Consider the following 57,671-nt stretch of genomic DNA (forward strand, 5'->3'; position numbering starts at 1 on the left):
CCGGATTAAAAGAAAATACTGCAGTCCAAGCAATAGAAATATCCATTCGTGCTGCACCGAATGAAATTGATGCGGCAGCGGCTATCAAGAGCAGCAGCATGCCAAGGAGAAGAAATAGCCCAAAGAAAGCTCTGCCGCGAAATACGGGATTTATACGGTTGGTTTTTATCGCAGCCATCCTAAATTACTTGCCTGCAGCCGTAGCTAACAAGCTATCCGTAATCATATCAAGCTGAGTCCTTAGGGAATAGATATCCGTGTAATAAAACAAACCAAAAGGAGCCTCTATAACACGCTTTTCCTTAACTGCAGCTATACTGCTCCAAACCGGATTGTCTGACAAATCGTCCATACCTTCCCACGAACTGCGCAGCAATATATCCCCAACATATTGCGGCATTACTTCCATAGAGATCGTTTGGCTTTCAGCTGCTTTCGACTTTTCAAGCTTCTTCTGAATGATCTCTGGTCCTTTCATGCCTAAATAATCGTAAACGATTTGGGAGCCACGACCATACTGCTTGCTCTCGATAACCAGCATTTCCTTCTTGTCGCCTTCGACAATCGTGATCGTTTTATCAAGTATTCCAGCCGAACGAAGCTTCTCCTTGCTAAGTTCCACTTTGTTGTTGAAATCATCCAGAAACGCTTTTGCTTCCTTCTCCTTGCCGAATACCTCGCCTAGCTTCATAATCCGCTCTTCTGTAGATACCTGATCGGCAGCAATGAGAACAGTTGGCGCAATATCCTTTAAATTACTGTAGCTATTCTCAGAATTCACGATAATCAGATCAGGATCCAGCGCCATTACTGCTTCTGGACTCGTTTCATCCCAATGTCCTAATGATTCTGCCCCTTTCAATTGCTCTGAAAAAGCCGCCCCGTCATACACCTCGGAAATCCCGATTGGATTGACACCTAGTGCAACGATGTCGCCTAGCATATACAAAACAACAACACGTTTTGGGTTTGCTGGAACGATGACATCTCCTTTAATAGTAGAGATCGTGCGAGTGCCTTCTTCACTTACCGTCTCGGAATTTGGTGAAGCCGTTGCGGTAACGTTTACTGCAGATCCAGTAGAGTTAGTCCCAACATTCGTCCCCCCACTAGAGCAAGCGCCTAGCAGCAACGTTAAACTGAGCAGCGTGCTCAGGATTAGTAACGATTTTTTATTCCTTTTCATACTAATAAAACCTCCGCTTTTGTATTGGTAATGATTATCACTACCAATTACACTATAGCGTCGTAATCTTGAGGCGCCAATGGACAATTTAGAACTGAAGCGCGGACTATCTTCCGATGTTGCCTTTTCTCGTTCCATGGCCTGATATCGTACTGGAGACAAACCGGTCTGTTTTTTAAACAGTCGGCTAAAATAATATTCATCCGCATACCCGACTTGCGACGCAATAACCCGCAAGGATGACCTCGTCTCCAGCAGCAGCTTTTTGGATTCATTTATACGGATCTGAATGAGATATTCAATGGGACTAGCTCCCGTTTGCTGCTTAAATTTCGTCGATAAATAACGAGGACTATAATTGTATTGATTCGCAAGAAAATCAAGCGTGATTCCTTCTTGATAGTGATTATGAAGATAACGTATCACTAGCTTCACGAGATCCTTTTGACCGTTTTTCGAATCGAACGTTTTTTGATTCCGCAATACCTCATGAACAAATTGATAAAATAAACCCTTTATCTCCACACTGCCAAGGCTGCCTGAATTTTTTAATGTCTGCTCCATCGAGGACATCAGAAATAACATGGCGCGCGGTTCCTCCGGTTCAAATCCATATTGGATTTCAAACGGACTTTTACGCTCGAGCCACTGCCTCATTTCCCTCCAGCCAGAAAAAGCGAGCTTCGCTCGATAAAATAAAAAATAAAACTCAAACTCTTCCTTCGCTTCGATCTCCAATATCATCCCTTTTGATCCGTGCAGCAAATAAGATCGCCGTGTCTGATGAATGACATCGTCAAGTATCAAATGTGCCGAGCCACGAACTCCAAAAATAAAGCCACTAGCGGGAAAGCGATAATTTACCATACACTCACCAGCATTCATGACCGTGTGCCTAATATCAAATATTTTAGCAGCTGAATGATTCCAAATCGCAATTTGCTCTTCGAACTTCATGATGTTTCTCCTCTAATGCATTACTTTTTTATTCATTATAATTGAAAATCGTTCTCAATTAAAGTGTGACCAACGAAATATTCGTTTATGGAGTTCCAACTAACATAAAAAAACACACCCGTTTCGATGTGTTTATCATGCGTATCCGTTATTTTTTTATTGCCTGAGCATCTATCGCCGATAAGTTAAATCCTTTTACAATCAGCCATATTGGAAAAATGATTTCAAAGATTGCCCCCGGAATATACAGTACCATTCCTACGTCATGGCCAATAATACCGAAACATCCACTTGCGAATAAAGCTGCGTATCCAATTAGTCCAATAATTGATATGATTCTTGGAATAAGTTTCGATCGGTACAATAAATAGCAAAACATCAAGCTGCCCACGCTAAGAGCTAACATCCCCATATCAAATGCCGCAAAATGTCCTTTTACAGCTAAAGCAGCCATGGTCTGAAACTCATTACTATCCGCTGCTCCTGTAGCAATATATTTCTCACTTAACAGGACTAGCAATTGCAGGGCGACTATACTCACGATAAGAAGTACAGACTCAATAATTCTCGAACCAAAGTAACCAAGTGCCAAAGCCTCATCTTGTTTTTTCAATATGGGGTACATCAGCATGGCAATACCTACAATGGCTGCGCAATTAATTCTAAAAACATACCTGTTATTACTTTCATTCTATCCGGGTAAAGATGTTCAAGAAACAACTGCTTGTTTAGAACCGATTCTATAAGCCCATTTCCTGCCATATAGGCTGCCGTTGCTATAAAAAATAATACCCCAACCATTATTGCCGTCTTCCTGTTTGCATTCATATTCTAACTCCTTTGCATTATAATTACCCGCTCGATATAAGTAATATATCTACTAAGAAGTGTTGGATATAGATACTAAAGTATGTTTTTGAGGTATGGTTATTGAAGTGTTGGTTTTTGAGGTATAGTTTTGAGTCGACACCTTCACACTCCGAGTTATGGTGGAGGATAGAGTTCAGATTCATCAAGCTATCGCCTTTGTGTGATTGGAAACATAGCGTTCTTATTACATTTACTTAAAAAATAGGCCGAACCCCGCTGCACGAGCATGTTACGGACATACGTTCCGCTATTTGCGTAATTACGTCTACTTTTGGCTGTCTTACGGACATAGGTTCCGCTATTTGCTTTAAAACGAGTCTTTTTTGAGTGCTACAGCACAAATAGCGGATCTCATGTCCGTTAATGTGTCAAAACCTCCAAAAATTCAAAATTAGCGGATCTGATGTCCGTTAGCGATGAAAGACAACACCTCTCGGGTCAAACAAAGCGAGGTTATCCGTAAAATATACGTTTATAAAAAAAAACCACTCCTACCAAAGGAGTGGCATCAAATCAAACTAATATAGACTAATAACTAACGAATATAGCTTAATAACTATTTTGTAATGCAGCCTGCGATAAAACTTCTTTTTCTCTCTTAAAACTAGCAGCAAGCAGAATTAGAAGGAAGCCTCCTCCGATGTACCACAACATGTACGCGTTGGAGCTTACGGCATCCAGTCCTCCGAAGTACATTACCTCCCTCATTCCTACAGCGGCGAATCGAAGCGGCGTCCAAGAATAGATCCAATCATGCGATGTTTGGGACAGAAACTCCGGTGCCATGTTAAGCAGCGGCATAGAGAAAAACATAAGCAGTACGAGAATCCCCATTGCCGGCATGCCAATCCAGTTCAACAGTGCGGACTGCAGCATATAGAATGTCGCACCCACCAGCCATAGGAATAACCACGTATCCCACGCCTGCGCTAGCTCCATACCATACCAAGAAGAAGCCATCCAGACGAGAAAGCCTGATGCGATACCAACGATGACAACTCCTGCAGCAGGCTGCATCGAGATTGAGGACAATCTGCTTGCTCCAGCTTTCATTGCGTTGCCGCCTGCGATAAACAGAATTAATGCTGTCACTAAGCTGCCCATCCACATAATTTGTGTCAGTAAACCCGGTGCATTGCCAGCAGCATTGTTCGTACCGACCGTATGCACAGTCTCTTCCTGCACATTGATCGGGGAGAGCAAAGCTTGGGCAGCAGCTACGGTTACTTGCTGCGTTTTCTCACCTATTTGCACAAGCATCGACTTAGACAACTCTGCTCCAGTCAACTTCATCGCTTGCCCCAGACTTTGTTTCACAAGCGTCGCAGCTTGTGAGTTCGACCCTTCACTTACAATAATCTGAACAGTCGCTGGCTTCGGTGACGGTCCAGCTAATGAAGCGATTCCCGCGCTCAAATCAGCTGGAAGAATCATTGCTCCATAATACTCTCTATTATCAATTCCCGCGCGTGCTTCTTCTTCCGAACTAACAATCGTCCAAGAAATGGGCAACTGATCGTTTTCCATCAGCTTTTGTTTCAACATTTCACCCACCGCAAGCGAACCGCCAGTTGGTATGTTCACAGATTGGTCGAGCGTGACAAGCGCCACAGGCACATCCTTGGGCTTTGTGCCAAGCACCGATCCCATCATTGCCGCTCCAAAGACGACGAGCACGACCAGAACGATCAACATTCCGATCCACGTTATTTTTTGTTTAAAAATCCCCATGATTTCTATCCACTCCTTCTCTCTATTAATTAACAAGGTGTTGATTAGCGTTCATGTTGTTAATTATAATGAGATGAGGGAAAAGTACAATAATCACTTCTATCCACAGTGTTCATTACTCATCATTCCTTTTAACGTCTGTTCATTAACTCGAAAAATAGGGGGATTATATACCTTGAGTGATAAACTTGATCGCAGGCAAATTCGTACCAAGCAGCTTTTATATGAAGCGCTGATGAGCTTGATTGAAGAAAAAGGTGCTGATACCGTCACTGTGACTGATGTTGCTAACCGGGCGAATGTGAACCGGGGCACTTTCTACTTGCATTACCGAGATGTGCCTGATATGCTTCAGCAGCTGAAAGACGAAGTATTTGCCACTGTAGAAGCATGCGTCATGAAATTCGATATAATGGAAGCGAGAACGTATCTCGACAAAGATGAACCGTATCCGCAAAGCATCAAAATTTTCGAAGAGCTAGCCCGTCATGCCGATTTTCTTCGCATCATGTTTGGACCAAAGGGTGACATGTCGTTGGCGATTCAATTTCGCACATTGCTCGCTTCACATATTTATGAGAAAATCAAAATCTTGCCTCAGCATAAAGTCGTCATGCCGCCCGAATATGTCGTAGCCTATATGACATCGGCCAACTTTGGCATTTTCATGCACTGGATCGAATCTAGACTAAGCCAAACCCCGACGCAAATGGCCAAGATGATGATCCGAATCATGAACTATGGGCCTTTAGTTTCATTTGGCCTTAAGGATGCGCCGTCTGGGAGTTAAAATAATTTTCGCTTAATCATCCTCTATGTGTCGCTTCATAAAAAAGACAATGAAGCCCTATTAGCTCCATTGTCTTTATCTCAACATACTTAATCATCCAACGTACGAAATGATCGCAAATAATTTTGGATGTCCCCTTGCGGGGTTTCAAGCAAGCCGGAAAGCATTTTTTGCATGCCATGCAGCTTTTTAACTTTTTCATCGATCTCTATAATTTTATTCCGTACTAATTCCTTTAACAGCTCCTCATCCATGTCTTGACTAAGCATTTGCAAACCTTCTTGGATTTCCTTTAACGAATAACCTAATGATTTCGCATCTTTGATGAATTTAATCTTTACAAGATAATCATCAGAATATATTCGGTACCCACTTGCTACCCGGCGGGGAGCAGGCAGAAGCCCTCTCTCCTCATAATAGCGGATAGTAGCCATGCTTAATCCCGTTTTCTTTGCCAATTCACCGCGTGTCATCCCTTCCATGAGTGTCCCCCAGACTATTAGCAAAAATAGTTCAATTACATTCTCTTTTTTGTATAAACCGCATTAAACTTCACTTCGGGATATTCCGGCGAATGACCGTTAAGGAGAGCCTGCTGTTCATCTTTTAAATATTGATCAAAAAAGGCTCTTACATAGGACCGAGTTATATCAATATTATGCGCTGGTTTAATGCCCTTAGCAAAAATTGATGGCGATATAAGCGCTATATCCGTGAAGCTCTGGTGATTAAAATGATCGATGGTCAAATAGTAAGTGTCATTTGTGCTTCTCGTCATCACCGACTCCAAATCAGGAGTAAACTCCTCATAGAAATAATTGTTCTTTTTCGTATTCGTTGGATCTAAGCTCGCTGCTGTACTGCTGGACATCATATACATAAAAGGCTGCTGCAATCCCGTATGGGCAATTTCACCCCAAAAGCCGCCTTCTAAGCTAACACCTGCCTTGAATCGCTTGTCCTGTGCGAGTGCTTCAGCAGTCGTTGCTCCTCCATAGGAGTGTCCAAATATGCCAACGTGATCTAAATCGAGCTTGCCTTCGAACAAACCATTAGGGTCCGACGTGTTCCATTTTGTTATCGTATCCAGCACAAAGGATGCATCTGCTGCACGAATGCCAACGCCCTTGATGTTGTAGTTGTATAGCTCTGCCGAAGATGGAAACTCAGGTGTTGCTTCATAAAAAATAGAGCGCCCATCAGGAAATTTAACTTTAGCCGATGAATAGGGATGGTCCATGCCGACAACAATGTATCCGTGGCTGACCAGCTCCTCGATAGCTGTTATGCTCTGGAACCGGGTTGATCGAATTCCTGGAGAGAACAGCAATACCGGATAGCTGCTTTTATCTGAAGACAACTCCGCTCCAGCAACAGCATGCGTAGGAATTGCTGTGACATGACTGAATATCTGCTTCGGAATACCAAATACCAAACTGATCGCATCCCCGAGTTCAGCTGGATAATGCTCCACTTTCTTACCTTCCATTTTACTCCGATCAGCAGGATACCAAATATTCAGCATAAGCTCCCGTTTGTCACTAAGGTCATCTCCAGTTAAGATCTCATCGCGCGTCACATCTGTTAAATGCTGTGAAATGGTCCCAATCCCATAACTTCCAGTTGGCTCAGGCATTGTAAACACGGGCAGCAGTCTGCTCAAATACATAGAAGAAACCGAAAGAGCCAATACGACAACAGTTAGCAGACTGTTTTTTAACAAACGCTTAGTGCGGACTTTGCTATGCGGCTTAGCCAATCTAAGGACCAGTACAATGATAAGCATCAACACAGCGGCATAGGCCGGAACCATCTGTATGCGAAAATGATCGATTATTCCATGCAATAATACAACCAACACTAAGGACATACATAAAACGGCATTCAGCCGCCGCTCCCTTTTGCCAAATAGGATTCCCGCCGTGACTGCAATAATGACCAAAATAACAAATACCTCTAATACTCGCATCATACATAACCTCCAACTTCATCTCAGACTTCAATTATGGATAGCCGTAATTGATAAGATAGAGCATAAATGTTGAAGTATACTTCAAGGTCAAGCTTTAATTGAGACAAATAATAAAATTTCCCTGATATACTTGTTTTATATTAGGAAGAATCTTAAAACTTATTTCATAGGAACAACAACTATTTAAAAAAAATCAAAAAAATAAAGCTTGAAGGTGACGTAACGTCACCAAATATACTTGAAATGATGAGGGAGGTCGAGTGCTTGAGGAGACTGGAAAGCCCATTCCTAACAACGGGTCAGCTCGCACAGCGAACAGGAATAACGATAAGAACACTCCGCTATTATGACAAAATCGGATTGTTAAAGCCTGCCAAACAAAACAATTCATCAACCCGTCTATACAGTAAAGATGATATGACACGGCTGCAAAAAATTCAGATGCTTAAGTTCATCGGATTATCGCTATCTGAAATTAGTCAAATTATGTTTAATGAAACGCAGGCCGAACGAGAGCTGCGAAGCTCGTTGAAAACGCAAAAGGATATCATCCAACACAAAATCGCTCATATGCTGGACGTATCCAAAACCATTGATGAAGCCATGGCTATGATTGATGATCAAGGTGAGGAATTGAATTGGGAAGGTTTGGCTAGCATTATCCAGTCAATACATAAGGAAAAAGAATGGTGTGAGCAATACTATAATGCCGTTCGCCTGCAGACGCGAATCCGGCTTTATGACCAGTTTAGTTGGAACAAAATCGGATGGCATCGGTGGTTCTTTGAGCATCTTGGCTCTCTTCCCGATCTAAAAGTGCTGGAACTTGGATGCGGAGACGCTGCCTTATGGAGTAGAAATGCAAACCTTATTCCCGAAACCTGGAGTGTTACGCTTACGGATCTATCGCAAGGTATGCTTGATGAGGCTAAGGTTCTTTTAGGTGGACATAGCGGGAGGTTTAAATTTCTGCTTGCCGACGCCCAGGCTATTCCATTTCACGATAATGAATTCGATATCGTAATTGCCAATCACATGCTCTATCATGTGCTCGATATTAACCAAGCTGTATCAGAAATGCACCGAATTCTAAAGCCTGGCGGACACGTGTACGCCTCAACGATGAGCAAGAGCCATTTGCAAGAAATAGAACAGTTAACTAAAGCTTTTGATCCGAATATTCAGGTGTTGGACCCTGTGATGGAACGATTCCATTTGGATAATGGGAGTGAGATGCTGCATAACTTTTTTATGGAGATTAAACAGATCCGGTTTGAGGATTATATGCTGATTGATCATGAGCTGCCTCTTGTTCAGTACATTACATCAACGCCGATGAACGCGAGAAAGATTCTTGTTGGTGAGAAGCTCGACCAATTCAAAACTTATTTACAGGCTAAAATCACAGAAAAAGGGAGCCTCTATATTACGAAAGATTCCGGGTTCTTTTATGGCAAAAAACAATAGAGAATTAGGAGAGATACTTATGACACCTAATATTCAAATCGTGAAAGAAGAGATTTTATCTGACAACTGGTATCTTCTAAAAAAAATAATATTCAATTACCAAAAACGTGACGGCAGCTGGGAAACGCATTCTCGGGAGGCGTATGATCGCGGCAACGGCGCTGCAATTTTACTTTATAACCGGGAGAAACAAACCGTAATTTTGACTCGTCAATTTCGAATGCCGACTTATGTTAATGGAAATGAGACAGGGATACTTATTGAGGCTTGCGCAGGATTACTGGATAATGATTCACCTGAGGATTGTATTCGCCGTGAAACAGAAGAGGAAACCGGATATAAAGTAACGAATGTGCAAAAGATTGGGGAAGCTTATATGTCCCCTGGGTCCGTCACTGAAATTTTATATTTTTTTGTAGCTGAATATACCTCGCATATGCATACAGGTCAAGGTGGTGGCGTAGAACAAGAACAGGAAGAAATCGAGGTGCTGGAGTTATCTTTTGAGCAGGCGCTGAGCATGGTCGAAAATGGTGAAATACGAGATGCAAAAACAATTATGCTTCTCCAATATGCTCAATTGCATGGGCTGCATCAGCCTATCAGCAAGCCACAACATATATTAATAGCAGGTCCTTACCGCTCCAATACTGGTGATGATCCGGTGCTGATCAAGGCTAATATGCAGCTGATGAATGAATCAGCTCTAAGCGTTTATCAGATGGGACATATGCCTGTCCTTGGGGAATGGTACGCCCTCCCTCTCATCGAAACCAGTGGATCACAACGCATCGGAGATGCGATTTTCGAACGGATATTCCACCCCTCCTCCACTCGTTTGTTATCCCATTGCGACGCCGTTCTACGAATAGGAGGACCGTCCAAGGGAGCCGATGAAATGGTAAGCACAGCTGTAGCCAAGGGGAAAAAGATATATTACAATCTCGCTGAAATTCCAGTATTAAGCTAGCCATCGCGCTACGGATTGATGCTCGAATTCACCATTTCTGACGACAACTTCCAGAAATATATCGTTGATCTCATATTTGTTGCTGAACCTTCACTTTCCATCTGCCTCGTTCTATTTTTATCGCCTAATTAAATGTTAGAATAGAGAGATCAATTCAATCTATATTAGGAGCATGAAAAGTGCGAGGACATCCAATTCACATTTTACGAATCACAGGTTTTCTAGATGGCATTTCATTACTTTTATTATTATGTATCGCTATGCCCTTGAAATATATATGGGGAATAGAGCAAGCCGTGACCCTTATGGGAAGTATTCACGGAGGGATTTTCAGTTTATATGCTGTAGCGATACTTTACGCAGCTATTCGAGTGAAGTGGAGTTTGCTTTGGCCTGCAGCAGCAGTAATTGCGGCTTTTGTGCCATTAGGCAACTTTTTGCTCGATTGGAAGCTGAAGAAGGCACAAGCCAAATATAGCGTAAAACCATTCAACTATGCCATATTAGTGTACAGTATCGTTTTTTTCTCTTTTATTGATTTATTTGCACAGCTGCCGGTTATGAGTACTTTTGCCGCTTCCGTTGGTGCAAGCTCGTTTATTGTAGGCATTGTTGTTGGGCTTTATTCATTAACCAATACGTTTGGCAACATATTGTCAGGTATTATGACGGATAAGGTAGGGCCGTTCAAAATACTAATGATCGGTTTGCTTCTGACAAGCAGCGCATTGCTGCTATATCAATTCGTTGACTCTCCAGTCGTATTAATAATCGTACGAATCATTCATGGTTTTGTGGCCGGATTAATTGTTCCAGCTGCGTTTACTTTCTCTGCAAATACTACGATAAATAATGAGCAAGGGAAAAAAGTTGCCTTCACGGGTACATTTGTTGGATTAGCCGCCATTATTGGACCTGCTTTCAGCGGAATTATGGCAAGCAAAACTTCCGTACCCTTCGTTTTTACTTGTGTAGCTGTATTAGGATTTGCACTCGCCATTTTGTCTGCAATTTTTCTAAGCAAGTACAAACCATTGAAGAAAGAAAAAGAAAAAACGATCGAACAAGCAGCAGGCTCATTCTTTAATGCAGGTGTTGTAAAAGCTTATGGCGGTGCCTTTTTCTTAATGTTCTCTCAAGGCGTAATCGCTTATTTGTTGCCGCTGCATGTTCAAACGCTTGGATATGATTCGAAACTAAGCGGTACGCTAATGAGCACTTTTGGGATCATCGCTGTTCTCATGTTTGTACTTCCTACAAACCGTATATTCGATCGCGTTTCCCCATCACGAACGATGGCATTAGGCATGGGTTTAATGGGATTAAGTCAGCTGCTTATTAGCCAATCGTCAACGACATTAGGACTTTATTTTGTTTTAGGACTATATGGTATCGGCTTTGCTTTCTTGTTCCCATCCATCAATACGATGCTCATTAGAGCTACGCCAGCAGAGCTTCGCGGGAAAGCTTATGGATATTTCTACGCCTTCTTCTCTCTTGGTGTGGTTGCAGGCTCATCCGTTCTGGGATGGCTTCCTTTCAACATTATCGAAGGGTTCATCTTTACTGGAATCATCCTTCTGTTATTTACTGCTTTCATCGCCTTGAACAAGCAAAAAGAGCAAGCCTTCAATCACTAGTGCATAGCTGCAAAAAAAAGACAGCATTCCATTCAACTGGAGGCTGTCTTTTTCTTTCTCCGCTTTAGCCGCTATTTACTGTTGTTCTCCAGCGGGGTTCGTCAGGACATTCTCCGACTCTAGCCGCAATGATTACCGATAAATAGTCTTGTATCACTTCTCGGGTAACATCCATTTGGACAAGATACAAATCTGCCAATGTTCTCTTTAATCCCCTGACCACCTCTATATCCTCTGTACCTTCAGGCACGGGTGTATACTCTACCAAAAATACAGTTCTTGCAACATCATATAAAAAATGTCCGTGACACACATTCATGAAATCGATAACTTTTGTCTGACCATTGAATAATAGTATATTGCCTGGATGAAAATCACCATGACAAAGTGTGTCTCCATCCTTCAATTCACTCCATTTTTGCAATACGCCTTCTTGTTCCATTGCATTAGCCGATGACGCATTTATTATATTGTATTTTAAAAATGATTTGTAATCCGGCACATTGCTAGTGCTAACTCTGTTCTGTAAAATCGACTTATGAAGCTTGGACATATGCTCCGCGCATCCATGGAGATCACCTGTTTTCAAAACCCAATCGAGCAGTGATTCGCCCTCCGCTTTGTCATAAATAATACCCATTCGCTCTTCACAACTAATCATTTCATATGCCTTTGGTTTTGCGAAGTTCATATCATTAATGGCTTGTGCGTTTCTAAACTCTCTTTCCACATCACTTTTTGGATAACCGTGCACGAAAAGCTTAAGCACTGTCCCTTCTTCCCATTCATATACCGATGCGGTATTGCCTTCTCCGATTAATTTCCCATACTTCATTGATGTCATCTTTCCTTTCCAAATGGCTGCTTCATTCATGGTATCATCTATACTTTTCTACCAATAATCATAGCATATTATGGAAATTTGCGAATTTTACTAGAACTCGCTATAAAAAAATAAAACAAAAAAACGGCATTTCTGCCGTTTTAATTAGAGCGATTGGTGGAGCTTGGCGCTTGCATCAATCAAACTCCACGCTGTTCATTATGTCCGGCGCATATAGGCGCGAACCGTAATCGGTGCAAAGATCGCTACGATCACAATTGCTCCGATCAGAGAGATAGCCAAATCCCAGCCTACCGTTCCAGAGTTGGTCAAATCACGGACGGCACTGACAAGATGGGAGACCGGATTGATGTTGACAAACCATTGAAGCCATTTCGGCATTGTATCAACCGGCACAAAGGCATTGGAAAGAAACGTCAGCGGAAACAGCACAATCATCGATATCCCTTGTACGCTTGAGGCAGTACGGGCAATGACGCCGAAGAAAGCGAAGATCCAGCTGATTGACCAAGAACAGAAGATCACAAGTAGAGCAGCGATGGCCACATGGTCAAGGCCTCCATCAGGACGATAGCCCATAATGTATCCCATAGTTAAAGTGAGTACAGTAGCAATAGTGTACCTAATGGTGTCTGCAAGCAAAGCTCCAGCTAACGGAGCAATTCGTGAGATTGGCAATGACTTGAACCGATCAAATACACCTTTGTCCATGTCCTCACGCAATTGAACGCCAGTAACAACTGAGGTCGTAATTACAGTCTGCACGAGAATGCCGGGAATGATGACGGGCAAATAACTGATTACGTCACCTGAGATGGCACCGCCAAAAATATAGGTAAACATTAAAGTAAAGATGATTGGCTGAAGTGTAACATCAAACAATTGCTCAGGTGTGCGACGAATTTTAAGCAGGCCGCGATAAGCCATCGTTAATGAATTACGAATGGTTTGACCAAAGCTCGTGTGGTTTTTCAGCTCACGATCAAATCCTGATTGAATGGAAGTGCTTTTCATACTTTTACCGCCTCCGCTTTATTGGATACATCGGACGCTAGTGCAGCGTCCTCTTTAACACCATGACCTGTGATTGTGAGGAACACCTCATCAAGGGTAGGTTTTTGTACGCTCATTTCTGCCAAATGAATACCTCTCTCACGCAGTGCGATAAGCAGATCTGTGACCAAATCGGCATCCGCCATAGGGGCCGTAATCATTCCAGCTTCATATAACACAATTGATTGTGTTTTCAGCACATGTTCAACCGTTTGACGAGCTGCTTCGATGTCCAGCGGGTTTTGTACTCTTAATTGCAATGAGGAGGTACCTACTGAAGCTTTCAGTTCATCCACCGTGCCCTCTGCCACTACCCGACCGCGATCGATAACTGCGATTCTATCAGCCAATTGATCCGCCTCATCGAGGTACTGTGTCGTTAACAGCACGGTCGACCCCGTCTTCACTAGCCGGCGAATCGTATCCCACATTTGAGCACGCGTACGCGGGTCGAGCCCTGTAGTCGGCTCATCCAAGAAGATAAGCGGCGGCTGTGCGATAAGACTCGCTGCCAAATCCAAGCGGCGGCGCATGCCGCCAGAAAAGTTTTTCAACGGCCGCTTCGCTGCTTCCGTCAAACCAAACTCCTCAAGCAAATCATCTGCTTTACGCTTCGCTTCTGAACGCCCGAGCCCTAGCAGCCTAGAGAAGATAACCAGGTTTTCTGTAGCGCTTAGAGATTCATCAACCGATGCGTACTGGCCGGTTACCCCAATTAATTGACGAACAATCTGCGATTCCTTTACTACATCGTGCCCGAAGATGCGCGCCGAGCCTGCGTCTGGTCGAAGCAAGGTTGCAAGCATACTAATCGTTGTGGTTTTGCCAGCTCCATTCGGACCAAGCACACCGTAAATTGAACCAGCGCGTACATTCATATTCACGCCATCCACAGCCCGATTTTCACCAAAGGTTTTTACGAGTCCGTTCGCTTCGACAGCCCAATCACCGTGGTTTGGCTCTATTTTCTTCTTATTTACATGAACCATTGTAATTCCTCCTATACAACTGTTGATAACGTGATGGTAACGTACCTTTGTAAACTGAATTTAAACAAAAAATGATCCGCAGTTTAAATCTTACGTTTTATCGAGCGCTAAAATTCTATCACTGACCTTAAATTCACAGAAATGAAACATCCCACTTAAAAGCAAGTCACCAAAAAAAGCCCCTATTTCTCTGCCGATTGCAGAAAATAAGGACTTTCTAACTGACCGCCATTTGAATTAGGGTCTGTTTTAGAGCTATGTCATAAACTTAAGGCTATGATACGATCAGAGTATTTCATAGCTTTTCATCTTATAATTCTAAACGTAAAAAAAAGCAGCTCAATCCTTTCACTTACTAATTACAATAGACAGCTTATAATTAACATGATTATTTAATTCGGTTAAAAATAGATCCAGCTCATGGTTGGATGGAAATCTGCACTCCAAAAGATAACAACCATCTCCACTGATTTTGAAGTTGTTTAAGATGTACTGCTGTTGTTTCTCAATATAGGCCAAATAGGGCTTATGTTCCGTGCCTTTTGTATAAATATTTATAAAGGAGTGGATTGCAAATAAAACCTTTTTGATTGATCCATTCTTGGCGAAAAAGGGGGCAAATCCTCCGTTTCCAAATACGTTGAATCAGGATACATTTAACCAAACAGTAGATCTCCCCATTTCAATCGAAGAGATCGTAGATGTAGATGTCGTTATTGTCACTCATTTACATCCTGATCATTTTGACGCCGCGGCGATCGAAGCATTGCCGAAAACTATTCCTATAATTGCACAGTCTGAAGATGATGTCGCAGTCATCCGAAAAGCAGGTTTTCAAAATGTACAATCGATAGATCGTATTTCGTATATAGAAGGCATTAGCTTAACTAGAACAAAGGGAAAACATGGTATTGGCGAAATTGGAAAGATGATGGGCGAGGTTTCTGGTGTTGTCTTTAACCATCCGGATGAAAAAACACTTTATCTTGCAGGAGATACGATATGGTGCAATGATGTTGAGGACAGCATCAGACTGCATCATCCTGAAGTCATCATTGTAAATGGAGGGGCTGCACAATTTCTTCAAGGCGATCCGATCATTATGACAAAAGAAGACATTTATCAAACCTATATGGCAGCTCCGCAATCAACCATTATCGTTTCACATATGGAAGCACTCAATCACTGCTTATTAACTCGAAGAGAATTACAAGCATTCCTTGATGAAAAGGAACTTTCAAAACATATTTTAGTACCTATTGATGGTGAATCCATCACTTTTTAAATAAAAAAAAATTTTCCTCTGGCGTAATTAGGCTGTCGAGAAACTCTCGGCAGCCTTCAATATGTCTAATTTATTTAAAGTGCTACTAATAATACAGGATTCAAAGTACTTTATAGCTAACTATTTTGTTCCATAACCTTATAAACACAGTTTCTTCCGCCTGACAAAATATGCTCTACGCGTTCGATCTGAACTTCACTGCCTAGCACGGATTGAAAGAGGCTTAACTCATTTTTACATAACCCGGCACAAGCAGCAGCAGCTTCACAGATTGGACAATGCTTCTCTATAAACAAAAGGCTTCCATCGCCTAGATCCTTGATATCAGCCATATAACCTTCTTTTGTGCGAATATCAGCCAGTTTCTCCAATTTTCCAATTAGATGAGGTTCCCCGCCAAGTTGGAAAAGGTATTGCTCCAGCATTTTTTTATTTCGTACTGCCAGCAGCTTATCCAGCCCCTCGATTCCGAAAGCCTCTCTCATAGATTGAAGCAGACTAACTGACAATTCCGAATACCCGCTCGGAAAAAATCGATCAGCTTCAGGCGTTAATCTCCATAGCTTGGCCGGTCGTCCCATCGGACGGGCTTCTTCTTCATACGTAACTAAGCCTTCTTCTTTCAGTGCATTTAAATGCTGGCGAATAGCCATTCCAGACAATAGAAACTCTGAGGCTAATGCCATAACATCCATCCCACCCTGCTGCTTCAGCAGATTAACGATTCCTCTTCGCGTCTTCGTTGAGGAATCTTTGTTCGTTTGACTTCCGCTCATTATAAGGACCTCCTTTTGAGGCAACTGACTCTATATCACTCTCTATATTTTAAATAAAAATGTTGACAAAGTCAAAGCTGAACTGTAGCCTAAACTTTATAAAGAAATATGTTTACTAAGTATCCGGATATGGCGTATACATAAAAAATTTTGTTGGAGGTTACAGGCAATGCCGAATCATCAAAGCATTTTCAGTCCACGTTACTTTGCACTATCGATAGGAATTATTTTGTCAGTGATGGCAGTAGGATTTGAAGGCTTAGCCGTAACCACGATCGCTCCTTCCATTGCCGGTGATTTGAATGGCATTCATCTCTTTGGCTGGATATTCAGCACTTATCTGCTTGCTCAGATTGTTGGCACCCTGGTTGTCGGTCGAATTATTGATAAAAAAGGGCCAGCAGGACCGTTTACGATTGCACTTGTTTTGTTTATTGCGGGTCTGATTGCTGCGGCTGCTGCCAGCGATATGTACGTTATGATTGCGGCGCGAGCGCTGCAAGGCCTTGGTGCTGGTGCGATGATGACTTGTGTATACACCGCTATCTCCTTAAGCTATCCCGATGAATTGCGTTCCAAAATACTCGGTGCATTCGGTACAGCCTACGTCCTTCCGTCTATGCTCGGTCCATTCGTTGCCGGTTTGATTGCAGAACAGTGGTCTTGGCGTTTTGTATTCTGGGGCATATTGCCGATTATCGTTTTGTCAGCCATTCTTAGCTTGCCGGCTTTTAGAAAATTGAAGGTTCAAGGTACAAGGGAGGGTAATGGTGCCGCCGCTACGTGGATGGCTTTATTTTTAACAATAGGTACTGGTATTTTCCTCGTTGGACTTGGCATGCTGCCCAAAATTACAGGAGCTGTATTAAGTATTGCCGGCTTAGCCGTCATGTCATATCCACTGCGCAAGCTGCTGCCTACGGGCACTCTACTCTTCCGAAGAGGCATGCCAGCTATTCTAGCAACACGTGGACTTTTCTTCGCCGCATATGTCAGTACACAAAATTTTCTTGTGTTAGCTCTAATCGATATTAAAGGCATTAATCCCGCTCATGCCGGATTAATTGTTGCCAGCGCGGCGCTTAGCTGGTGTCTCTTTGCTTATTTGCAAGGGCGCTGGGATACAGAAGACCAGGGTCGTGGGCGCAACAGAAGAATTATTTTAGGAGTGCTGCTGCTCACAATAGGTTTTGCTTTAGTCGTTTGGATTCCAAACGTAACGGTTGCCTTGGCCGTAATGGGGCAAATCATTGCAGGAATTGGAATGGGATTATCCCATCCAACGAGCGGTGCGGTTGCATTTGCCCATACTAGTGAAGACGGAGCTGGCGAGACGTCCGCTAATTTGCAATTTGCAGATTCTTTCACACCGGGTGTGGTCATCGGTATAGGCGGTGCTATCCTTGTCGTTAGTCAGGCTGCCGGAATGACGATGCAATCGGGATTGATTGTAACAATGGGATTTAATCTTTTGTTAATACTTATGAGTTTATTTGCAAGTATTCGTATTTCTTCTAAGAAACCAATGGCAGGCTAAAACACGATGGGGTGATCTGGAGGAGGAGAGATTGTCTCAAGCGAATAAATGAGTGAGTTACTCTGTCAGTTAGTTCATAAAGAAGAAGAGGAGCCTAATTGCAGGCTCCTCTTCTATCGTGTACAACATTAATATAAAGTTTTTGTAGCGCCTGCGTCATAGCTCAGCAGCTCATCTGTTCGATTGTCGCGTATTTTGGCTGCCCATTCTGGATCAGCAAGCAGTGCACGGCCTATGGCTACCAGATCAAACTCTTCCTTTTCTAGTCTTTCAATTAAGCTGTTCAAAATGGCCGGCTTCGCAGCGTCCCCGCTGCTGCTTCTAAATTCATTATCCAGCCCAACTGAGCCTACAGTTATCGTTGGTTTTCCTGTCAGCTTCTTCGTCCATCCTGCCAGATTTAGTTGAGAATCCTCGAACTCCGGCTCCCAATATCGCCGTGTTGAACAATGAAAGACATCCACTCCCGCATCAGCAAGCGGCGTCAAAAATTGCAAAAGCTGCTGAGGCGTTTCCGTCAATTTGGCATCATAATGACCTGCCTTCCATTGTGAGAATCGGAATACGATTGGGAAATCTCTTCCGACTGCACGACGGCATGCTTCAACAATCTCAACAGCGAAACGTGTCCTCACTGCAAGGTCGCCACCATAGCGATCAGTCCGTTTATTTGTTTGGCCCCAGAAGAACTGATCGATCAAATAACCATGCGCGCCATGAAGCTCAATACCATCAAAGCCGATTCGTGCTGCATCTGCCGCTGACTGTGCGTAAGCTGCGATAACATCCCCAATCTCTTTCTCCGTTAGAGGCTCCGTTATTTTCTCACCTGATAGATTGAGTCCCGAAGGACCAATTGGCAATGCTTCGTTATTGGGGAGGTCGCCAATTTTGCGCGTTAACCCAACATGCCATAGCTGCGGAATAATTTTACCGCCGGCTTCATGTACTTCTTTTACCACGTTGGACCAGCCGCTCAGCGCAGCCTCCCCATGAAAGTGAGGCCAATTCGGACTTGCAGCAGCAGCCTTATGATCGATTACGGTTCCTTCGGTAACGATAAGGCCAACGCCATTCTCCGCCCGCCGACGATAATAAGCCGCAACATCAGCCCCTGGAACTCCATTTGGGGAGTATCCTCTTGTCATTGGCGCCATCACAATACGATTGGCAACCTGCAAATTTTTGGAGACAAAGTTCTTAAATAAAGCTTCAACCGATGTTTCATTTGTGGTATTAGACATGTACATTCCTCCTATATATTTGATTTGAGTTTAATTAGGTTTGTGTACTATAGATACTATCATGAATTACCGTGTATTCCCAGCACTTTACTTATTTTCAATGCCGTAAAACCGAAAACCTTTTAATCTAAAAAAATGCTCTGATGGTATAATGGAAAAGGAATCCAAATAAAACAGTTATCCATTAGGAGGGTTTGTATGGATTATCTTCGAGATTACACCATGTATGCAGCAATATTTGGTTTGTTTAGTTTCAGTTGGTTTGGCTGGGCACAAGAAAATCCTAGAGCGTGTTGGCGCAAATACATTGGCATAGCTTCTGGAATTGCACTTCTAGTATGCTTGGCAGGCGTCTACCTTAGTATAACGAACTGGGACGCACCCTCCGCTTTGTCTAATCAATTATCTTTCAAAAACTATTTGATTTCGGTATACACTGAGATTATTTTGGCTGGTGCGGGTGCTTTTGTATTTATAAAAACAAAACGCAGCAAATACGTTTCCCCTTGGATTGCCTTTATTGTTGGTATTCATTTTATTAGTTTGAAACATGTTTTCAATGATCCCAGTTTATATGTACTTGCTGCGTTGTTGGTTGCCGTTTCCATCAGTACGTTAATCATATCTCCAAAGCTTAAGATAGCCCATAGTGCAATTACAGGTATTGGTTCTGGTACAGTTTTATTCTGCTTCGCCCTCTTAGGCTTGATTCGATATTTCTTGGTCTAATACGAGCCAAAACAACCATAACTGCATCTCTGCTGCTATGGTTGTTTTATTTATTTATTTATTTATTTATTTTCTATCTATTAAAATGGCGCAGTTTCTCTGGATTCATGACGATATAAATGTCCGAAATGACGTTGTCTTTGATACGAAAGGTAATAACCGAAAACGTAAGCTCGCCAGACTTAATCACAATGCCGCTATTTCCATTTAGTTCAACAACATCACAAGTGAAATCTGAAGGAACTTCCGGCCTAATCGCCGTAAAATAACGGATAATAAGATTTTGCCCCACAATCGGACGCAGGGCCGCATTTGTTTTGCCGCATCCATCCGTATACAATACTGTTTCCGTGGAAAGAATCGCCAGCATGCGATTGATATTGCCAGAAATGATCGCGTTTATGAATTCCTCCATCATAGGACTAGCAATCTCCTGCGGAGCCAATTTACTGCTGGAAGAGGACCCTATGCTTTTTTTTGCCCTATAAAAAATTTGCCTACAGTTTCCGCTGCTCTTATCGAGAATAGCGGCAATATCTTGAAATGGGTAATGAAACAACTCCCTTAGTAGAAAAACAACACGCTCTACGGCGGTCAGCTGCTGCAATAACAGCAAGTATGCGGTAGACAACATTTCCTTCGAAATGTATAGTTGGAGCGGATCGTTTGAGTTAACACCACTCGTAACGAGAGGCTCTGGCAGCCACGGTCCCACATACAATTCCCGCTGCCTGCTTGTCGATTTCAACTTATTCAGGCATTTATTCGTAACTACTTTGCACATATAAGCTTTAATAAACTGGATATGATCAGACTGATCTTCATGCAAAGAGATAAACGCGTCCTGAACAATATCTTCCGCATCCGCGACACTGCCCATCATTTGATAAGCGAGCGAAAATAATAACGGCTTCAATTCAACATATAGCTGTCACAGCAATTGAGGCTATTAGCAGCTCTGGGTGCGGCACAAAGGTGTTCGTCCGGCAAATCGAATAAATAACATGCCTAATCATCGGATCTTGAACTTCCTTTTCAGCCCATTCTCGGAATGTTACCCTTTCGAGTTTCGTTGTATCGATTTTAGCTAATTTCATCATAAACCGTGCTAGCTCTATTTTCCCAGTAAACGAGAACAATTTAGATGTCAGCAATTGAATGGGTCCAGTCGGCAAAGGAAACACTTGATTGTTCCAAATTGCGGCCACTGATGGCGGTGGATTGGCTCCTTTTAGCTTAACATCAAGCTCTTTTAGCACTTCCTCGCCTACCCCATCCTGATAGAAAGCATGAACACCCAGGTTGAGATAAACTCCTTTCTTTTTCACCGTTAATGCCCTTCCGCCCAATCGATTGGACTTTTCGACTAGCAGCACGCATAATCCTGCTTTAGCCAAATAAATAGAAGCTGTCAGACCAGACAAACCGCCGCCAATAATGACTGCGTCATAGGCTGTTTTTCGCTCATTCATTATGATCACCTCATGTTTTTGCTTATATGACAAATAGCAAAGGTGTTTTGTTACAGAATAGTATTCATTTTTCTGCCCTGATCAGTGCTTAAATGATAATACTACGATTTTTTAATAGAATGATGTGCACCGGTTATAATTAATGCATCCCTTGTATGACACATCGTTCTTTAACAAGTGTACTTGTCTCACATAAGTCCCCTGCTACAATTTCCACTTCAGCTAGAAAACTCGAATGAGGATTACGTGTTAAAAAGCCCTCACTTTTTATCCTAGCTTAGAAACTGATCTACTACTTGCCGTTCAACAGCACTTTCGCTTCTGTCTCCAAAATTGTCATCACTAATCAACTTCCCATTTTTCTTTGATTCTTTTAACTTCGGTTTGATGGGTGAGAGCAAGTTATCGGTTGAACTCGCTCTGGCGAAAAAAGATTATTGAAATCAAATGAATTATCGTTATACTATCTGTATAACGCTGGTCGTGAAGCACACGCCGCTTTGGCACATTCTGCACCTTTATGGGTGAACATGTGTTGAAGCGGCTTTTTCGTTTTTACCACCAATGATTGAGAGGATGAAAATTGCGATGTCAAGATTTGAACAAGCTTATGAGGAATGGATGCATTTAGCCATTTCCCAAGAACAAAATCATAGAAGACGGGAATTACTCGAGAAAGGACTTGGCCATGGTACTATTGAATTTTTACGTTCCGTGTGGTTTCCTGCTGTAAAAAATTTCAACCATCTTTATCCTGAATGGGAAGTTCGTGATTTCAACAATGGATTTCGTTATTTGGATCTAGCTTATATGCCTAGCGGTGATGTTAAGGGAGGGATTGAAATACAAGGTTATGGACCTCACGCAAGAGACTTGGATGTTAGACGGTTTAAGGACTTATGTTGGCGGCATTGTTTATTAGCGCTTGATGATTGGGTATTTTTACCGATCGCCTATTTGTCCATTATCGATGAACCGAAGCGCTGCGAGCAGCTCGTTCTTTCTTTTATTGGGAAGTTTATCGCTATGGATGCCCCTTGTGATTTGACTTGGCTAGAGGCAGAAACATTCCGGTATGCAAGGCGACTATTTCGTCCATTTTCACCATCGGAACTCGGGTCCCATCTAGCAATAACCGACCAGCATGCACGGCGAATTCTTCACAAGCTAGTCGATCTCCAGCTATTAACTGTAGTCAGCGGCAATCAACGTTATCGAACATACGGCTTACGAACCCAGTAATTCTTATCCTCGGCTATTGGCTGTGGTCAGCAGTAATCAACGATATCAGACAAATGGCTAACGAACCCAGTAACTCTTATTTGCCCAAAATGTAACGACTAATTATTCTTACGAACTCCACTATCGTTATTTCGAGTAAAACTGCTCATATTCCACTTAATCTGACGCAATAACACCAATAGGGTTCGTTAAAATAATAAAAATGTAGTTTTCTCCAATATAAGCGCACTACAGTTCGTTAGAAAAATCTCACTGATACAATTCGTTTACTCTTCAATCTTATATAGAGGGGTGAAGCTAAGTGTTCACCCCTTACTAAAAAGGTTACATCGTTTACTCGGCATGTAATTACAGAGGGAATGGTCATCAACCTATGAATTACAGCTCAGTATGCGATGTGAATCCTCCATAATCTAGTCAATTTCAGTTACATACTGTACTCTGCCATAATCAACGTTAGTAGATAAACTACTTAAGAACTCAGTAACTCGTATCTTTAACTTCTTACTGTACTCATACTCAGCAGCAATCAACGTCATCAGATAGCTACTTAAGAACACAGTAACTCGTATCTTTAACTTCTCACTGTACTCATACTCAGCAGCAATCAACGTCATTAGATAGGCTACTTAAGAACTCAGTAACTCATATCTCCAACTTCTTACTGTACTCATACTCAGCAGCAATCAACGTCATTAGATTAGCTACTTAAGAACTCTGTAACTCGAATCTCCAACTTCTTACTGTACTCAAACGCAATAAACGTCATTAATTAAGCTACTTAAGAACTCAGTAACTCATATCTCCAACTTCTTACTGTACTCAGCAGCAATCAACATCATTAGATAAGCTACTTAAGAACTCAATAACTCGTATCTCCAACTTCTTACTGTACTCAGCAGCAATCAACATCATTAGATAGGCTACTTAAGAACTCAATAACTCGTATCTCCAACTTCTTACTGTACTCATCCGCAATCAACTTTAGTGGACATCCGAGCTAACGAATCAAGTAACGCTTATTTGCTTATAATGTAGCAACTTATTGTTCTTACGAACCTCACAATCGTTATTTCGAGTAAAACAGCTCATTTTGCGCTGAATATGGGTCGATAACGCCAATGGTGTTCGTTAAAATAAAAAAACCTTAGTTTTCTCCAATATAAGCATAGTACGGTTCGTTAGACAGGTGCCACCATTCGTAAAAACAAATAAACCTTAGTTTTCTCCAATATAAGCACGCTACGGTTCGTTAGACAGGTGCTACCATTCGTAAAAACACATAACCCCAGTTTTCGCTAATATAAGCACGCAACGGATCGTTAGACAGGTACCACCATTCGTAAAAACACATATCCCTAGTTTGCGCTAATATAAGCACGCTATGGTTTGTTAACAAAATAAACACGGATACAATCCGCCTACTATATAATCTCTCCTATGTGTAAAGTGTAGCAGATTGTGTTTGGTCACATTTAATAGTGACCGACCGATGAAATACGACTTGCAGGTTGACACTTTTCTTCTTCAACCAGTCCAAAATGTTGTTAAAAAGAATCCGCGTCCACTCGGCAAATCCAAAAAGTGCTACAAAGCTTACATTTCCCATCGTTCTCCGTAAGAACGCGGCCAAAGTAATTCATTCATGGTCTGCATAAAACCACCGTTTTCTTCTAGACAACAAGAGAAAAGTGAGCTACACTTTGTTAGAATTTGGAAAGATCATGAGGAGAATGGAGCAGGTTGAAGATGCGTATTGCCGCAGATATGAAACGTTTTTTGCAGGTGGATGGTGCAGGTAGGATGCTTTTCACCTTATTTTGTTATGGCATCGGCATGGGCATTCTAGCACCGATGAATGCTATCTATTTAAGTGAGAGCATCGGACTTTCAAAGAATGAAGTCGTATCGATCTTCGTTGTGTCACTGCTGCTCAATATGGGAACTACGATTACAGTTGGACTTTTAAGTGATAAGCTGCGCAGCAGAAAAAGACTGGTCATTGCCGCTGCTTTGTTATGTCTCGTCGGTTTGATAATTTACATGAATGCAGAAGGTTATGTCCAGGCGCTGATCGGCATGTGTGTTGTGAGCGCTCCGTCCGGACTCATTATGGGACAATTGTTCGCTATATCTCGAAATCACTTTGCTAGACTTGCCGGAGATATTGTGGAGATGGCACAAATTTGGCTGCGCGCAGGGTATAGTGTTGGATTTTTTTGCGGTTTGCTGGCAGGAGCGAATTTGTATTTGATTGCTACGTTTCAAGGTGTATTATGGGGCAACTTTGCAGGTTACGCAATGCTCGTTATCCTGCTGTTGTTCTACCGGGAACACTCTGAAGAGAAAAAACAAGCTAATATGGGAGCGAGCGAGCCTTTTTCCCTCATTATGCTAATTGCTCTGCTGCTGCTTGCATGCGCAGATGCCATTCGCGGATTGTACTTGCCGCTTGTCGTTAAAACGTTGTTCGGCAAGCCGGAATATATGTCTTATATTTGGAGCTCCCAAGCCGTATTCGAGCTGTTGTTCATGACCATCGCCGGTTATTGGGCGGCGAAATACGGCAGCAAAATAATTATTTTAATCGGCGGCTTTGGGGCGCTTATTACTTATACGATTTATGCCTTGCGCTCGCCATTGATCGTTTTTTTCCTCATTCAGCCGATTTATTCTTTTTTTGTATCCATCTTGTACGGAGTAGCGATGGGGTATGTGCAGCGCATGTTCGCAGGCCGGACCGGATTCGGCGCAAGCTTGTACGTTTTCATTTCACTAACGGCATCATTAATCGGATATTTGTTACCATTATTCATCGAAGGCTACGATCCATCCATATTCGTCATTCCAATTGCGCTAGTATCTATTTCAATAACGATTATGTCTATCGTGCTGATAAGGGAACGTCGTCTGTCACAGCTGCCTCAATAACGAAACAAGCCTTGAGCCCATACGGGTTCAAGGCTTGTTTTTTGTTGCACAATGGAGAGTCTACATAAATCATTCACTTTTCAACCATGCATTTAACGGTAAGTCGGATTTACGACGCCAATTGCACGCTCCACGCTAAACTTGCCGTTCTCAAAGGTCAAATACTCATTACCTTTCACATGAAAAGGAATCTCTTGATTATTATAAATAATTACACCCTGAATCTCACGTACACTCATTCCAATGATTCCCTTCATTTGACCCTCGCGATCGGTAATCACGCGAATGCCGCTTGGAAAGCGGATGAAGATTTCTCCATTTCGATACAGCTCCGACCCCGCCTGCATATTTAACAGTTCATAGGTAACACCATCCACGATTCGGCTGTAGCCTGTCTCACCGGTAATCTCTTCTCCATGATCCATATTGTAGGGTACAAGTCCCGTAAACCATAGCTCGCCATCTGGTGTAGGCAAAATTCCGCATAAACGCTCTACATAATCTAACAGGCACAATATCGATGGTGAATACGCCTCAGTAAATCCCTCATCTCCAGTCCACGGGCTAACCGCCTGTGCAAAGCGGGTTGCTTTGGTAAATGAAGCTAAGATCGGGTACATCACCCAAGTGAGTTCAACGTGCCGTCCATGATGCTCGAAAGCATGAGGTGCGCGAATCAAGCTAAGGAAGTTCGATGCGCCTCCCCAGCTGTTGTAGCTAGAGAACGGATCAAAACGCGGATCGTCCATAGCCATCGAAGTAAATGGATATTTGGCAAAAAATTTGCTTGTATTCAATAAATAACGTCTAAGCATCGTATCAAAAAAAGCCTGATCCCCTACTTCGCATGCCATTACGCGCAGCAGCACATCCGATTGTACTCGCACAAGCTCATCATTTCGGTCTCGATCATAGAAGAAATGATCCTCTTCATCAAAGCAATAACGATACAAACTCGTTAAGCTCTCTTCGGCTTTCGCTAGCCAGTGCTGCTTGCTAGGAAGCTCAAGCTCCTCTGCAATTCGAGCCAAGTAAAGACGTTGACAATATACGTTTGCGGTTAAATCCGGCGCCAAAAAGGGTAAAATCGGAGAATCAGGATTCATTTCCGCTGCATCATTAAGATGAGGGGTGTCAGGGACATGCCAGAACCGCGGTGAAAGATCATGCCCCGTGTCAAAAGTACTGAATGCCTCTACACAACCTGTTCCACGGGTATTTCGGTACTGAACCAGCCACTCATCGTAGCTTGCCATCGCAGTATACATCGTTTGCAAAAACAGCTTCCCCGCTTGATTCAGCTTATAGTGGTTCCATATACTGCGTGCAAGCGGCGTCACCAGCTGAATCTGCCGAAATGCAGGACCATGCTCCGTTACCTTATATGGCAACAAACCATCCTCACGCTGGTGCACGGCAAACGAGCGGAAAGTTGCATCCGATACGGATGGAATAAAGCGAGAAAGCAGCTCAGCATTAATCGTTCCTGTACTTTCCAGCCAACAGCCGAGATAGATTCCTCCTTCTTGCAAAATCGGCTCTTCGCCGCCCGTAGGAACAATACAATCGAGCAGCTTGCGCACTGCTGCATAATAAACCTGCTCAAGCTTGCCTGAACGTGTTGTAAAACGAATGCCGGATTGCTTCCATTCCTCAAGGCTATTTATGTGAGATGGTTTCTTCAACTCGCCAATCTTCTCATCTATAGACAGCTCCCGAAGCTGCTTCAGCAATGATTCGCTCATCCTAATCGCCTCGCTTTTCCGATATAATTGTTATCTCCACTAAATTTAAAAACAGACTGCCGCGAGGCAGCCTGTCTATTCATGCATTGCTAATCCCAACTCATAGGAAACTATTGATTGTTTTTGAATATTTTCAGAGTGCCATTATAGAAGTCCTTAACAGCCACTTCTACGCTCTTGCGTCCGAAACCAATTTCATACATCGTTGATTCGGCAAGCTTGGAATATTCAGAGAAGCCCGGAGGATTGTAGCTGACCGCAAACGGCTCCTTGTTTGTCGCTTCTGAAACACGGCTCGTGTAGTCATAAACAATTTTCTCTACGCTGTTCGCGCTAGTTTCAAGGAGCTTGCGGTTAGCCGCAACTACTGGTACACCGCGATCATTGCCTAACAATTTAGCAACATCGGGATCATTAATGAAGAAACTCAACAACGTCGCTACCTCGTTTGGATGCTTGGTCTTGGCATAACCCGACAAACCTTGGCTTGACTCGAACACTACGCCGGTTCCCTTCTCACCGCGCGGCAGCTGTACCATAATCAGCTCATCTTGCGTAAGTCCTTGCAAAGCTGCCAATTGATTGGACGGAATTAAGCTCATTGCTACTTTTCCTGTGACGACTAATGACTTACTCGTATCGCCGGGAGGATTGGATACTTGCAGCTCGGATGGGACAACACCGCCGGCTTTCATCGTTTCATCCCAATATTGGAACCAACTTAATACGTCAGCCTCTTCGAAGCCCAGCGTCCCTTTATCCATATCATAAAGCTGTTTACCTTGCTGCTTCAGACCGATATCCATTCCATCAATGGACATGTTGTAAGTACCATAGACACCGCTGCCCAGTTTGTCCGAGATTTCTTTGCTGATTCGTGCAAAGTCTTCCCAATTCCAACCATCCTCAGGTACGGGAAGGCTAGCTTTCTCGAACATCGTCTTATTCACAACGACTCCGCGTGCATTAGCACCAGCAGAAATATGAAGAAGCTTGCCGCCGATCGTGCCATATTGAATCATCGATTGATCCATATCGCTTAAATTAAGCTCTTTATCCACATATGGAGAAAGATCAAGAAGTACTTCCTTATTCGCATAATCGACCACATTTCCTCCTAAGAAAAAAATGTCTGGCGCCGTGCCGGAAGCAAGCTGCGTATTAAGCTTATCGAAATAACCAGTGGATGGAGCAAACTCGCCAACAACCTTAATGGAGGGGTTTTTCTCTTGGAAAATTTTCAACGCCTCGTTTGTAATATCCGCCCTCTTTTGATCTCCCCACCACATAATGCGCAGTTCTACTTGTTTTGCTTCACTTGACTCATTTCCGTTTTTCTCTTTTTCATTGCTTGATGCTCCACTGCCCGTACCACCTGAGCATGCCGCAGTGAACACCATTAACATTCCTAAAGCCAAAATAAGCAACCGCTGTTTCATTTTGATTTCCCCCAATACCCTATTATGAATTCGCTTTCACTTATGATGCTACCCTGATTTCCGTTTATACGGAATTTCATTCCTTCGGGTATTCATTATCAATTTTTTCGGTTATCGAGCAAGAAAACACAATCTCATTTCAAACCGGTAGTTGCGATGCCATCCAAGAAATAGCGTTGAAAAATAAGGAATATCAGCGTTATTGGCACAAGCGACAATGCCGACATGGCAAGCAACGCGCCCCAATCCGATTGACCCGTAGGATCAAATAAAGAACGAATTCCCAGCTGCACTGTAAACAGCTTAATATCACTCAAGTAGATCATCTGGCTGAAAAAATCGTCCCATGACCAAATAAAAGTGAAAATAGCGGCGGATATCAAAGCGGGTACTAAGAGCGGAATGATAATGCGGAAATAAATTTGCCGCGGACTGCAGCCGTCAATCGTCGCACTTTCATCCAGCTCTCTCGGAATTCCGCGGATAAACTGCACCATCATGAGAATAAAAAAGGAATCATGCGCCAGCCATTTTGGCAGAACCAGCGGAAAATACGTATTGATCCATTGTAGCTCATTATAGATGACGTATTGCGGAACAAGCGTCACATGATAGGGAAGCATAATCGTCACCAGCATTAACGAAAACCAAAGCTTCTGAAACTTGAAATTCAACCGCGCGAACGCAAAGGCTGCTAAGGAGCAGGTAATCACATTGCCAAGCACGCTTAGAATCGATATCAGCCATGAGTTTGCAAAAAACTTACTAAATGCGATTCCCTGAAAGCCGCGCCAGCCGTTAATATAATTATCCAGAGTGAATGAGCTTGACCATAATCCCGGCTGTGTAAAGATCAGCTCATTAGGCTTAAAAGAACTGCTTATTAACCATAGTACCGGGTAAAGCATCGCAATGCCAAAGATGATAATGATCGTATGTTTAGTTAATCCATTTAACTTTCTCACTTGCATAGCTGCTTTACCTCCCTTCCTTGCTGTCACCGTAAAATACCCAATATTTCGATGTTGCAAAAATAATGGCTGTAAACGCCCCGATGATCAGCAGCATAATCCAGGCTAACGCGGATGCATAACCCATATCGAAGAACGAGAAGCCTTTCATATACAAGTACAGGGTGTAGAACATGGTCGCATCAAGCGGGCCTCCACGGCCGTCGCCAATGACAAATGCAGGTGTAAACGCTTGAAATGAATTAATAATGCTCATCACGAGATTAAAAAAAATAACGGGAGAAATCATGGGAAGCGTAATGCGAAAAAATTGACGAGCTTTGCCTGCTCCATCCACTTGAGCTGCTTCATACAGATCAAGTGGCACTTGTTTAAGACCTGCAAGGAAGATTACCATCGCTGAACCAAATTGCCATACGGACAATGAAATAATGGTATAAACAATGTAGCTCGGATGGGAAATCCATGAAGGTCCTTGAATGCCGAACCAGCCAAGAAATTGATTCACAAGGCCGCTGCCATCAAAAATCTGTCTCCATACAATCGCAATAGCGACACTGCCCCCGAGCAACGAAGGGATATAGTATACGGTGCGGTAAATGCCTAGCACTCGAATACCTTTGTTTAGAACCATAGCGACCATCAGCGCGAAAGCAAGACGCAGCGGGACGGAAATGAACACGTATTTGATTGTAAGCCACAAGGAATTCGAGAAGGTTTCGTCATCTTTAAAAATGTTAATATAATTTGAAAAACCAATCCATTTTGGCGATGTTAATAAATCATACTTCGTGAGCGACAAATAAAACGATCCAAGCATTGGACCGAGCGTCAGGCAGAAAAACCCGATCAGCCATGGCAGCAAAAAGGTATATGCGGTTAAGTTATGCTGATTGCTAAGCGGCTTAAGGCTTTTTCTCATCATGAATACCCCTCTCTTATTGATGTAGTTCCATCATAAGGGAGGGGCTATGAACATAGAATGCTAATTCTTTGGGTGTTCACTATCATTTTTTTCAGATTTCAATTCCGATTGCTGCTGACGATAATCCGAAGGTGTCATTCCGTACATCCTTTTAAATTTGGAGCTGAAATAACTTGCATTGGAAAAACCAGTAAGCTCTGCAATATCCCATAGGTTCAGCGTTGTTGTTTTTAGCATCCGAACAGCCTCAGCAATTCGTACTTCATTCAAGTAGTGAATAAAGGTTTTGCCTACTTTAGCTTTGAACATTTCTGAGAAATAAGATGAATTATAATTGTATTTCTCTGCAATCATCGTCAAATTCAATTCATACATATAGTTCTCGTCAATAAACTGCTTAGCCGCCAAAATCAAGGATGGATCACTTTCCTGAGAGTCGCTTTGCCGCTTGCGCTCGATTTTAGCTGCAATACGCATCAGAAACCGCTCCGCTTTCTCTACAGTATCGAGACTAAGTGTCATTTCCGGCCTTAGCCAAAGCTGTTCGCCGCTCTCCAAAGCGATTTGCGATTCATGCGCAATGGTCTCAAGCATTAAGTAAAGCTGGAAAATCAATTTGACAAAACGAAGCTGCGATTTCATTCCGCGCTGTAATTCTTGTCTAATCGCTGCTTCAAACGATGAAAGCTCTCCTCGAATTAAATAGCGCTCAATAACCTTAATGGTATGCTCAGGTATAGCCGTATGCCCCTCAGAAGCAGGAGCTAGACCAGCAGCTTTGCCATATGGCATGTTCCATGCCAGCAAAGAGCTAATATAACCTTCTTTCCACTGCTTAAATCTGCTTACCGTTTGACTGGTCCCGATTTTAATTTCAAAGGCCATGTACTTATTTACGCTTTGAGTCAGAAACTCAGCAAATTCCCGCTCCAATTCATGATCCGCAGCGATTACAAAATGCATGAGGCCAGGATAATTGGTATCACGAAATACCTCCATCTTCCCTTGGAACCTGTCTGCGCATTCTCTTGATATGATATCGAACGGCAATCGAAACTTGTCCGGCGTACGGTCAACCGAGGCGCTTGATTCCCCTCGCTCCCATAGCCCTGCCGTAATAAACCTAACCTCACGTTTATCCCATGAATCCAGCTCAAATAATCGGGAACGATCTTTTATAGTACTCTCCTGCAAAATCTCTTCCTTTACGAGATGAACGATAAAATGCTCTTTCATTTCCTTATAATATTGGGAGAGCCGCCACTGTGTCATAGCCGCCTGATCATGGCTTTGCCTGTCCTTGTCCAGCTCCTTCTTTACGTTTGAAAGTGTGTCGGTCAATTCTTTTCTAGCAACAGGTTTTAACAAATACTCGCGAGCCTGATTGCGAATGGCTGCTTTCGCATAATGAAAATCCTCATAACCTGTAATGACGATCAGACGCAGGGATGGGTACTGCTCGTGACAGGAATCTAAAAATAACATACCGTCCATCACAGGCATGTTCATATCTGTAATAACAATATCAATAGCCTCTGCTGAAAGCTTCTCGAGCGCTTCGACGCCATTAGAGGATTCCCCTGCAATGATAAGTCCAATACTGTCCCAGTCCACCTTAAGCTTTAGACCCTGACGGATCTCGGGTTCATCATCCACGATTAATACTTTATACATGCTGGTGTTCCTCCTGTGCTGGTAGTATGAGCTCAATCGTTGTACCCGCGCCAAGCGTAGAATCGATGCGGACCTCAAATAGCGATTCGTAATAAAGACGGCAGCGTGCAAGAACATTTCCTAGTCCAATTTGGCTGCTCCGGCTAGTAAGAATTTGCTCCAGCTGAACCGATTCCGATCGCTCCAGCAGCTTCTTCTTCTGCTCACTTGTCATCCCCGGTCCATTATCTGACACGATTAGATGAACCCTTCCCGCAGCATGGCTTACACGAATGCGGACGATTGCCTCGGATTGATGCATGAAGCTATATTTAACGGCGTTCTCTATCAACGGCTGGAAAATAAATTTTACTGTCGATAATCTTAAAAGGTCGCCTTCCTCCTCAATCGTTATGTTTAGTTGATCACCGAAGCGGATTTTTAAGATCGACAAATAATAGTGCACATAAACAAGCTCTTCTTCCAACGGAACGAGATCATCGCTAATTTTAAGAGAGAAACGCATCATCTTCCCTAGTGATTCTATAACTTCGACTGTATCATCCGTCCGTCGCTGTATGGCTAAGCTGCTCATGAGCTCCAGTGTATTGAACAGAAAATGCGGATTAATTTGCATGAGCAGCGCTTTGTATTCCGCTTGCTGCCTTAGCAGCTTAAGCTCGAACTCGGTTTTAATATGCTGTCGCAGTCTCGTAACCATGTTGCGGAACGTTTCAGTTGCGAAGCCCACTTCATTGCGCACCCTCTTCTCAGGCGCCAAACGGCTCTCGGCAAGCACAAAATCGCCTCTCTGTACATGCCGCATTGCGAGCACCAGCCGTGAAAGCGGCTTCGTAATTCCATGCGAGAACCAAGTCGCCAGTATCAAAGACACAATTAACAAGACAGCCGCAACGATTAGAATCGTGCTTCGCAGACGAAAGAGTTGTGAATACAAATCTTTCTCTGATACAAACCCAACAAGCATCCAGTTCGTTTTCGGCAGTTTTTTGTATACTAAAATTTCTTTTTCTCCGCTTAAATTATTTAAATAAACGACGCCCTGCTTCCTCCAGCCTGTCCGTAAATCGTCAACCTGCCGTACCATCTCCGAATGGGCTCCGTATTCGTTCTGGGACAGCATTGGTTTGCCATGCTGATCTAATAAATAGATTGTTCCGCTCTCCCCAAGATGGATTCTGCCTAGCGGCTCCAGAAAATAGTCAGCGCTTACATTAATCTTCATCACACTTTTTGTCAGTGAAGGCTCAAATGAACTGATCGGCATCAGCATACTGATTACCGGATGTTTGTTGTTATTTCGCAGCTCTGCGACATCCGTATGAGCCGGAATCCAGTATTCATCCTCGTTTTTAAAATCGAGATACCACTTTTCCTTCAGAAAGGAATCGTTAGACACAACTAAATTGCCGCTGCTGACCCACATGCCATCCTGACGATAGACGGCGACACCAGAAACACTGGAATAACTGTTCGTTGTCTGCGTCAAAAACTGGCTCATTCGGTAATGGGCAAGATTTTTTTCTCCCTCCGTGGATGCGGAATCAGACGCTACTGCATCCCAATTATTCGTAATATCGCTATTAAAAACGATAGAGGCTAAATCATAGATTTGTGTTTGAACCATATCAATGTAAGACCCGTATTCATCCATTTTCTCCAATGCTGAAGATTCAATGTAAGAGCGAATAATGGAACGGGACTCATTAAATAAAAGAATGGACAGTGTGACGAAGGATAGAACAAATAGTAAACAAAAGATTGCAATCAAACGACTTTTTAACGAATAAAACATAGCCAGTCCCCTCTCATGCCAGCCTTTCTTCCAACGATGTTTAGACCCGGTAATAAATCTAGGAATACATTCGCTGCAATCCCCTCTTCTTTAAACCTATTATAGTCGTCAATCTCATACATGCAATAAAATATAACAGGTAAACAGAATAGACATTGGCTCCTGCCCTCCCGCCCCAATCCAATGACAACCGAATATCTTTCCCTCAACAGGGAAAAGATGTAATCATTCGACACTTCACTTCGGATAGGAGACTCGCATGCGGAAATCGCCCAACTTTTCACCTAATCAGACTTCATCCGACAAGCCTTCTTACCCGAACATTTCTCCCCATCTGGAAGAAAATTTGAACTCGCTCGAAGGTTTTTTTGCCAACTGCAAAGACTTGATAATACATCGTTGGAGTTATGGACAGGGCTTGGAGCAATCGGCCTTTACCGTCTATTTCGATACGCTAACTAAAACGACCGTTACGAATTTCGCAAAGGATACGCTGCAAAATCTAGTGCCGCATGAGCTTGGTCCTGCCGAGACGGTAACGATAAAAGATGTTATCCATTATTTTGAGAATCATGGCATCGCTTCCCCTAACGTTGAGCTTATGAGCGAAATGGAACAAGCCGTCAGAGGCATTCTGGACGGCAAAGTTGTCATTTTTTTTGACGGATGGCCTAAAGCTATCGCCTATTTTGCCCTTGATGTCGAGCAGCGTCAAACCTCAGAGCCCATTACGGAGCCTACCGTTCAAGGCCCGCATGTCAGCTTCATTGAAAGCTTGGATCGCAACATCGGTGTCATTCGAAGCTTGCTGAAATCTCCCGAACTTAAATTTGAGTATTTTATATCCGGGGAGAAGGTTCACAGAAAAGTGTCCTATGGCTATTTGGAAGGCGTCGTAAAGCCGGAGACATTAGAAGCGTTTAAGCAAAAGATTGAGGGTATAGATCAAGAAGAAATGATTGATATTTCCTATCTGGAAGAGTGGGTTAATGATTCCAACTACTCCCCTTTTCCGCAAGTTCGGTATACGGAGCGCCCGGATACGACGGTTACTTCTTTGCTGGATGGCAAAATCATTGCGTTAGTGGACGGAAGCCCTTCGGTTCTTATCTGTCCAGGAAAATTCATTGAGTTTTTTACAAACAGCGAGGATTATTACTATCGGACGATTTTTTCTTCGTTAATTCGATTGATTCGACTGGCTGCGTTCCTCATAGCGCTTATGCTGCCCAGCACTTATATCGCGTTATCAACATTTCACTCTGAACTCATACCGACGGTTCTCCTGCTAGCCATTTTAGATACACGGGAAGGAATCCCGTTCCCGGCTATGATTGAGGCGTTGATTATGGAGTTTTTCTTTGAGCTGCTGCGGGAGGCCGGCATTCGTCTGCCTCGGCCGATCGGTTCGGCCGTCAGCATAGTTGGTGCGCTTGTTATCGGCCAAGCAGCGATTCAATCACAGATTGCATCTCCGGTCATGGTCATTGTCGTTGCCTTGACGGGCATCGCTTCCTTTGCGCTCCCTCAATACAACATGGCCATCGCACTGCGGATTTTGCGCTTTCCGTTAATGTTTCTCGCAGCGACGTTTGGAGGGCTGGGCATCATGGTCGGCTTAATTCTCATTTTCATTCATCTAGCGACTCTACGATCCTTAGGTGAGCCTTATCTAGATTCGTTTGCTCCACTGGATTTGAAAAGGCTGCGAGATGCGGTTTTCGTGCTGCCAAGAAGATTGCTGGTTCATTCGCCTAGGAGTCGACATCTACATAAAAAATCTACAGGAAGGAAGAAATCATAGTGAAGCCACTCCTCTCCTTTCTCGCTTCAATTCTTGTTCTTTGCTTGATTACTGGATGCTGGGATAATAATGAACTGGACGAGTATGGCTATGTGCAAGCGATATCGATTGATCGAGGCGAGGGTGATTTTGTCGATATTACGACTCACTTTTATAACCCTTCCAGCAAAATGCAAACTGATCCAGCAACGAGTATAGCAGCGAAAGGAATTAATATTCGAACAACAGGAGAAACCTTTTTTGAAGCGATGCGAGAGATCCCTGCAAAATTTGGACGTAAAGCCAAATGGGATCATATGCGTGTCATTATTATCGAAGAGAATTTAGCCAGAACGCTGAACATCCGTGAAGTGCTTGACTTTTTCTCAAGAGACCAAGAGCCACGGGGCACGATTCTTCCCATCATAGCTGAGAAATCGGCGGCGGCATTTCTGGATATTAAACCGTTTATCGAGCAGACCATTGGTCAACAGTATAGAAAGATGGAGACGACCGGAGCTCTCTATTCCGCGAAAACGTCTAACCTTCCGCTATATGATCTCGCTATTCAGCTAAGCAGCCCCTCCAAAACCTCTGTTATGCCTTACCTGCATAAAAATAGCTTGGATAATAAAGCGTCAATTTCCGGGGTCGCATTGATTCAAGACGGGAGAATGGTAGGGGTTCTTACGGAGAAAGATACCGAAACGCTGATGATGCTAACAGACAAATATAAGTATGGGGTATTTGAATTCCCTTGCATGAATCATGAAACAAAGAAGCAGATCTACAACAAAGAATCGCTTGAAATAATCAATTTGAACAGTCAAATCGTTTCGAAGGCAACAAATGAGAATGTAACAGTCGACATCCATATTACGATTGAAGGTACAACCGGAGAACTACGATGCTCAGACCTGAAGACCAAGCAAGATATGGAGCGTTTTGAACAAACGATTAAGGAGCAGGTAGAACATCAGATTCAGCATGCAATCCGTACCTTTAAGGCAAAAAAAGTTGATGTGCTCGGAATCGGCAATCAAATTTATCGGAACAACCCGAAACTATGGAAACAATTAGAACCCAATTGGGAGGATAAGCTTGCTCACATGCAATTCCAAACCCACGTTCAAGTTCATGTGTTAAGTACGGGCATGAACGCAGGTACGATATTTGGGAAAAAGGAGCACTAGATGTGTTAGGAAAATTCATCTGCGTCCTGCTGTTAGCATCCGCTATGCTGATCCATGACATCCCAAAAGTGAAAGCCGCAAGCAAACGAGATCGGCTTGTGTACATAACGATGTTGGCGCCGCTCCTCTATCTTACAGTTATATTTTTAATAGCCAAGCCATGGCCTAACCTCGATATGATTTTCAATTTATTTACCGAACCGGCTAAACTTTTCATTCGTTGGCTCAATCCCTTGCATACGTGAGTGTTATAAAATTTGGAGGAGACCCCATGAAACAAAAAGAACGTATCAGTTCGATTCAAATGTCCATGCTGTTCCTTTTTTTCATGACAGGCTCCTCCATCGTCATTGTCCCTGCGCCCTTAACGAACATTGCAGGCAACGGAGCATGGATCTCACTACTCGTTGCCTCGGCGATAGGCATGCTTTTGCTGGCTGCTATCCTTTATTTAAACCGGCTGGCCCCAGAACTTTCGTTGGTTGAGCAAGGCCGCTCCGTCCTGGGAAAGGGACTTACCTTTTTGGTATTGATCCCTTTCACCTTCGTATTGCTTTGGAATATTTCGGGCGTTGTCATTGAAATCGGAATCTTCTTCAAGAATACGATGATGAAAGAAACCCCTACCTATGCTGTTAGCACATTGTTTTTCATTATGATCGGAGTAACAGCGATGGCCGGAATCGAAGTCATTGCTCGGATGGCAGCTGTATTAATGTTTCTGATGTTCGGCTGTATTGTTCTTATCTGGATTCTGGTCTCAAACCTGTACAACCCGCAATATCTGCTCCCTGTGATGCCAGATGGAATTGGACCAATCCTGAACGCCTCTTATGTAGTTTATGGTTTTCCCTACTCCGAGATGGTCGTATTTTCGGTCATCTTATCGTTTGTACGCAAGGATGAGAACGCTCAGCTGCGCAAACATATGTACTTTGCGCTTGTAGTCAATTCCTTGACGCTAATTTTCTCGGTCATAAGCAGCATTATGGTACTGGGACCACTGTCCGGTGACTTGAAATACTCTTTGTACCAACTAGCCAGGCTAATATCGTTTCAGGAGGTGATCGAGCGAATTGAATCCATCATCGGATTCTCGCTCATCATCGGCTTTTATTTCAAAGCTTCTATTCTCCTGCTCATCCTGATCAAAATGTTGAAAGAACTTCTAGGCTTGAAAAATGAACGCTTGGTCGTATTTCCCGTAGCATTCATTTGCCTCATGCTGTCGTTAACCACCTATACGAAGGAATCTCAATTGGAGGAGCTCGTCAATGTGACATGGCCGCTGCTCAATAATCTTGCCTATACCTTACCCGTTCTTCTGATTTTAGTGCTTACAGTGATTAAGCATCATAGAAAACGGAGTAAGAAGCAATAGCTGTCATTGATTTGTTATTCAAACTAGCAATTAATAAAAAAGAGGCAGTCCCATCGGTCACTTAAGACCTTCTGGGACAACCTCTAGAATTGATTTGCGCGCTTAATTATGACTGAATTTCGTTTACGATTTGACGGAGAGCCTCTTCGAGCGGTGTGACTGGACGTCCAAGCAGCTTTTCAAAATCATTGCTTTCCACTTCCAATGCTCCATCGCGAATCGCACTTTGAATCTGAACCAGAATAGGAACAACCGGTTCAGGTACGCCTGCACTGCTCATGATGCTGGCATAAGTAGTGTCATCCACTTGTTGAACAGGAATTTCCCGTACCAAGATAGTGGCAAGAATGGAAACCAGCTCTTCTTGCGTCGTAAGCTTGCCGGACAACTCATAAACGGTATTCTCGTGGCCTTCGCCAGCGAGCACCGCCGCAGCTGCCACTGCATAATCGCGACGCGTTGCCCAGCCTACTTTGCCTGATCCCGCTGATGTCAGCCAAGGCGCACCTCCAAAGACCGCTTGAATGCTGCTGATTTCGTTCTCCAAATACCAGTTATTGCGCAGGAAGGAATAAGGAATTCCAGTGTTCTTAATCGCTTCCTCTGCAGCACGATGTACTGGCGCAAGAAACAGCGAGCTCTCGCTTGCATTTCCTACACTGGTATATGCAATGAAACCAACATTAGCACGCTGAGCGGCTGCTACGGCATCGGCATGCTGACGAATTCTCGTTTCGTTATCGCCGTCAGTGGACACAATCAATAGACGGTCGATACCCGCGAATGCTTTATCTAACGTTTGTGGCTGGTCAAAATCCCCATGACGTACATCCACGCCCCGTGCACGAAGGTGTTCGGCTTTCTCCGGATTGCGGACGCTGACAGCCAGATTCTCTGCCGGTATAGTCTCCAATAAAGTCTCTACTACAATTGATCCCAATTTCCCTGTTACACCTGTTACCAAAATTTTCATCGTAATTCCTCCATTTAGTTTAATGTATTATGATTGCCCCTTAGTTATAACCACTTCGGTTACAACTTAGGCATAAAAAAAGCTCAATGAGCTTTTTTGTTACACAAAATGAGCTGCGAGCTGGCTTAAGTTTACTTGAGCTAGCCTTTGTTCCATCGCAGATTGAGCTTCCTTCATTTCCAAACGAAGAGCTGCTTCAATGTTTCGGCCAACCGGACACTTTGGATTCGGATTATCATGAAAATTAAACAGTTGACCATCCTCAATGACTTCCACGGCACGGTAAACGTCCAAAAGTGTGATCTCATCCCGATCTCTCAGCAACGAAGCGCCCCCGACTCCTGGTCGAATATCCACCAAACCTGCCTTCTTGAGCATCCCCATAATTCTGCGGATAATGACAGGATTCGTATTCACGCTGCCTGCAATATAATCACCCGTACAATCATTGGAGCTGACGGCGATTAGAGAAAGGATGTGGACAGCAATGGAAAATCTGCTACTAATTTGTTTCACTTAGCATCACCACCGTTGTAACCATTGTAGTTACTACGCAGCAGATTGTCAATCCTTTAGAAGAAGATAAGCTTATTATATTCAAAACCAGCTTTTTAACCTGCCAAACCAATTTTCATTTGCATAAGAAAAAAATTTTTGATAATATAACTGACGAACGTTCGTTAATGTGAGGTGAACTTATTGAAAAGCCAAGAAATTAAAGACATTGCTTTAAAGTTTTTCACAATTCATGGGTATGAGGGTGCATCTCTGTCTCAAATTGCCGACAATGTCGGGATGAAAAAACAGTCTCTCTATGCTCATTTCAAAGGAAAAGATGATCTATTTCTACAAGTATTACAAGATGCTAAAGAAGCAGAGGTCTCATCGAAACTAAACTATTTGAGTAAAGTGGGTACCCAAAATCCTAAAGAGGATTTATTTGGATACCTGCAATTAGTCATTGATTTGTTTCAACAGAGCGAGCAGTTGAAGTTTTGGCTGCGTATGTCTTTTTTTCCGCCTCTCCATTTGGCGCCAGCCATTAATGAGGAAGTATTCGACTCGGAAAATAAGATTCAAACCGTACTCGAAGGCAAATTTCATGATTGGATCGCGGCGAAAGCCATTAGGGAAGATATAGCCTCCATCCCTACGCTTGCTTTCTTAGGTGTTGTTGATTCCATGATGTTAGAGCTTGCTTATGGGAATAATGAAAAACGTCTACAGGATAAATTAAATGCCTCATGGACTGTATTTTGGAGAGGTATTTCACAGCTATGATTTTACAGAGAGAGGTATTATTTCATGAAGAAACCATTGAAAGAACAAAAAACCGTCTTATTCATTCTACTAAGTAATATATTCATTGTTTTTCTAGGCGTGGGACTAATCGTCCCGGTTATGCCTTCCTTTATGAATATTATGCATTTATCAGGCCAATCGATGGGTTATCTTATGGCGGCCTTCGCGTTTGCGCAATTACTCATGTCTCCCCTTGCAGGACGGTGGATTGACACATTCGGCAGGAAGAAAATGATCGTTATCGGCTTATTCCTTTTCAGCATATCAGAGGTAATCTTTGGACTTGGCACACATGTATCCGTTCTTTACTTTTCCAGAATTTTAGGAGGTATTAGTGGTGCATTTATTATGCCCGCCGTAACCGCTTTTGTTGCTGATATTACCTCTGTGGAGGAAAGGCCCAAAGCGATGGGTTATATTTCTGCCGCGATTAGTATCGGTTTCATTATTGGTCCTGGCATCGGAGGTTTTATTGCTGAGCTGGGCGTGCGTGCTCCATTCTATTTTGCAGCTGGCTTCGCATTAATTACCTGTATTTCATCCCTGTTTATTTTAAAAGAACCGCTATCCAAACAGGAACTTCTAGAAATTAGTCAGCTCAAAAAAGGGACCAGCTTTGTATCTGATTTGAAACGATCGCTTCAACCTCAATACATTATCGCCTTTATAATCGTGTTTGTACTGGCCTTTGGTTTATCAGCGTATGAAACAGTATTCAGTCTTTTTTCTGATCATAAATTTGGTTTCACTCCTCAAGATATTGCAGCCGTTATTACAATTAGTGCAATCTTCGGCGTTGTCGTTCAGGTCTTTATGTTTGGTAAAATGGTAGATAAACTCGGAGAGAAGAAACTTATACAAATATGCTTGATTGCTGGCGTATTTTTTGCAGTAGTATCCACCATGATCTCCGGATTTTTAGCTGTTTTGCTAGTCACTTCCTTTATCTTTCTCGCATTTGACCTGCTGCGGCCAGCATTAACAACCTATTTATCCAAAACAGCCGAGAAAGAACAAGGCTTTATCGCTGGAATGAACTCCACCTATACTAGCCTAGGCAACATCGTCGGACCTGCGCTGGGCGGAATATTATTTGATGTAAACATCAACTATCCTTATCTCTTTGCTGCTGTCATCATGTTGATTGGCCTTGTCATTACGATGATGTGGAAAGAAAAACAATCAGCTGGCAGCTTGGCAAAATAATGTATGGAACGCTATTGTACAACTAGCGCATCTTCCTTCTTCACAATACGCATAATAAAAAAGAAATCCGATGTCTTTTTGAAAGACATCGGATTTCATTTGTAAAATAATAGTTGTCATTAATTAGAAATATTTATTCAGGTTGCGTCTTTTTTAAATAAGCCCGCCACGTAATGCACCATTGCTTCGGATCATCGAGGGATGATTCATCATTTCGGTGTACGGTGCTGCTATGCGGAGCTGATTTCACAATTTCCGGCTGCGTATAAGCTTCGTTCGAAATATGCTCCAGCGCGTGAATGTATTCGTCCAAATCTTCTTTGGAATAGGACTCAGTCGGCTCTAAGGTGAATGGCTGCTTCACGATATACGGATGATGGGAAGTCCAATAATGGAGTCCAAAATCGCACATGCGACGAGTAATATCCTCAGTTGTCACACCCGTTTCCGCGGTAAGCTGCTTCCAGCTGTAACGAACCTGCTCTAGGCGGCGACCTTTGATGTAGGGTGCACTTGCACCGCGAATTTGAAGTATTTTGTGATACAGATAGTTATTGTTAAGAACTGCAGTCTGTGCAACATCCTTTAGTCCATCTGGACCTAGACTCATGATCCAAGCATAAGAACGAAGCACCGTTTGAGCAACACCATGGAAGCTGCGCACTTTGCCAATACTGCTTTCTGACTGATTCGCTAATACATACTGGCCATCAACATAATCAACGAGCGGCCCCGGCAAGAAAGGTTTAAGCGCTTCGCTCACGCCTAGCGCACCTGTAGCTGGACCGCCGCACATATGAGGAGCAGCAAAGGTTTTATGCAAGTTGAAGAAACACATATCAAAGCCAGCTTCCTTCGCTCGGGTAATACCGAGCAAACCATTAGCATTAGCTTGATCATAGAAGCAGATGCCGCCCGCTTCATGAACCAAATCGGTGAAATCGCGAATGCGGTGATTGAAAATACCGGTATCTTCCGGATTTGCTACGACAAATCCAGCGGTCCTCTCAGATATCGCATTTCTCAGCTTCTCCAAATCAGGGAATCCGTCTTCGTCCGGATGAAGCGTAATGATTTTGTAGCCTTTAACTGCAGCTGTCGCAGCTTGAGAAGGATGGGAGAAAATCGTCGTAATGATTTCATCCCGCTGATCTCCTTCGCCCCGCGAATCATGGTATGCACGAACGATGGAAGCCATCGCGAGCAAAGCCTGCGTCCCGCTGCTTGGCTGAAACGAGAAGGCATCCATTCCGCTAATTTCACGCATGGCCAGATCCATTTTATAGAAAATTTCTAATATGCCTTGAACAGAACCTGCATCCTGCAACGGATGGAGCTCCGTCATATGCGGCGTGCGGATCAGCATCTCGTTAATACGCGGAATATATTTCATCGTACAAGTACCTTGACCGATCTCAACGTTCAAATCGGAGCCCAGTGTCTCTTGCGAGAGGCGCAAATAATGGCGAAGTACTTTTGCTTGACCAATCTCGGGAAGCTCCGGCGCATTGCTGCGACGCATCGATGCAGGTATGCGCCGGGTACCATCTCCTACCTCAGCTACAATCCCAGCCTCAGTTCCAGGCGGAATGACACCGCGCTCGCCCTGACGATGAAGTTCAAATATGATCGGCTCATCCCATTTGGCTTGATGGAAATTTCGGACTTTATGGTTCCTGCGAATTCGTTTCATGGCGCTTTCGTCCTTCCTCTGTATAAGTCAAACCTCATTTGCGAACGATCGTTTGAATCGTGTCTGCCAGTCGATGTAGATCAAGCTGCGAATGAATTTCCGTCACGCAGTACAGTGCAGTTTGTCCCCACTGCGGGAAGGCAGCCGACAAATCTTTGCCTCCAAAAATTCCTGCTTCCAAGAGCTGAGCGTTTATCTGAGCGACCGTTAAGCCAGTATGATTAAAGTCAACAATAAACTCTTTAAAGAAGGCTGCTTCTCCGAATCGAAGAGAAACGCCTGGAATAGCTGAGAGCTTGTTCGCTGCATATTGCGACTTCTGCATGATCGTCTCTCCGACCTCTTGCATGCCGGTCGGTCCTAGCAAAGACAAGTAAACACCTGCTGTTATTCCCCATAATGCAGTTTGGGTGCCAACTGATTCCTTTCCTTTCTCACGCAGCGCAAAGGAAGTTCGCTCATATGCCACATCGCCAAAGCCATACTCGCCTTCTACCTCAGTAGGCACAATGCCGAACAATCTTGATGGATACTCCATGACATACTTCTCTTCATCACGGGTCGCAATAAAACCGGCTTGCCCCCCGCCATAATTCATATGCATTCCAAGAGGCTGCAAATCTCCGCATACGATATCAGCGCCGTACTGGCTAGGCGGCTGAAGAACGCCAAGAGAGATGGGATCAACACCAACGATCGAAATCGCATCTACCGAATGCGCAAGCTCTGATATTTCATGCCCTTGGTCTTCGATAATACCTAGATAACCAGGATTCTCGAAGTAAACCGCAGCGATATCGCTCGATAGCTTGCTGCGTAAATCATCTAAGCTCATTTTGCCCGTTGCCTCGTCGATTTCAACGAATCGAAGCTCCATCACAGGCGTGCAATAATTGTTGATGATCATCACTTTATCAGGATCAACCGACCTTGGAAGCAAGGCAACTTTACGCCCTGTCATGCGCCCTGCCATCCGAATCGAAGTTGATGCAGCTTGCGCCCAGTCAAAGGTAGGGACGTTTACAACATCCATATCAACTAGCTCAGCCATCAAACTTTGATACTCAAACAACGTTTGGAAGCGTCCATGATCTTCATAGGGTTCACCTGCATAAGCCGTTACAAATTCGGAACGCTGATTGATCTCATCACAGACAGCTGGAATAAAATGCTGCCAGCAGCCTGCTCCTAAAAAATTCAGATAAGCTGCACCATGCTTATTTTTTGCAAGCAGGCCATCGATATGACGGCGCAGCTCATATTCCGTCATCGCTGGAGGAAGGTTCATCTCATGATTCAGCTTTAAGCTCTCTGGTATGCCATCGTGAAGCTGGTCCATCGAGGTGAGTCCAATTTCCTTCAGCATCGCTTCGCGAACTTCAGGTACAGTATTCGGTATATAAGGATGGGCATACGTTCTGTTCTTAGGCAAAATAAACGCCTCCATTCATCGTTGTCAGAATTAGTTGTATCCTGTAGCCGTTCCTATGCAATACCGCCGCCATCCACAACGAGCACGCTTCCTGTTACCCAAGAAGACATATCGCTTGCTAAGAACAGAACCGCATTCGCAATATCACGCGGCGTTCCAAGCCTTTCAAGCGGACGACCGCTGGCAGAGGCGACAAGGAAGGCTGCCTCGTCCTGCTGCAGCTGCTTTGCTTCATCGCGCAGGAGAGGAGTATCCGTATCGCCAGGTGAAACGCAGTTCACACGTATATTGGCGATTCCGTGATCGATAGCCATCGCTCTCGTTAAATTCACGACACCAGCCTTGGCTGCGCAATAAGCTGCAGCCCGATCTCCGCCTTTTAGACCCCAGCCTGAACCCGAATTAATGATACTTCCTCCACCGCTGCGTTCCATGATAGGAATGATATATTTGGAGAGCAGATAGACACCCTTCAAAGAAACATCCAAAACGAGATCCCAGTCGCGTTCTTCCAGCTCCACGACAGTCTTGCGACGAATAACGCCAGCATTGTTGAACAAGATATCTACTCGGCCATAAGCAGAATCAATTTCTGCTGCTGCACGCTGGCAATCTGCTGAAGAGGTCACATCACAGCGCTGAAAGCTCGCTTGGCCTCCCTTTTCCCTTATTCCTTTAACCGCCTGTTCACCCATCGCCTCATTAATGTCAATAAGGATAGCTGCTGCACCGAAGCTGGCAAGAAGTTCAGCTGTCGCAAGTCCAATTCCAGAGGCGCCTCCGGTGATTACGGCTACTTTTCCCGATAGATTAAGCATGTCTTGTGTATGAAGCATCATTATTTCTCCTCCTGTTGTAGTAGATTCGCTTCCTGTCTCATGTGATGGCTGAGCCTCTCGGGAGCCGTATCTTCTGAAAGATAAGGCTTCAGCAGCAGTCTGAAACGGAATTCCTCTGCCGCAACTTTGTTTTCCAGTGATTGAGAAGGTCCACAACTATTGCTGCCAAGACCATTCTGGCGATAATCCAAATTAAGTGTAATAAAATCCCGTGGAACAAGATCACTCGCATGCTGCGCTGCTTCTAAGTCGCCATCCGTATAACGTCGAGCGCTGAACTCGAGTGCCTTTACCCCTACTGCCAGCAGCCCAATTCCACTGCCATCTGTAATAGATACAAAGCGAACATCCATACGATTCCCGTTCTCTTGTGGATAGATATATGGGGTAAATAGTTCATCAACTGACTTGGTATACACACCAAATCTTCCTGCTTCCTTGCTGTCGGAATAATTTTCTCCCGGACCACGGCCATACCATTTGACTGAATCCATTTCTGACGGCATTTCCAATTGAAATCCAATCTTAGGAAGCATAGCAGGCGGCTTGCCTTCAGGTACGCCATGCACATCAATAATGATTAAGCCTGTGCCTGTTACAGTGTAAGTCGTTTCACAGCGGAAGCCCCAATCATAGACAGGCGGAGCAATTCGGGAGGACCAGCTGATCCGAATCGTCCCTTCATTCAATCGCTCCCAATGGCAATCATCGATTCGTTCCGTCAGCTTATCGAGATGCGCCTTGCGCCAATCGGGCAGGACGTACATATCGTTGTCAATCGGGGCTCTCCAGAAGTTGAGTCGCGGCCCTTTATTTATTAACTCTTGTCCGTTTATTCGGAGTGAGCTGATCCCTGATTGCCGTGAATCGAATACCAAATTGAAATTATCATTCCCAATGCTAATCTGTCGTCCATCCTCCATGCACGATAAGCTAGGAATAGGTAGACTCATAGGTGCTGCTAAAGTCAATCCATCATTGGCGTAATCCCCGTCAGCTCGGGTTGTTGAGCAGCTCCGCGCAGGTTCAATGGCAAACTGCGCCCATGCGACCTCATCTCCTCTCTCTCCCCACATGCAAGATGCTGCAAGCGAGAAGCTGATATTCAGCCAGCGCTCCGCTCCCTCCACGGATAAGGTCAACTGCGAATCATTTCGCATAGGGATACGAAGCTCTGCACTTTCACCGGGTGCTATCCTTGGCAGCGATAGTACACCGCTTTGGACTGTCCGTCCTTCTACTGTCACATTCCAATCTGCATATAGATGATCCAGCGTTAGGAAGTCATACCGATTCGTAATTCGTATACGATCATTATTTATATAGTCGACTCTGACAGGTTCGATAATCTTCTTATATTCAATGAGTCCGGGAGAAGGCGTTCGATCTGGACGAACAAGGCCATCAATAACAAAATTGCTGTTGTTAGGAACATCGCCATAGTCTCCACCATAAGCATAATCAACTTTGCCATCGGCTGTTTTCCTGCGAATGCCGTGATCGATCCATTCCCATACGAAGCCGCCCTGCAATCTTCGATAAGCATCAAAGGTATCAAAATAGGGTTTGAGACCGCCTGGACCATTACCCATCGCATGAGCGAATTCACATAGGATATGCGGCTTAGGATGATCAAGCAGCTGTCCAAAACCTTCCATCTTCTCTACGGAGGAGTACATCGTGCTCACGATGTCGCACACTTCTGCTTCACGATCCTCTTCATAGTGAATAAGGCGGGTCGGATCGTTTTGTTTGCACCATTCCGACATTGCCCGGAAGTTGCAGCCAAAGCCAGACTCGTTGCCGAGCGACCAGAACAGAATGGAAGGATGATTCTTATCCCTCTCCACCATACGCCTCATCCGCTCCACATACGCTTCCTGCCATGCTGGGTCATCGCTTAGCTTAGCAATATTGCCCAAAAGCTCGAAGCCATGTGTCTCTAAGTCCGTTTCTTCCATAACATACAAACCGTATTCATCACAAATATCATAAAATCTCGGATCATTCGGATAATGTGCCGTTCTAACCGCATTAATGTTATGCTGTTTCATCATTTTCACATCTTGGATCATCGTTGATAGGGTGACTGTTCGTCCCGTATCAGGGTGATGGTCATGACGATTTACACCTTTGAGCAAAATGGCTTTGCCATTCACCAGAAATTGGCCATTCTTTACTTCTATCTTCCTGAAGCCCACCCGCTGAGCAACAGTCTCGATCATTTGTACATTCTGATCCACAATACTAATTGTCAGATGATACAAAGCAGGAGCTTCCGCACTCCAAAGGGCTGGCTTCACAATTGGAATGGCGAAACTTGCTACGAAAGTCTGACCATCAGCAGAAGCAATTCGATTCATCGCTGAACAAACAAATGCGCTTTCAGGGTCAAGCAGCTCCAGCCGAACTTCGCCTTGCAGATCCTCTCCACTCAGTTCCACATGTACCGATAACATCGCATCGCAGTATTCACTATCCAAATCGGTAACGATTCGGTAGTCCACAATACGAAGCGCTGATGGCTCCGAAATCAAATATACATCTCGAAAAATACCGCTCATATACCACATATCCTGATCTTCCAAGTAGCTGCCGTCCGACCACTGGTATACACGAACAGCTAGACGGTTGATACCCGTCTTCGCATAAGGCGTCAAATCAAACTCTGATGTCAATCGGCTTCCTTGGCTGTATCCCACGAATGTCCCATTAACCCACAAATGAAAGGCACTATCAACGCCATCGAACTTGACGGCAAGCTTTCTTCCATCCCAATGTGCAGGCAGCTCGAATTCTCGTATATAGCTGCCTGTTGGATTATCATTCGGTACATGGGGCGGATCAACAGGGAATGGATAATACAAGTCTGTATAATGCGGATTTCCATAACCTTTCAGCTGCCAATGACTTGGAACCTGAATATCATCCCAGCTAGATGTATCATAATGGTCTTCATAAAATCCATCCGGTGCCCACTCAGGCCCCTTCGCATAATGAAACTTCCAACTGCCATTTAATGAGCGGAACCAAGGGGAGCTCCCTCGGTCATAGCTCAAAGCTCCAGCACGATCGGAATACGGGATGAAATATGATCGGCTTTTCGCACGGCCACGTGCAAGTATGGCAAGGTTATCCCAATCGCGTTCTATTTTCTCGTTTCGCATCGATGCCGCTCCTCTCCTAAACCTATCTCTATCACTCTACCTATTCATGCTGCCTATCCCTTAATCCCCGTACCTGCTATTCCACCGACAATATAACGCTGTGCGAAAAAAAATACAGCGAGCGGAGGAATCGAGATGAGGCAAGTAATCGCCATAATCGACTGCATATCGACGCCGAACATGCCCTTGAACTGTGCTAATCCGAGCGTCAGTGTGTACTTCGACTGATCATTAAGGAAAATAAGCGGCCCCAGATAATCATTCCAGCAGCTCATAATTTGAAACACAGCGACTAAAATGAGCGAAGGTCCCATGAGCGGCACTATAATCCGCACAAGAATTCCAAATTTGCTCGCCCCATCTATAGTTGCCGCCTCATCAAGCTCACGCGGAATCGTAAGAATAAACTGCCTCAGCAAAAATATAAAGTAAGCTGAACCGAACCAAGAAGGTACGATAAGCGGTTTAAGCGTATTAATCCATCCCAAATAGTTGAACTCCATATACTGCGGAATCATTGTCACTTCCCAAGGAACCATCATCGTCGCTAGTACAACTAGGAAAAGTAGATTGCGTCCCTTAAAAACAAATCTCGCGAACCCGTAAGCTACTAGAGTACAGGATATCAACTGGCCAATCGTAGACAACGAAGTTACGATTAGCGTATTTTTCAGAAATAAGTTAAAAGGCTGCGTCGTCCATGCTTCCGCAAAGTTGCTGAATTTCCAAACCGAAGGAATCCATTTTGGCGGAAAAAGATACAGCTCCGTCTGCGACTTAAGAGCGGTCGTTAACGCCCAAAATAACGGGGCAGCGAACATCAGCGAGCAGAAGATCAGCAGCGTATAAACGATGATCCGCCTCATACGGATCTCCCCTTTCCACTGGACTTCAATTTCTTCTCCGGCAAACGTTTCATTTCGCCTTCATAGAACACCCAAGCCTCTGACGACTTGAATACAAAAAAAGTCAATGTGAGCACAATAAGAAACATAAACCATGCGTTTGCAGCAGAGTAGCCCATTTTGAAAAACTTGAACGCATTCTCATACATGTACATCGCATAGAAGTACGTAGATTTCATAGGGCCTCCGCCCGTGAGCAATAACGCGAGAGTGAGCTGTTGAAACGCCGCTATAATAGAAGTAATTAGGTTGAACAAAATCGTCGGCGTTAGCAGCGGAATCGTTACGCTGATGAACTGCCTGATCATACCCGCCCCATCAATTGATGCGGATTCATAAAGATCCTTTGGAATCCCTTTGAGCCCAGCGAGAAAGACGAGCATCATTGCGCCTTGTCCCCATAGGCTTGCGACAACCATGGCTACGAGAGACCACTGTGTTTCATTCAGCCAGTCCGGGCCTTGTACACCGACGAGTGACAGAAAATAATTCAATATGCCGTAATCACCGCTGTACACCCAAGACCAGATCATTGCTAAAGCTACACCTGAGATGACAGAAGGCAAATAAAATGCTGTTCGAAAAATCGCACTGCCCCGTGTCTTCTGGTTAAGAAGAATCGCAAGTCCCAACCCAACTGCAATATTGAGCGGAACAAATAGCGCTGCAAACTTAATCGTGACGCCGAATGACTTCCAAAACAACGGATCATCTGTAAACATTTCTACATAATTGCCAAATCCAATAAATTGCACCTTGCCCACGATCGGCCAATCAAAAAAAGAAATAATAAGTGAAAACAACAACGGTCCCAAAGTGAAAACGAGGAATCCAAAGATCCATGGAAAAATGAAGAGGTAGGGCACAGCCCCACCCCATCTGCGTTTCAGGCTGGCTGAATGTTTTCCTGCTGTCTGTGGGTAGGTCTGAGCCATCTCCTAACCTTCTTTCTGCAGCTATAATGTTATTTCAAGTAACGCTCGCTATCTTTTACCGCCTGATTCAATGCTTCCTGCGCATTACTGCCATGCATAACTGCTTCTACTGCCGCGGAAAGCTGTCTATTCACTTCATTCCACTTTGCGTTAAGCAGGAAAGCCGGTGTATTATCAGAACGTTCAAGCATCGTATAGTACGGCTTGTACAGAGGATCTTGATCTTTTTTGAGCTCCTCCACGACGCTTAATCTTACTGGCAAATCAGCTACGCGCATCTTGATCGCTTCATTCGATACATAATATTTGATAAATTCCCAAGCCAAATCCTTTTGCTTGGAATCCTTCGCAATGGACAGCGCAGATTCTGCGACAACGCCTTTAACTTGCTTGCCTGGAAATGCTGGCATCTCCACGGTGCCTACATCAATGCCAGCTTGCTTGAAAGATTCGAGCGGCCAAATTCCGCTCTCCCACATGGCGATTTTGCCAGCTTTAAAAATATCCTCGCCGCTTTGTTGACCTTTACCACCTGCAAGCACGGCAGAGCCGTCCTTTAACATGTCGCCAAACATTTGAATCACACCTGCTGTTTCGCTGCTGTTCATGTAACCTTCTATTGTTTTACCGTCATCCGATATATAGGAGCTGCCATTGCTCCATACAAACCCTTGCAGATCATAAGTGTCATTCTCAGCCCGAACTCCGAAGCCATATTGCTTCTTCGTTTTGTCCGTCAGTTGCTTGGAGATTTCTTGAAACTCATCCCATGTCCAGCCATCCTTCGGATAAGGAATCTTCGCATCATCAAACATTTTCTTGTTGTAGTAAACAACACGTGTCGTGAAGCCTGCCGGAATGCCATAAAGGTTGTTGTCAATTGTCGCGTAATTAAATAGGCCGCTGTAGAAGTCATCCTTTTTCAGGTCCGCATCGCTGTCTGCATAGCTGTTAAGTGGCTCAAGCGACTGGTGATAGGTTGGAAAATCCCACATATACATGACATCGGGAGGATTTGTAGCCCCGAAGCCTGCAGCCAGCTTTTGGTCAAATCCATCTGCGTAAGCCTCTACCTGAACCTTCGTGCCTGGATGATTGGCTTCGAACTTCTTAGCGATATCCTGCTCAATCTTGAGCGCATCCCCAGTATCCCATGTGGCGAATCGAAGCGTTTTCAAAGCTGTAGAACCTTTTTCATTATCAGGCTTCGCTGTCGTGCCATTTGTACTTTCGTTATTACCTGAACATGCTGTAAGCATTGTCACAGTCATAACCGTCGTAACAATAATAAGAGAAATTTTGTTCTTCATTCTGGCAGCTCCCCTATCCGTGTAGTACTTCGTAATTGAACTGCTTTCATCTTAATAAAAATGAAAGCGCTACAAAACCGTTAAACATTCGAATGTTGGTGTGGTTTTGTTCGATTTACTTGAGAAGGTGCATATCTGTTTGGAGCGTACTGCCTTTTTGTTGGGTACGGTAGTAGCTGGGCGTTTGCCCCGTGCAGCGCTTGAACCATTTACTGAAATATTTGCTATCGCCAAGCCCTGTACGCTCGGCTATGTCCTGCATCGTAAGGTTCGTTTCTTTCAATAACACATATGCGAGTTTCAGCTTGCGTTTATACTGATAGGCGACAAAGCTGTCTCCTACTGCTTTTTTGAACAGGATCGAGAAATGGCTGCGGCTAAGGCCGACCTGTTTGGCCACGTCGCTGACTGACCAATCTGCCGCTGGGTTCTCATGCAGCAAGTTAACTGCTCGCCAAATTGCCTCTGGCCAATCCACCGCGGATACGCTGTGGGCTTTCTCCAGTTCTGCTTCTTTATGAAGCGCTGACCATGCTTGAAGTCGTTCATCCGCATGCATGAGCGGCCCTCTTTTGGCCCACTGCAGCTTCGTATTCTTGCTCTTTTGCTCCACTAGCAGCATGTCCAAGACATTTAATTTAGATTGCGGGACGATACAGTAGCACCGTTCCTCCCCATAAGGAATAATCGTCCCTTCACAAATTTTTTGATCCTCGTATGTCACTTTCTTCAATAGATCAAGCCAGGATGACTCGCAGCCTGAAGTCTTGACCAAATAGATATAGACAGGCTCGCCATGGAAAGACCACTCCTCGCGAGTGCGTTTCTCCATCTCGCCAATAAATTTATGGTTATGTCCATTCAACCAAGCGTACAACAGGGTGCTCAAGCGTTCTCCTTGATCAATGCCATTTTCTTCAGGCACCGCGGATTCCGAAGCCGCCCCCAGTTCACTCTGGAACTTCGCCAGCATTCCTTCCAGCTCTTCGTCCTCGAAGGCGGTTTTGAGCAGATAACCTGATGCGCCCAGCTTCATGCCCTGCTGCGCGTATTCAAAATCCCGGTGGCAGCTGAGTAAAATTATTTTTGTATGAGGAGCCTTCTCCTTTACTTTCCGTGATAATTCGATGCCATCCATCTCGGGCATGACAATGTCTGTTATGAGAACTTCAGGCTGATGTTCAAGAAAAGCATCCCAGGCTTTGCGGCCGTTTGGAGCGTCAGCGACCACTTCCATTCCATATTTATCCCAAGGAACGGTTGAGCGAAGTCCTTTGCGGACAATACTTTCGTCATCTGCGATTAACACCTTAATCATCTTGGTTGCTTCCATGCAGGTTATCCTCCTTTTTGGGCCATTCAATGATGATCGTAGTCCCTTCACCCTGAATCGATTGTATGGTTAACCCATACTGCAGGCCAAAATGCAGTTTGAATTTCTGATCGGCATTTTGCACCCCAAGTCCTCCTCGGCCCTTGCGATTCGTCATATTGGGCAGTAATAGAAGCTTTAGCTTATCTGGTGAAATGCCAGCTCCGTTATCAGATAACTTAAGCAATAAATGATTGCCTTTCTCCTGTACAGTCAAACGGATCACACCCTTGCCATCCTCGAAGCCATGGAAAAAAATATTTTCGAACAATGGCTGCAGCGTCATTCGAGGAATCAGATAGCGTTTCAATTGCTCATCGCATTCCAGCTCATACTCGAACGTGGAACCGTAGCGCACTTCTTGAATTTTCAAAAAATGATCAATCATCCGAAGCTCACGTTCCATAGAAATCAACTCCTGTGAGATATCCAAATTACCCTCAAGTACCATCGTAAGGTGATACAGCATCTGACGGATATCTTCTGCTCCTTGCAATCTCGCTTTCCATTGAATCGAATTAAGCGTGTTAAACAGTAAATGGGGATTAATTTGATAATGGAAAGCCTTAAGATCCGCCTCCTTCTTAAGTCGCTCGCTCCGTTCCACTTCGCCAATTAACGATTGTATCCCGCTAACCATATTATTAAAGCTCGTATCCAGGATGCCTAGCTCGTCATGGGATTCAACCTGAGTCCTCGTATGCAGCTTTCCGAAGCTTACCTTCTGCATCGCATCCTTAAGGCGGCGAATCCGTGCGGTAAACCGGGAAGAGAACAAGTATGCGAGTCCAAAGGCCAGCAGACAGGAGCCAAAAGCGACGATGACGGTATTCGACCGTATAATGTCGGAAGAGCGATAAAAGGATGCAGCAGGTAATCTTGCCTCAATGCTCCACCCATTAACAGCAAGAGTTTTAGTCCATAAGATGTCACTTTCTTTGGGTTGGAAGGCGGTTGCCGTCTCATAGATAATCCTTCCCTGTGGATCATCAATTTTGAGATGTGCCTTCGTATCATTCTCGAACAGCTGGAACATATGAAGCAGATCTTCGGCATTTTCTTCGATTAATATTTTACTGCCTCGCAGCGCTCCGTAAGGACTATTCACCGGTACTGCCAAGCCAAGCAATGAGATCCCGTTCTCCATCGTTTCGCCCATAGCATGGTTCTGAGAGTAAAATCCTAACCAATACTTGCCGCCAAAAGAAGTGTTCATGGCTTGCCATGCGGGAATAAGGCTGAGCTTGGATACATCAAGATTATTTTCCCCATAATAATAGCCGGAACTGGTAACAATATAGATTCCAATCGTTCGATCGGATTTAAGCGCTTTCAAAAGTGCTTCGAAATCATTTTTATCCATGATATCTTTATACGTAGTCGGTACATGATCACTTAGATCAACGCGCGCAGGATCAAGCAAATAGGAATAAATAGTTTCTGTTGTCTGATTCATTCGATTCAAATATGAGCTCATCTGCTGTTCCAATTGAGCCACTGCATTATCTCCATATTTGCCAAACTGAGAATTAATGACCTTCGCGGATTGGTAATAAGACAAAGCTCCAAGCGAAAGCAGTGGAATAATGGTCACAATGAGAAAACAGAAGAGCAGCTTGGTTCGTATGCTCCGGTAAGAGCCAGACAAAAGAGGAAGTTTAAGTTTCTTAAGTACATGATTCATCATAATTACATCCTTCCTCCTCCACTCCATAATACTTGAAGTGTATCATGGACCTCTTTTACCGAACAATGAGAAGCAATTCCAGCAAATATGCTGTGGACGACAACCCACCAATCACAAAATAGATCTTATTCCCATAAACGTCAAAAGCACCTCCCGTCAGCCTATTATTGGCTTATTGGAAGTGCAGTGATTCATTCGGTTGTATACTCATTACCCAAAATGAGGAACACGCTCGACGTCCATGTAAACGCTCGATCACGTAAACCTTGACCCGTCATCGCATCGAAATTTTCGGCCATCCCGCTTCGATCCAGCATGGCGCAGAACCGGCGTGAGACCATCTCAGCAAGCTCAAGATCTCCTGCTGCGGCAGCACCTTCAACCAGTATCATCGTCGAGGGCGCCCAGATTGGACCGCGCCAATACCCGTCAGCACTATAGAAAGGACTATTCACACTCTCCGTCGCCCAGCCATTAGCAGTTAAGAATCTGTTCTCATCACGCAGCCCTTCTAGCAGTGCAGTGCGGATATGCTCAGGTAGACGTTTGCCCAATATAATTGGAACGAACAATAATAGGCTGTCTCCTTCGGAAAGCTCATGCGTACCTGATCGGCAGGCTGTAAACTGACCATTTTTCCAAAAATGGCTGATCATTTTTTTCATTGTTCCCTCAGCAAGCTTTCTCCATTCGACTGCTTCTTCCACATGACCGAGCCGTTCAGCAATTTCAGCTAAAAGCTCTGCTTGAAGAATAAGAAAAGCTGCTAAATCAGGGCTCTCTACCGGAATGCCATTGTTAAACGCCGTGCTGTTATCCCAGCCGGAGTCGTTGCCATGATTGTATTGCGGAATGCCATCGCTATCGCCATCGCGGTAGTTGAACCACCATTTTGTCCATTTGGACAAAGGGCCATAAACCTCTTGAAGCTGCGCCTCCTTGATAAAGTCCGTTCGTGCCATCATCCAAGCAAGCGTCCATCCATGAATGGGCGGTTTGTTGCAATTCCACAGCTCATATTTATCGTTGATGAAATCCGGGATAAGTCCACTCTCATCCTGCCGGTCAAAGAAAATCATAAACTGATCCCATGCCAGCTTCGGGTCATGACGAACAAGCGCCATCGCATTAAAGCAATGATCCCAGCTCCAAATGTTCGTCATCCAATTCTTTGACATATACATCGCTGGCCGAGTGAGACAGCCTTCTGCCGGAACGAGGCAGGACCACGTAATATAAGCGGCTAGTACTCGGCTTTCTTCCCAGCGTAGTGGCAACGTTAAACTATTATCCAACCACAAATTAAACTCTTCCTTCACTTGCTTAACGACATCATCAAAAGGTTCCCAAGCCATTCGCGGCTCCAAAATGGTCCTAAACTCTTCAATAGCAAATTCTAATTTACCTGTATTATTGTCCGGCAAGAAATTTGCGATAACATATGAGCTTTTGATTTTGTCCCATGGGACTTCCATTCGCAGCTCGCCAACAAGCGCAGTAACCATGAACCTGCATTCATGGGTGAAGCTGTTTACTTCCCAACTGCTAGGTGACGCTTGATAGGCATAATCATAAGCGGCCGTACGGAAGGTCAAGCGAATTCCGCAGCCGTTCGCGCGAACACGGAATGTCCGGCTGTCAGATATACAAATTTCTGCCATTAAGCCGCGTTCCGATGTCAACTGAATCCGCTCTGGGGAAGCTTTGGACAGGAAAGATACAGATTGGCCGCTTTCATCGAGCATATCGATATGGAAAGCTTCGCCAAATTTATCATCGCCACCGCGCACGGTTCGCATATATAGGCCTTGTTGTCTATCTCTGGCTTTAGGCAAAATGGAGACCGCTAGGAACGATTCTCTTCGACTGAAAGGTACTATACTTAAATCAAAGTTCATATCTAATCTCCTTTACGGAATAGTATACGCTTTCATTGTATCGAAAGGAGTCCTCGGAAAAAACGGACAGTTGTTTCTGATGGGTGGGAAATTTGTTTCGTTAGAGGCTTTGTTTATCACGACGAGGGAGTTTTGTTCGTTGAATGCAGTACTTTTGTTCGAATCGGTATTCAAAATAGTTCTTAAATTTAATCGTTTACTTGAATCATTATTTTGGTGGGGACTTGTCCCCCATTTTTACAATACAATCAGAAAGAGGATGTCCTCATGCCATGAGATTGGCAAAGGCACCCTCTTTTTTTCCAGATTAAAAACCTTATCATTTACAACTGTATACTCTAATCTCCACAATTTCCGCTCG

At 44.0% G+C, this 57,671-nt stretch carries 48 protein-coding genes and 1 pseudogene (2 of these 49 cut by a window edge); 15 read left to right on the forward strand and 34 right to left on the reverse strand.

Annotation, left to right across the window (positions count from 1 at the left end; all coding sequences use genetic code 11):
* The 5 genes from MHH56_RS22460 to MHH56_RS22480 form a co-directional block, all read right to left on the reverse strand.
* Positions 1–100 carry the 5' end (the start) of an iron ABC transporter permease gene (locus MHH56_RS22460; protein WP_339209705.1) on the reverse strand. Its footprint begins 860 nt before the window's first position, so only the first 100 of its 960 coding nucleotides appear in the window; its start codon is at positions 98–100; its stop codon lies beyond the left edge, outside the window.
* An 84-nt stretch (positions 101–184) separates the two neighbouring features.
* Positions 185–2,143: an AraC family transcriptional regulator gene (locus tag MHH56_RS22465; RefSeq protein ID WP_339203908.1), complete on the reverse strand. Its 1,959-nt coding sequence runs from the start codon at positions 2,141–2,143 to the stop codon at positions 185–187.
* A 148-nt stretch (positions 2,144–2,291) separates the two neighbouring features.
* Entirely contained in the window at positions 2,292–2,756 is a 465-nt protein-coding gene (locus tag MHH56_RS22470) for a DUF4386 domain-containing protein (protein ID WP_339203909.1), read from the reverse strand.
* Positions 2,757–2,782: 26 nt separating this feature from the next.
* Complete coding sequence (locus MHH56_RS22475) at positions 2,783–2,971, reverse strand: hypothetical protein (RefSeq protein ID WP_339203910.1); 189 nt, start codon at positions 2,969–2,971, stop codon at positions 2,783–2,785.
* A 591-nt stretch (positions 2,972–3,562) separates the two neighbouring features.
* Positions 3,563–4,744, reverse strand: a complete 1,182-nt coding sequence (locus tag MHH56_RS22480; RefSeq protein WP_339203911.1) for an ABC transporter permease — start codon at positions 4,742–4,744, stop codon at positions 3,563–3,565.
* 175 nt (positions 4,745–4,919) lie between these two features.
* Here MHH56_RS22480 and MHH56_RS22485 point away from each other — a divergent pair, with 175 nt between their 5' ends.
* On the forward strand, positions 4,920–5,534 hold the full coding sequence (locus MHH56_RS22485; protein ID WP_339203912.1) for a TetR/AcrR family transcriptional regulator: 615 nt from the start codon (positions 4,920–4,922) through the stop codon (positions 5,532–5,534).
* Positions 5,535–5,623: 89 nt separating this feature from the next.
* Here the strand turns inward: MHH56_RS22485 and MHH56_RS22490 are convergent, their stop codons facing one another.
* Positions 5,624–6,016, reverse strand: coding sequence for a MerR family transcriptional regulator (locus tag MHH56_RS22490; protein WP_339203913.1), 393 nt, complete (start codon positions 6,014–6,016; stop codon positions 5,624–5,626).
* A 35-nt stretch (positions 6,017–6,051) separates the two neighbouring features.
* Entirely contained in the window at positions 6,052–7,506 is a 1,455-nt protein-coding gene (locus tag MHH56_RS22495) for a prolyl oligopeptidase family serine peptidase (RefSeq protein ID WP_339203914.1), read from the reverse strand.
* Between the two features lie 264 nt (positions 7,507–7,770).
* Here MHH56_RS22495 and MHH56_RS22500 point away from each other — a divergent pair, with 264 nt between their 5' ends.
* The 3 genes from MHH56_RS22500 (at position 7,771) to MHH56_RS22510 (ending at position 11,583) form a co-directional block, all read left to right on the forward strand.
* Positions 7,771–8,973: a methyltransferase domain-containing protein gene (locus tag MHH56_RS22500; protein WP_339203915.1), complete on the forward strand. Its 1,203-nt coding sequence runs from the start codon at positions 7,771–7,773 to the stop codon at positions 8,971–8,973.
* Between the two features lie 19 nt (positions 8,974–8,992).
* Positions 8,993–9,943 carry a GDP-mannose pyrophosphatase NudK gene (gene nudK / locus MHH56_RS22505; RefSeq protein WP_339203916.1) on the forward strand — a complete coding sequence of 317 codons (951 nt, stop codon included), beginning with the start codon at positions 8,993–8,995 and terminating at the stop codon, positions 9,941–9,943.
* 179 nt (positions 9,944–10,122) lie between these two features.
* Complete coding sequence (locus MHH56_RS22510; protein WP_339203918.1) at positions 10,123–11,583, forward strand: MFS transporter; 1,461 nt, start codon at positions 10,123–10,125, stop codon at positions 11,581–11,583.
* 64 nt (positions 11,584–11,647) lie between these two features.
* Here the strand turns inward: MHH56_RS22510 and MHH56_RS22515 are convergent, their stop codons facing one another.
* The 4 genes and pseudogenes from MHH56_RS22515 to MHH56_RS22530 form a co-directional block, all read right to left on the reverse strand.
* Positions 11,648–12,418 carry an aminoglycoside phosphotransferase family protein gene (locus tag MHH56_RS22515; RefSeq protein ID WP_339203920.1) on the reverse strand — a complete coding sequence of 257 codons (771 nt, stop codon included), beginning with the start codon at positions 12,416–12,418 and terminating at the stop codon, positions 11,648–11,650.
* 207 nt (positions 12,419–12,625) lie between these two features.
* Positions 12,626–13,441, reverse strand: coding sequence for an ABC transporter permease (locus MHH56_RS22520; protein ID WP_076270511.1), 816 nt, complete (start codon positions 13,439–13,441; stop codon positions 12,626–12,628).
* The gene (locus MHH56_RS22525; RefSeq protein WP_339203921.1) at positions 13,438–14,469 is read right to left on the reverse strand and encodes an ATP-binding cassette domain-containing protein; all 1,032 of its coding nucleotides are present in this window, start codon (positions 14,467–14,469) and stop codon (positions 13,438–13,440) included. Before MHH56_RS22525 ends, MHH56_RS22520 begins: the two co-directional genes overlap by 4 nt.
* Before the next feature lie 348 nt (positions 14,470–14,817).
* Positions 14,818–15,045, reverse strand: a pseudogene (locus MHH56_RS22530) (Lrp/AsnC ligand binding domain-containing protein); the annotation flags it as partial.
* A gap of 10 nt (positions 15,046–15,055) precedes the next feature.
* Here MHH56_RS22530 and MHH56_RS22535 point away from each other — a divergent pair.
* Positions 15,056–15,754, forward strand: a complete 699-nt coding sequence (locus MHH56_RS22535; protein WP_339203923.1) for an MBL fold metallo-hydrolase — start codon at positions 15,056–15,058, stop codon at positions 15,752–15,754.
* A 116-nt stretch (positions 15,755–15,870) separates the two neighbouring features.
* Here the strand turns inward: MHH56_RS22535 and MHH56_RS22540 are convergent, their stop codons facing one another.
* Positions 15,871–16,530, reverse strand: coding sequence for a metalloregulator ArsR/SmtB family transcription factor (locus MHH56_RS22540; protein WP_339203924.1), 660 nt, complete (start codon positions 16,528–16,530; stop codon positions 15,871–15,873).
* Between the two features lie 169 nt (positions 16,531–16,699).
* Here MHH56_RS22540 and MHH56_RS22545 point away from each other — a divergent pair, with 169 nt between their 5' ends.
* Positions 16,700–18,067 (forward strand): MFS transporter, encoded by a 1,368-nt coding sequence (locus tag MHH56_RS22545; RefSeq protein WP_339203925.1) that lies wholly within the window; start codon positions 16,700–16,702, stop codon positions 18,065–18,067.
* Positions 18,068–18,195: 128 nt separating this feature from the next.
* Here the strand turns inward: MHH56_RS22545 and MHH56_RS22550 are convergent, their stop codons facing one another.
* Positions 18,196–19,311, reverse strand: a complete 1,116-nt coding sequence (locus MHH56_RS22550) for an NADH:flavin oxidoreductase (protein ID WP_339203926.1) — start codon at positions 19,309–19,311, stop codon at positions 18,196–18,198.
* A 198-nt stretch (positions 19,312–19,509) separates the two neighbouring features.
* On the opposite strand from MHH56_RS22550, the gene MHH56_RS22555 reads away from it, so the two are divergent.
* On the forward strand, positions 19,510–20,040 hold the full coding sequence (locus MHH56_RS22555; protein ID WP_339203927.1) for a hypothetical protein: 531 nt from the start codon (positions 19,510–19,512) through the stop codon (positions 20,038–20,040).
* Positions 20,041–20,113: 73 nt separating this feature from the next.
* Here MHH56_RS22555 and sigJ read toward each other — a convergent pair whose 3' ends face one another.
* Entirely contained in the window at positions 20,114–20,956 is an 843-nt protein-coding gene (gene sigJ / locus MHH56_RS22560) for an RNA polymerase sigma factor SigJ (protein WP_339203928.1), read from the reverse strand.
* 1 nt (position 20,957) lies between these two features.
* Positions 20,958–21,512 (reverse strand): FAD-dependent oxidoreductase, encoded by a 555-nt coding sequence (locus tag MHH56_RS22565; protein WP_339203929.1) that lies wholly within the window; start codon positions 21,510–21,512, stop codon positions 20,958–20,960.
* A 588-nt stretch (positions 21,513–22,100) separates the two neighbouring features.
* On the opposite strand from MHH56_RS22565, the gene MHH56_RS22570 reads away from it, so the two are divergent.
* Together MHH56_RS22570 and MHH56_RS22575 are read left to right on the forward strand one after the other, a co-directional pair.
* Positions 22,101–22,754, forward strand: coding sequence for a transcriptional regulator (locus tag MHH56_RS22570; protein ID WP_339203930.1), 654 nt, complete (start codon positions 22,101–22,103; stop codon positions 22,752–22,754).
* A gap of 1,749 nt (positions 22,755–24,503) precedes the next feature.
* Positions 24,504–25,685, forward strand: a complete 1,182-nt coding sequence (locus MHH56_RS22575; protein WP_339209706.1) for an MFS transporter — start codon at positions 24,504–24,506, stop codon at positions 25,683–25,685.
* Positions 25,686–25,777: 92 nt separating this feature from the next.
* Here MHH56_RS22575 and MHH56_RS22580 read toward each other — a convergent pair whose 3' ends face one another.
* The 6 genes from MHH56_RS22580 to MHH56_RS22605 form a co-directional block, all read right to left on the reverse strand.
* Entirely contained in the window at positions 25,778–27,430 is a 1,653-nt protein-coding gene (locus MHH56_RS22580; protein WP_339203931.1) for a hypothetical protein, read from the reverse strand.
* A gap of 110 nt (positions 27,431–27,540) precedes the next feature.
* Positions 27,541–28,869, reverse strand: a complete 1,329-nt coding sequence (locus tag MHH56_RS22585; RefSeq protein WP_339203932.1) for an extracellular solute-binding protein — start codon at positions 28,867–28,869, stop codon at positions 27,541–27,543.
* 134 nt (positions 28,870–29,003) lie between these two features.
* On the reverse strand, positions 29,004–29,840 hold the full coding sequence (locus MHH56_RS22590) for a carbohydrate ABC transporter permease (protein WP_076270500.1): 837 nt from the start codon (positions 29,838–29,840) through the stop codon (positions 29,004–29,006).
* Between the two features lie 7 nt (positions 29,841–29,847).
* Entirely contained in the window at positions 29,848–30,762 is a 915-nt protein-coding gene (locus MHH56_RS22595; protein WP_339209707.1) for a sugar ABC transporter permease, read from the reverse strand.
* 63 nt (positions 30,763–30,825) lie between these two features.
* Positions 30,826–32,439: a helix-turn-helix domain-containing protein gene (locus MHH56_RS22600; RefSeq protein ID WP_339203933.1), complete on the reverse strand. Its 1,614-nt coding sequence runs from the start codon at positions 32,437–32,439 to the stop codon at positions 30,826–30,828.
* A complete protein-coding gene (locus MHH56_RS22605) occupies positions 32,432–34,234 on the reverse strand; it encodes a sensor histidine kinase (RefSeq protein WP_339203934.1) in 1,803 nt (600 codons plus the stop codon). Before MHH56_RS22605 ends, MHH56_RS22600 begins: the two co-directional genes overlap by 8 nt.
* Before the next feature lie 259 nt (positions 34,235–34,493).
* Here MHH56_RS22605 and MHH56_RS22610 point away from each other — a divergent pair, with 259 nt between their 5' ends.
* From MHH56_RS22610 to MHH56_RS22625, 4 genes are read left to right on the forward strand one after another with little or no spacing between them, the layout of a single operon-like run.
* Positions 34,494–36,038 carry a spore germination protein gene (locus tag MHH56_RS22610; RefSeq protein ID WP_339203936.1) on the forward strand — a complete coding sequence of 515 codons (1,545 nt, stop codon included), beginning with the start codon at positions 34,494–34,496 and terminating at the stop codon, positions 36,036–36,038.
* A complete protein-coding gene (locus tag MHH56_RS22615; protein ID WP_339203937.1) occupies positions 36,038–37,210 on the forward strand; it encodes a Ger(x)C family spore germination protein in 1,173 nt (390 codons plus the stop codon). Before MHH56_RS22610 ends, MHH56_RS22615 begins: the two co-directional genes overlap by 1 nt.
* Before the next feature lie 2 nt (positions 37,211–37,212).
* Entirely contained in the window at positions 37,213–37,455 is a 243-nt protein-coding gene (locus tag MHH56_RS22620; RefSeq protein WP_339203938.1) for a hypothetical protein, read from the forward strand.
* A 26-nt stretch (positions 37,456–37,481) separates the two neighbouring features.
* Complete coding sequence (locus tag MHH56_RS22625; RefSeq protein WP_339203939.1) at positions 37,482–38,591, forward strand: endospore germination permease; 1,110 nt, start codon at positions 37,482–37,484, stop codon at positions 38,589–38,591.
* A gap of 106 nt (positions 38,592–38,697) precedes the next feature.
* Here the strand turns inward: MHH56_RS22625 and MHH56_RS22630 are convergent, their stop codons facing one another.
* The gene (locus tag MHH56_RS22630) at positions 38,698–39,564 is read right to left on the reverse strand and encodes an SDR family oxidoreductase (RefSeq protein ID WP_339203940.1); all 867 of its coding nucleotides are present in this window, start codon (positions 39,562–39,564) and stop codon (positions 38,698–38,700) included.
* A gap of 99 nt (positions 39,565–39,663) precedes the next feature.
* Positions 39,664–40,080, reverse strand: coding sequence for an Rrf2 family transcriptional regulator (locus tag MHH56_RS22635; RefSeq protein WP_339203942.1), 417 nt, complete (start codon positions 40,078–40,080; stop codon positions 39,664–39,666).
* Positions 40,081–40,254: 174 nt separating this feature from the next.
* On the opposite strand from MHH56_RS22635, the gene MHH56_RS22640 reads away from it, so the two are divergent.
* Complete coding sequence (locus MHH56_RS22640) at positions 40,255–40,845, forward strand: TetR/AcrR family transcriptional regulator (RefSeq protein WP_339203943.1); 591 nt, start codon at positions 40,255–40,257, stop codon at positions 40,843–40,845.
* Between the two features lie 24 nt (positions 40,846–40,869).
* Positions 40,870–42,072, forward strand: a complete 1,203-nt coding sequence (locus MHH56_RS22645; protein ID WP_339203944.1) for an MFS transporter — start codon at positions 40,870–40,872, stop codon at positions 42,070–42,072.
* Between the two features lie 133 nt (positions 42,073–42,205).
* Here MHH56_RS22645 and gcvPB read toward each other — a convergent pair whose 3' ends face one another.
* From gcvPB to MHH56_RS22700, 11 genes are all read right to left on the reverse strand, one after another.
* Positions 42,206–43,765, reverse strand: coding sequence for an aminomethyl-transferring glycine dehydrogenase subunit GcvPB (gene gcvPB, locus MHH56_RS22650; RefSeq protein ID WP_339203945.1), 1,560 nt, complete (start codon positions 43,763–43,765; stop codon positions 42,206–42,208).
* Positions 43,766–43,799: 34 nt separating this feature from the next.
* On the reverse strand, positions 43,800–45,212 hold the full coding sequence (gene gcvPA / locus MHH56_RS22655) for an aminomethyl-transferring glycine dehydrogenase subunit GcvPA (protein WP_339203946.1): 1,413 nt from the start codon (positions 45,210–45,212) through the stop codon (positions 43,800–43,802).
* 38 nt (positions 45,213–45,250) lie between these two features.
* Positions 45,251–46,033, reverse strand: a complete 783-nt coding sequence (locus MHH56_RS22660) for a glucose 1-dehydrogenase (protein WP_339209708.1) — start codon at positions 46,031–46,033, stop codon at positions 45,251–45,253.
* 2 nt (positions 46,034–46,035) lie between these two features.
* Positions 46,036–49,203: a glycoside hydrolase family 2 TIM barrel-domain containing protein gene (locus tag MHH56_RS22665; protein ID WP_339203947.1), complete on the reverse strand. Its 3,168-nt coding sequence runs from the start codon at positions 49,201–49,203 to the stop codon at positions 46,036–46,038.
* 53 nt (positions 49,204–49,256) lie between these two features.
* A complete protein-coding gene (locus tag MHH56_RS22670) occupies positions 49,257–50,069 on the reverse strand; it encodes a carbohydrate ABC transporter permease (RefSeq protein ID WP_339203948.1) in 813 nt (270 codons plus the stop codon).
* Entirely contained in the window at positions 50,066–51,043 is a 978-nt protein-coding gene (locus MHH56_RS22675; RefSeq protein ID WP_339203949.1) for a sugar ABC transporter permease, read from the reverse strand. The genes MHH56_RS22670 and MHH56_RS22675 overlap by 4 nt, the downstream gene beginning before the upstream one ends.
* 29 nt (positions 51,044–51,072) lie before the next feature.
* Entirely contained in the window at positions 51,073–52,353 is a 1,281-nt protein-coding gene (locus MHH56_RS22680; protein WP_339203950.1) for a sugar ABC transporter substrate-binding protein, read from the reverse strand.
* A gap of 115 nt (positions 52,354–52,468) precedes the next feature.
* Entirely contained in the window at positions 52,469–53,686 is a 1,218-nt protein-coding gene (locus MHH56_RS22685) for a response regulator (RefSeq protein ID WP_339203951.1), read from the reverse strand.
* Complete coding sequence (locus MHH56_RS22690) at positions 53,664–55,412, reverse strand: sensor histidine kinase (protein WP_339203952.1); 1,749 nt, start codon at positions 55,410–55,412, stop codon at positions 53,664–53,666. The genes MHH56_RS22685 and MHH56_RS22690 overlap by 23 nt, the downstream gene beginning before the upstream one ends.
* Positions 55,413–55,603: 191 nt before the next feature.
* On the reverse strand, positions 55,604–57,310 hold the full coding sequence (locus tag MHH56_RS22695; protein ID WP_339203954.1) for a trehalase family glycosidase: 1,707 nt from the start codon (positions 57,308–57,310) through the stop codon (positions 55,604–55,606).
* A gap of 319 nt (positions 57,311–57,629) precedes the next feature.
* A protein-coding gene (locus tag MHH56_RS22700; protein WP_339203955.1) for an FAD-dependent oxidoreductase crosses the window boundary here: on the reverse strand, positions 57,630–57,671 show its final stretch. Its footprint extends 2,202 nt past the window's final position; only the last 42 of its 2,244 coding nucleotides appear in the window; its start codon lies beyond the right edge, outside the window; the stop codon is at positions 57,630–57,632.

The organism is Paenibacillus sp. FSL K6-3182 (genome assembly GCF_037976325.1).
GTDB lineage: Bacteria > Bacillota > Bacilli > Paenibacillales > Paenibacillaceae > Pristimantibacillus.

Coding starts and splice junctions, on each gene's coding strand:
- MHH56_RS22465 (WP_339203908.1), bottom strand. CDS start 2,143: ATGAAGTTCGAAGAGCAAATTGCGATTTGGAATCATTCAGCTGCTAAA.
- MHH56_RS22475 (WP_339203910.1), bottom strand. CDS start 2,971: ATGAATGCAAACAGGAAGACGGCAATAATGGTTGGGGTATTATTTTTT.
- MHH56_RS22480 (WP_339203911.1), bottom strand. CDS start 4,744: ATGGGGATTTTTAAACAAAAAATAACGTGGATCGGAATGTTGATCGTT.
- MHH56_RS22490 (WP_339203913.1), bottom strand. CDS start 6,016: ATGGAAGGGATGACACGCGGTGAATTGGCAAAGAAAACGGGATTAAGC.
- MHH56_RS22495 (WP_339203914.1), bottom strand. CDS start 7,506: ATGATGCGAGTATTAGAGGTATTTGTTATTTTGGTCATTATTGCAGTC.
- nudK (WP_339203916.1), top strand. CDS start 8,993: ATGACACCTAATATTCAAATCGTGAAAGAAGAGATTTTATCTGACAAC.
- MHH56_RS22515 (WP_339203920.1), bottom strand. CDS start 12,418: ATGAAGTATGGGAAATTAATCGGAGAAGGCAATACCGCATCGGTATAT.
- MHH56_RS22520 (WP_076270511.1), bottom strand. CDS start 13,441: ATGAAAAGCACTTCCATTCAATCAGGATTTGATCGTGAGCTGAAAAAC.
- MHH56_RS22525 (WP_339203921.1), bottom strand. CDS start 14,469: ATGGTTCATGTAAATAAGAAGAAAATAGAGCCAAACCACGGTGATTGG.
- MHH56_RS22540 (WP_339203924.1), bottom strand. CDS start 16,530: ATGAGCGGAAGTCAAACGAACAAAGATTCCTCAACGAAGACGCGAAGA.
- MHH56_RS22545 (WP_339203925.1), top strand. CDS start 16,700: ATGCCGAATCATCAAAGCATTTTCAGTCCACGTTACTTTGCACTATCG.
- MHH56_RS22550 (WP_339203926.1), bottom strand. CDS start 19,311: ATGTCTAATACCACAAATGAAACATCGGTTGAAGCTTTATTTAAGAAC.
- MHH56_RS22555 (WP_339203927.1), top strand. CDS start 19,510: ATGGATTATCTTCGAGATTACACCATGTATGCAGCAATATTTGGTTTG.
- MHH56_RS22565 (WP_339203929.1), bottom strand. CDS start 21,512: ATGAATGAGCGAAAAACAGCCTATGACGCAGTCATTATTGGCGGCGGT.
- MHH56_RS22570 (WP_339203930.1), top strand. CDS start 22,101: ATGTCAAGATTTGAACAAGCTTATGAGGAATGGATGCATTTAGCCATT.
- MHH56_RS22575 (WP_339209706.1), top strand. CDS start 24,504: ATGCGTATTGCCGCAGATATGAAACGTTTTTTGCAGGTGGATGGTGCA.
- MHH56_RS22580 (WP_339203931.1), bottom strand. CDS start 27,430: ATGAGCGAATCATTGCTGAAGCAGCTTCGGGAGCTGTCTATAGATGAG.
- MHH56_RS22585 (WP_339203932.1), bottom strand. CDS start 28,869: ATGAAACAGCGGTTGCTTATTTTGGCTTTAGGAATGTTAATGGTGTTC.
- MHH56_RS22590 (WP_076270500.1), bottom strand. CDS start 29,840: ATGCAAGTGAGAAAGTTAAATGGATTAACTAAACATACGATCATTATC.
- MHH56_RS22595 (WP_339209707.1), bottom strand. CDS start 30,762: ATGAGAAAAAGCCTTAAGCCGCTTAGCAATCAGCATAACTTAACCGCA.
- MHH56_RS22600 (WP_339203933.1), bottom strand. CDS start 32,439: ATGTATAAAGTATTAATCGTGGATGATGAACCCGAGATCCGTCAGGGT.
- MHH56_RS22605 (WP_339203934.1), bottom strand. CDS start 34,234: ATGTTTTATTCGTTAAAAAGTCGTTTGATTGCAATCTTTTGTTTACTA.
- MHH56_RS22610 (WP_339203936.1), top strand. CDS start 34,494: ATGCGGAAATCGCCCAACTTTTCACCTAATCAGACTTCATCCGACAAG.
- MHH56_RS22625 (WP_339203939.1), top strand. CDS start 37,482: ATGAAACAAAAAGAACGTATCAGTTCGATTCAAATGTCCATGCTGTTC.
- MHH56_RS22630 (WP_339203940.1), bottom strand. CDS start 39,564: ATGAAAATTTTGGTAACAGGTGTAACAGGGAAATTGGGATCAATTGTA.
- MHH56_RS22645 (WP_339203944.1), top strand. CDS start 40,870: ATGAAGAAACCATTGAAAGAACAAAAAACCGTCTTATTCATTCTACTA.
- gcvPB (WP_339203945.1), bottom strand. CDS start 43,765: ATGAAACGAATTCGCAGGAACCATAAAGTCCGAAATTTCCATCAAGCC.
- gcvPA (WP_339203946.1), bottom strand. CDS start 45,212: ATGGAGGCGTTTATTTTGCCTAAGAACAGAACGTATGCCCATCCTTAT.
- MHH56_RS22660 (WP_339209708.1), bottom strand. CDS start 46,033: ATGCTTCATACACAAGACATGCTTAATCTATCGGGAAAAGTAGCCGTA.
- MHH56_RS22665 (WP_339203947.1), bottom strand. CDS start 49,203: ATGCGAAACGAGAAAATAGAACGCGATTGGGATAACCTTGCCATACTT.
- MHH56_RS22670 (WP_339203948.1), bottom strand. CDS start 50,069: ATGAGGCGGATCATCGTTTATACGCTGCTGATCTTCTGCTCGCTGATG.
- MHH56_RS22675 (WP_339203949.1), bottom strand. CDS start 51,043: ATGGCTCAGACCTACCCACAGACAGCAGGAAAACATTCAGCCAGCCTG.
- MHH56_RS22680 (WP_339203950.1), bottom strand. CDS start 52,353: ATGAAGAACAAAATTTCTCTTATTATTGTTACGACGGTTATGACTGTG.
- MHH56_RS22685 (WP_339203951.1), bottom strand. CDS start 53,686: ATGGAAGCAACCAAGATGATTAAGGTGTTAATCGCAGATGACGAAAGT.
- MHH56_RS22690 (WP_339203952.1), bottom strand. CDS start 55,412: ATGATGAATCATGTACTTAAGAAACTTAAACTTCCTCTTTTGTCTGGC.
- MHH56_RS22695 (WP_339203954.1), bottom strand. CDS start 57,310: ATGAACTTTGATTTAAGTATAGTACCTTTCAGTCGAAGAGAATCGTTC.